The sequence below is a fragment of the Streptomyces lincolnensis genome, assembly GCF_021173675.1.
GTDB lineage: Bacteria > Actinomycetota > Actinomycetes > Streptomycetales > Streptomycetaceae > Streptomyces > Streptomyces lincolnensis_B.
In genome coordinates this window covers 55,666-112,131 of record NZ_JAIHON010000014.1, presented here as the reverse complement: position 1 = coordinate 112,131, position 56,466 = coordinate 55,666, and the positions used below count along the sequence as shown (strand labels likewise).

General features: G+C 72.2%; 52 protein-coding genes (2 of these 52 cut by a window edge). 18 read left to right on the top strand and 34 right to left on the bottom strand.

The features are described 5' to 3' along the window. Together K4B79_RS36105 and K4B79_RS36100 are read right to left on the bottom strand one after the other, a co-directional pair. Positions 1-194, bottom strand: the 5' portion of a protein-coding gene (locus tag K4B79_RS36105) for a hypothetical protein (RefSeq protein WP_232031651.1). It extends 934 nt beyond the left edge of the window; only the first 194 of its 1,128 coding nucleotides appear in the window; the start codon lies at positions 192-194; its stop codon lies beyond the left edge, outside the window. Then, positions 191-637 (bottom strand): hypothetical protein, encoded by a 447-nt coding sequence (locus K4B79_RS36100; RefSeq protein ID WP_232031650.1) that lies wholly within the window; start codon positions 635-637, stop codon positions 191-193. The genes K4B79_RS36105 and K4B79_RS36100 overlap by 4 nt, the downstream gene beginning before the upstream one ends. A gap of 611 nt (positions 638-1,248) precedes the next feature. Here K4B79_RS36100 and K4B79_RS36095 point away from each other — a divergent pair. After that, positions 1,249-5,325: an nSTAND1 domain-containing NTPase gene (locus K4B79_RS36095; protein ID WP_232031649.1), complete on the top strand. Its 4,077-nt coding sequence runs from the start codon at positions 1,249-1,251 to the stop codon at positions 5,323-5,325. Positions 5,326-5,551: 226 nt separating this feature from the next. Next, a complete protein-coding gene (locus K4B79_RS36090; protein ID WP_374208549.1) occupies positions 5,552-6,322 on the top strand; it encodes a glycosyltransferase family 2 protein in 771 nt (256 codons plus the stop codon). 12 nt (positions 6,323-6,334) lie between these two features. On the opposite strand, the gene K4B79_RS36085 is transcribed toward K4B79_RS36090, so the two are convergent. Both K4B79_RS36085 and K4B79_RS36080 read right to left on the bottom strand, forming a co-directional pair. Beyond that, complete coding sequence (locus K4B79_RS36085) at positions 6,335-6,814, bottom strand: hypothetical protein (protein WP_232031647.1); 480 nt, start codon at positions 6,812-6,814, stop codon at positions 6,335-6,337. A 140-nt stretch (positions 6,815-6,954) separates the two neighbouring features. Continuing rightward, positions 6,955-7,923, bottom strand: coding sequence for an alpha/beta hydrolase family esterase (locus K4B79_RS36080; protein WP_232031646.1), 969 nt, complete (start codon positions 7,921-7,923; stop codon positions 6,955-6,957). A gap of 85 nt (positions 7,924-8,008) precedes the next feature. Here K4B79_RS36080 and K4B79_RS36075 point away from each other — a divergent pair, with 85 nt between their 5' ends. From K4B79_RS36075 to K4B79_RS48730, 3 genes are all read left to right on the top strand, one after another. Further along, complete coding sequence (locus K4B79_RS36075; protein ID WP_232031645.1) at positions 8,009-8,995, top strand: LysR family transcriptional regulator; 987 nt, start codon at positions 8,009-8,011, stop codon at positions 8,993-8,995. Beyond that, a complete protein-coding gene (locus K4B79_RS36070) occupies positions 8,992-9,864 on the top strand; it encodes a serine hydrolase (RefSeq protein WP_374208548.1) in 873 nt (290 codons plus the stop codon). The genes K4B79_RS36075 and K4B79_RS36070 overlap by 4 nt, the downstream gene beginning before the upstream one ends. 168 nt (positions 9,865-10,032) lie before the next feature. Then, positions 10,033-11,733, top strand: a complete 1,701-nt coding sequence (locus K4B79_RS48730) for a serine/threonine-protein kinase (RefSeq protein WP_374208547.1) — start codon at positions 10,033-10,035, stop codon at positions 11,731-11,733. An 18-nt stretch (positions 11,734-11,751) separates the two neighbouring features. Here K4B79_RS48730 and K4B79_RS36060 read toward each other — a convergent pair whose 3' ends face one another. Continuing rightward, the gene (locus K4B79_RS36060; RefSeq protein ID WP_232031644.1) at positions 11,752-12,477 is read right to left on the bottom strand and encodes an NAD(P)H-dependent oxidoreductase; all 726 of its coding nucleotides are present in this window, start codon (positions 12,475-12,477) and stop codon (positions 11,752-11,754) included. Between the two features lie 110 nt (positions 12,478-12,587). On the opposite strand from K4B79_RS36060, the gene K4B79_RS36055 reads away from it, so the two are divergent. Then, positions 12,588-13,475, top strand: coding sequence for a helix-turn-helix domain-containing protein (locus K4B79_RS36055; RefSeq protein WP_232031643.1), 888 nt, complete (start codon positions 12,588-12,590; stop codon positions 13,473-13,475). Positions 13,476-13,492: 17 nt separating this feature from the next. Here the strand turns inward: K4B79_RS36055 and K4B79_RS36050 are convergent, their stop codons facing one another. Then, positions 13,493-14,218: a TIGR03943 family putative permease subunit gene (locus tag K4B79_RS36050; RefSeq protein ID WP_232031642.1), complete on the bottom strand. Its 726-nt coding sequence runs from the start codon at positions 14,216-14,218 to the stop codon at positions 13,493-13,495. Further along, positions 14,215-15,234, bottom strand: a complete 1,020-nt coding sequence (locus K4B79_RS36045) for a permease (RefSeq protein ID WP_232031641.1) — start codon at positions 15,232-15,234, stop codon at positions 14,215-14,217. The genes K4B79_RS36050 and K4B79_RS36045 overlap by 4 nt, the downstream gene beginning before the upstream one ends. 210 nt (positions 15,235-15,444) lie before the next feature. On the opposite strand from K4B79_RS36045, the gene K4B79_RS36040 reads away from it, so the two are divergent. After that, positions 15,445-17,349 carry an NAD-binding protein gene (locus tag K4B79_RS36040; protein ID WP_232031784.1) on the top strand — a complete coding sequence of 635 codons (1,905 nt, stop codon included), beginning with the start codon at positions 15,445-15,447 and terminating at the stop codon, positions 17,347-17,349. Between the two features lie 111 nt (positions 17,350-17,460). Here K4B79_RS36040 and K4B79_RS36035 read toward each other — a convergent pair whose 3' ends face one another. Next, complete coding sequence (locus K4B79_RS36035) at positions 17,461-19,275, bottom strand: S9 family peptidase (RefSeq protein WP_232031640.1); 1,815 nt, start codon at positions 19,273-19,275, stop codon at positions 17,461-17,463. A gap of 163 nt (positions 19,276-19,438) precedes the next feature. On the opposite strand from K4B79_RS36035, the gene K4B79_RS36030 reads away from it, so the two are divergent. Together K4B79_RS36030 and K4B79_RS36025 are read left to right on the top strand one after the other, a co-directional pair. Next, positions 19,439-19,813: a nuclear transport factor 2 family protein gene (locus K4B79_RS36030; protein WP_232031639.1), complete on the top strand. Its 375-nt coding sequence runs from the start codon at positions 19,439-19,441 to the stop codon at positions 19,811-19,813. A gap of 53 nt (positions 19,814-19,866) precedes the next feature. Then, on the top strand, positions 19,867-20,652 hold the full coding sequence (locus K4B79_RS36025) for an SURF1 family protein (RefSeq protein ID WP_232031638.1): 786 nt from the start codon (positions 19,867-19,869) through the stop codon (positions 20,650-20,652). A 112-nt stretch (positions 20,653-20,764) separates the two neighbouring features. Here the strand turns inward: K4B79_RS36025 and K4B79_RS36020 are convergent, their stop codons facing one another. The 4 genes from K4B79_RS36020 to K4B79_RS36005 all read right to left on the bottom strand — a co-directional run bounded on the left by K4B79_RS36020 (position 20,765) and on the right by K4B79_RS36005 (position 25,343). Continuing rightward, positions 20,765-21,925 carry a DUF4232 domain-containing protein gene (locus tag K4B79_RS36020; RefSeq protein WP_232031637.1) on the bottom strand — a complete coding sequence of 387 codons (1,161 nt, stop codon included), beginning with the start codon at positions 21,923-21,925 and terminating at the stop codon, positions 20,765-20,767. Then, the gene (locus K4B79_RS36015; protein WP_232031636.1) at positions 21,922-22,518 is read right to left on the bottom strand and encodes a SigE family RNA polymerase sigma factor; all 597 of its coding nucleotides are present in this window, start codon (positions 22,516-22,518) and stop codon (positions 21,922-21,924) included. The genes K4B79_RS36020 and K4B79_RS36015 overlap by 4 nt, the downstream gene beginning before the upstream one ends. A 477-nt stretch (positions 22,519-22,995) precedes the next feature. Continuing rightward, a complete protein-coding gene (locus K4B79_RS36010; RefSeq protein WP_232031635.1) occupies positions 22,996-24,066 on the bottom strand; it encodes an aspartate-semialdehyde dehydrogenase in 1,071 nt (356 codons plus the stop codon). After that, entirely contained in the window at positions 24,066-25,343 is a 1,278-nt protein-coding gene (locus K4B79_RS36005; protein WP_232031634.1) for an aspartate kinase, read from the bottom strand. Before K4B79_RS36005 ends, K4B79_RS36010 begins: the two co-directional genes overlap by 1 nt. A 198-nt stretch (positions 25,344-25,541) precedes the next feature. Here K4B79_RS36005 and K4B79_RS36000 point away from each other — a divergent pair, with 198 nt between their 5' ends. Together K4B79_RS36000 and K4B79_RS35995 are read left to right on the top strand one after the other, a co-directional pair. Continuing rightward, positions 25,542-26,273, top strand: a complete 732-nt coding sequence (locus tag K4B79_RS36000) for a response regulator transcription factor (protein ID WP_232031633.1) — start codon at positions 25,542-25,544, stop codon at positions 26,271-26,273. Continuing rightward, on the top strand, positions 26,270-27,622 hold the full coding sequence (locus K4B79_RS35995; protein ID WP_232031632.1) for a sensor histidine kinase: 1,353 nt from the start codon (positions 26,270-26,272) through the stop codon (positions 27,620-27,622). The genes K4B79_RS36000 and K4B79_RS35995 overlap by 4 nt, the downstream gene beginning before the upstream one ends. A 51-nt stretch (positions 27,623-27,673) precedes the next feature. Here K4B79_RS35995 and K4B79_RS35990 read toward each other — a convergent pair whose 3' ends face one another. Together K4B79_RS35990 and K4B79_RS35985 are read right to left on the bottom strand one after the other, a co-directional pair. After that, the gene (locus K4B79_RS35990) at positions 27,674-28,183 is read right to left on the bottom strand and encodes an SgcJ/EcaC family oxidoreductase (protein WP_232031631.1); all 510 of its coding nucleotides are present in this window, start codon (positions 28,181-28,183) and stop codon (positions 27,674-27,676) included. A 162-nt stretch (positions 28,184-28,345) separates the two neighbouring features. Then, the gene (locus tag K4B79_RS35985) at positions 28,346-28,534 is read right to left on the bottom strand and encodes a hypothetical protein (protein ID WP_232031630.1); all 189 of its coding nucleotides are present in this window, start codon (positions 28,532-28,534) and stop codon (positions 28,346-28,348) included. Positions 28,535-28,651: 117 nt separating this feature from the next. On the opposite strand from K4B79_RS35985, the gene K4B79_RS35980 reads away from it, so the two are divergent. Continuing rightward, positions 28,652-29,368: a sulfite exporter TauE/SafE family protein gene (locus K4B79_RS35980; protein WP_232031629.1), complete on the top strand. Its 717-nt coding sequence runs from the start codon at positions 28,652-28,654 to the stop codon at positions 29,366-29,368. 24 nt (positions 29,369-29,392) lie between these two features. Here the strand turns inward: K4B79_RS35980 and K4B79_RS35975 are convergent, their stop codons facing one another. The 9 genes from K4B79_RS35975 to K4B79_RS35935 all read right to left on the bottom strand — a co-directional run bounded on the left by K4B79_RS35975 (position 29,393) and on the right by K4B79_RS35935 (position 34,646). After that, entirely contained in the window at positions 29,393-29,971 is a 579-nt protein-coding gene (locus K4B79_RS35975) for a Uma2 family endonuclease (protein WP_067437175.1), read from the bottom strand. 50 nt (positions 29,972-30,021) lie between these two features. Further along, positions 30,022-30,987: a hypothetical protein gene (locus K4B79_RS35970; RefSeq protein ID WP_232031628.1), complete on the bottom strand. Its 966-nt coding sequence runs from the start codon at positions 30,985-30,987 to the stop codon at positions 30,022-30,024. A 294-nt stretch (positions 30,988-31,281) separates the two neighbouring features. Then, on the bottom strand, positions 31,282-31,464 hold the full coding sequence (locus K4B79_RS35965) for a DUF397 domain-containing protein (RefSeq protein WP_079164707.1): 183 nt from the start codon (positions 31,462-31,464) through the stop codon (positions 31,282-31,284). Next, on the bottom strand, positions 31,457-31,930 hold the full coding sequence (locus K4B79_RS35960) for a DUF5753 domain-containing protein (protein ID WP_232031627.1): 474 nt from the start codon (positions 31,928-31,930) through the stop codon (positions 31,457-31,459). The genes K4B79_RS35965 and K4B79_RS35960 overlap by 8 nt, the downstream gene beginning before the upstream one ends. Before the next feature lie 198 nt (positions 31,931-32,128). Further along, the gene (locus K4B79_RS35955) at positions 32,129-32,524 is read right to left on the bottom strand and encodes a hypothetical protein (protein ID WP_232031626.1); all 396 of its coding nucleotides are present in this window, start codon (positions 32,522-32,524) and stop codon (positions 32,129-32,131) included. A gap of 68 nt (positions 32,525-32,592) precedes the next feature. Continuing rightward, on the bottom strand, positions 32,593-32,961 hold the full coding sequence (locus tag K4B79_RS35950; protein WP_232031625.1) for a hypothetical protein: 369 nt from the start codon (positions 32,959-32,961) through the stop codon (positions 32,593-32,595). Next, positions 32,958-33,620 carry a DUF5063 domain-containing protein gene (locus K4B79_RS35945; protein ID WP_232031624.1) on the bottom strand — a complete coding sequence of 221 codons (663 nt, stop codon included), beginning with the start codon at positions 33,618-33,620 and terminating at the stop codon, positions 32,958-32,960. The genes K4B79_RS35950 and K4B79_RS35945 overlap by 4 nt, the downstream gene beginning before the upstream one ends. Next, positions 33,613-34,212, bottom strand: coding sequence for a recombination mediator RecR (gene recR, locus K4B79_RS35940; RefSeq protein WP_232031623.1), 600 nt, complete (start codon positions 34,210-34,212; stop codon positions 33,613-33,615). Before recR ends, K4B79_RS35945 begins: the two co-directional genes overlap by 8 nt. Positions 34,213-34,298: 86 nt before the next feature. Next, a complete protein-coding gene (locus tag K4B79_RS35935) occupies positions 34,299-34,646 on the bottom strand; it encodes a YbaB/EbfC family nucleoid-associated protein (protein WP_232031622.1) in 348 nt (115 codons plus the stop codon). Between the two features lie 267 nt (positions 34,647-34,913). On the opposite strand from K4B79_RS35935, the gene K4B79_RS35930 reads away from it, so the two are divergent. Beyond that, on the top strand, positions 34,914-35,663 hold the full coding sequence (locus K4B79_RS35930) for an SLATT domain-containing protein (protein ID WP_232031621.1): 750 nt from the start codon (positions 34,914-34,916) through the stop codon (positions 35,661-35,663). A gap of 30 nt (positions 35,664-35,693) precedes the next feature. Here K4B79_RS35930 and K4B79_RS35925 read toward each other — a convergent pair whose 3' ends face one another. From K4B79_RS35925 to K4B79_RS35910, 4 genes are all read right to left on the bottom strand, one after another. Further along, on the bottom strand, positions 35,694-37,103 hold the full coding sequence (locus K4B79_RS35925) for a M28 family metallopeptidase (protein ID WP_232031620.1): 1,410 nt from the start codon (positions 37,101-37,103) through the stop codon (positions 35,694-35,696). Positions 37,104-37,195: 92 nt separating this feature from the next. Further along, on the bottom strand, positions 37,196-39,286 hold the full coding sequence (locus K4B79_RS35920; protein WP_232031619.1) for a serine/threonine-protein kinase: 2,091 nt from the start codon (positions 39,284-39,286) through the stop codon (positions 37,196-37,198). An 84-nt stretch (positions 39,287-39,370) separates the two neighbouring features. Beyond that, positions 39,371-39,832 carry a MarR family winged helix-turn-helix transcriptional regulator gene (locus tag K4B79_RS35915; protein ID WP_232031618.1) on the bottom strand — a complete coding sequence of 154 codons (462 nt, stop codon included), beginning with the start codon at positions 39,830-39,832 and terminating at the stop codon, positions 39,371-39,373. Beyond that, positions 39,829-40,440, bottom strand: a complete 612-nt coding sequence (locus K4B79_RS35910) for a type 1 glutamine amidotransferase family protein (protein WP_232031617.1) — start codon at positions 40,438-40,440, stop codon at positions 39,829-39,831. Before K4B79_RS35910 ends, K4B79_RS35915 begins: the two co-directional genes overlap by 4 nt. Positions 40,441-40,624: 184 nt before the next feature. On the opposite strand from K4B79_RS35910, the gene K4B79_RS35905 reads away from it, so the two are divergent. From K4B79_RS35905 to K4B79_RS35895, 3 genes are all read left to right on the top strand, one after another. Next, positions 40,625-41,980, top strand: coding sequence for an aspartate aminotransferase family protein (locus tag K4B79_RS35905; protein WP_232031616.1), 1,356 nt, complete (start codon positions 40,625-40,627; stop codon positions 41,978-41,980). Positions 41,981-42,134: 154 nt separating this feature from the next. Beyond that, positions 42,135-42,836 carry a GntR family transcriptional regulator gene (locus K4B79_RS35900; protein ID WP_232031615.1) on the top strand — a complete coding sequence of 234 codons (702 nt, stop codon included), beginning with the start codon at positions 42,135-42,137 and terminating at the stop codon, positions 42,834-42,836. A 154-nt stretch (positions 42,837-42,990) separates the two neighbouring features. Beyond that, positions 42,991-43,641 (top strand): hypothetical protein, encoded by a 651-nt coding sequence (locus K4B79_RS35895; RefSeq protein WP_232031614.1) that lies wholly within the window; start codon positions 42,991-42,993, stop codon positions 43,639-43,641. Positions 43,642-43,647: 6 nt separating this feature from the next. Here the strand turns inward: K4B79_RS35895 and K4B79_RS35890 are convergent, their stop codons facing one another. From K4B79_RS35890 to K4B79_RS35875, 4 genes are all read right to left on the bottom strand, one after another. Beyond that, entirely contained in the window at positions 43,648-43,941 is a 294-nt protein-coding gene (locus tag K4B79_RS35890; protein WP_232031613.1) for a hypothetical protein, read from the bottom strand. 116 nt (positions 43,942-44,057) lie between these two features. Next, complete coding sequence (locus K4B79_RS35885; protein ID WP_232031612.1) at positions 44,058-44,387, bottom strand: hypothetical protein; 330 nt, start codon at positions 44,385-44,387, stop codon at positions 44,058-44,060. 98 nt (positions 44,388-44,485) lie between these two features. Continuing rightward, positions 44,486-46,288 (bottom strand): bifunctional metallophosphatase/5'-nucleotidase, encoded by a 1,803-nt coding sequence (locus K4B79_RS35880; RefSeq protein WP_232031611.1) that lies wholly within the window; start codon positions 46,286-46,288, stop codon positions 44,486-44,488. Positions 46,289-46,437: 149 nt separating this feature from the next. Continuing rightward, positions 46,438-47,721 (bottom strand): adenylosuccinate synthase, encoded by a 1,284-nt coding sequence (locus K4B79_RS35875; protein ID WP_232031610.1) that lies wholly within the window; start codon positions 47,719-47,721, stop codon positions 46,438-46,440. A gap of 218 nt (positions 47,722-47,939) precedes the next feature. Between K4B79_RS35875 and K4B79_RS35870 the strand changes: the two genes are divergently transcribed. Continuing rightward, complete coding sequence (locus K4B79_RS35870) at positions 47,940-48,800, top strand: diacylglycerol kinase family protein (protein ID WP_232031609.1); 861 nt, start codon at positions 47,940-47,942, stop codon at positions 48,798-48,800. A 92-nt stretch (positions 48,801-48,892) separates the two neighbouring features. Here the strand turns inward: K4B79_RS35870 and eutC are convergent, their stop codons facing one another. Together eutC and K4B79_RS35860 are read right to left on the bottom strand one after the other, a co-directional pair. Then, positions 48,893-49,645, bottom strand: a complete 753-nt coding sequence (gene eutC, locus K4B79_RS35865) for an ethanolamine ammonia-lyase subunit EutC (protein WP_232031608.1) — start codon at positions 49,643-49,645, stop codon at positions 48,893-48,895. Continuing rightward, the gene (locus K4B79_RS35860; protein ID WP_232031607.1) at positions 49,642-51,033 is read right to left on the bottom strand and encodes an ethanolamine ammonia-lyase subunit EutB; all 1,392 of its coding nucleotides are present in this window, start codon (positions 51,031-51,033) and stop codon (positions 49,642-49,644) included. The genes eutC and K4B79_RS35860 overlap by 4 nt, the downstream gene beginning before the upstream one ends. Positions 51,034-51,195: 162 nt before the next feature. On the opposite strand from K4B79_RS35860, the gene K4B79_RS35855 reads away from it, so the two are divergent. Next, positions 51,196-52,707 (top strand): APC family permease, encoded by a 1,512-nt coding sequence (locus tag K4B79_RS35855; RefSeq protein ID WP_232031606.1) that lies wholly within the window; start codon positions 51,196-51,198, stop codon positions 52,705-52,707. A gap of 46 nt (positions 52,708-52,753) precedes the next feature. Here K4B79_RS35855 and K4B79_RS35850 read toward each other — a convergent pair whose 3' ends face one another. Next, positions 52,754-56,466, bottom strand: partial view of a CHAT domain-containing tetratricopeptide repeat protein gene (locus tag K4B79_RS35850; RefSeq protein WP_232031605.1) — the 3' portion only. The gene runs 139 nt beyond the window's last position; the window shows 3,713 of its 3,852 coding nt (coding positions 140-3,852); its start codon lies off the right edge, out of view; it ends in the stop codon at positions 52,754-52,756.

Sequence of the window (56,466 nt, the reverse complement as noted above, 5' to 3'; positions counted from 1 at the left end):
TTCAGCAGGGCGCCGCCCGGGTGGACGGCCACGATGGTGTCGACGAGGTCGACCTCCACGCCGTCGGGTCCCTCGACGGACTTGACGGAGTCGAAGCCGTCCTCGATGAGCGCCACCGCGCCCGCTCGTTGAAGTGGGTCCATCTCCGGAGTGCCCTCCGGGATGCAGGTGTCCACGGTCACTACGTACGTCACGTACCCGAGCTTGGCAGGAGGGAGCCGTTCTGCGCGGGGGGTGTGTCTTGTTTCATGGCCGTGATCACGATCGTGACCAGGGCGGTCGAGGCGAGGCTGCCCAGCGTGACCAGGGCGACGCCGACGCCGAAGAGGCCGGTGGCGTCGTCCGACCAGTCGTAGAACGCGGCGACGGCCAGGCCGGCGGTGGTGCCGCCCACCGCGGCGGCGGGGTGCCGGCGGGCGGCCGCCCAGCAGACCGGAGCCAGGAGCGTCAGGGCCAGGCCGACGACCTGCCAGGCCTCGTAGGGGCCGGTGGTCGAGCCGTCGGGGTGGACGTCCCGCTTCTGGTCCCAGCCGAGCCAGGCGGCCCAGAGGGCGACGGAGATCGCGGCCAGCGCGACGGGCGGGAGCAGGCGGTGTTTCAGCAGTCCTCGGCTCGGACTCCGGCTGCTCCGACTCATATTCATGTTCATGCTCATGGGTCGAGGGTTTCGGATCTCCGTGGGGGCTACCAGGGCGCAGATACTCAGTTCCGCTACTCAGGCCCGCTGCTCGGACCCGTTAACCCAGACCCGCTACTCGGTTTCCGTTGCCGAGCGGAGTCGCGACGTCCGGTACCGGTCCCTCCCCTCGTGGGGACCGGTACCGGACGGTGCGGGCCGGAGGGTTCCCGGGCCTTCATGGAATCCGACGGTCCCCCACAGGGGTCGTGCGGATCTCCATGGCAGGCGCGGGATCCCTATAGGTCCAGGCGGATCCACACGGTTTCCCGTGGATCCTTACACTTGTCCGGATCCATACCGTTCCGCCGGGCTCACCGGGCGAGCGTCTTCGGCGGATGGTGGATCGCATGGAAGTCGGCCGAGACCGTACGGCGTCATGCGTTGCCCTTCCGGGCACTGGGCTGGTGGCCTGTGTGGGCGACGTCCGGTTGCTGTGCTGCTGGGTCGGGATCCTGCCAGCTGACGATCCGGTCGAGGAGGTTCCGGTGCCGGACGGACGGCTTCTTCGCAGGTCAGCCGTATAAAGTGAGTTTTCCGGTCCGGATGTTCAAGCGCGCGGAAAGTAAGGGGTGGAGACCTTGAGTGCCGACTCCGGGGCACGCACGGCCTTCGCCGAGCGCCTCGCGCTGCTCTACAAGGAGGCCGGCAATCCGCCCCTCAAGAGCGTGTCCGAGGCGGTCGTACGGCTTCAGCGGGTCGACGAGCGAGGGCGTCCCGTACGGGTGTCCGCGCAGCGGATCAGTGACTGGCGGCGGGCGAAGAACGTACCGGCCCAGTTCGGCGCGCTGGCAGCGGTGCTGCACGTCCTGATCCCCCAGGCGCGGCGCGCGCGGCCGGTTCCGGTGTCGGGCGGGCTGTACGACCTGGCCCAGTGGCAGCGGCTGTGGGAGCGCGCGGTGGCCGACCCGGCCCAGGGAGCCGCGGGCGGCGCGGAGCCGGGCGAGGAGCAGGCGGAACGGGCCGACGCCCCCGCCGTCGCCGGGGGCGTGTGTCCGTATCGGGGGCTGGCCTCCTACCGGCGCCAGGACGCCCGCTGGTTCTTCGGCCGGGAGCGGAGCACGGACGCCCTGGTCGACCTGTTGCGCGAGGCGCGGCCCACGGGCGGCGTGGTCATGCTGGTCGGCGCCTCGGGCGCCGGGAAGTCCTCCCTCCTCAACGCCGGCCTGGTGCCCGCCCTGCGGAACGGGGCCCTCGGCCCGGAGACCAGGCCCGTCCTCCAGCTCGTCCCCGGGGCCGATCCCGTCAAGGAGCTGGTACGGCGCGTCCCTGAACTCGCCGACGTCGTCCCCGCCGGGGCGGAGGAGGAGATCGACGCCGACGCGGTCAAGGCGGCCTTCGCGGCCTGGGCGCCGCGGGAGGCGGCAGCTGCGGCGTCGGTGGCATCTGCGGCGGCTGCGAAATCGGTGGGATCACCAGACCATCCGGCCCATCCGGCCACTCCGTCGCCTGCCGTCCCTCCGCCCCCTCCGGCCCCTCCCGTCGTCATCGTCGACCAGTTCGAGGAGTCCTTCACCCTCTGCCCCGACGAGGACGACCGCCGTACGTTCATCCGGATCCTGCACGCCGCGTCCACCCCCGCGGGCGCGCCCCCCGCCCTCGTCGTACTCGGCATCCGCGCCGACTTCTACGAGCAGTGCCTGCGCCACCCCGAGCTGGCCGACGCCCTGCAGCACCGGCACATGGTGCTCGGGCCGCTGACCACGGCGGAGTTGCGGGAGGCGGTGACGGGGCCGGCCAAGGCGGTGGGGCTGGAGCTGGAGCCGGGGCTCGCGGAGCTGATCGTGCGGGAGGTGAGCGCGGACGGGCCGCGGGGTTCGCACGACGCCGGGGTGCTGCCCCTGATGTCGCACGCCCTGCTGGCCACCTGGCAGCGCAGGAAGGCCGGGAAGCTGACGCTGGCCGGGTACCGCGCGGCCGGCGGTATCCAGGGAGCGGTGGCGGCCACCGCCGAGCGGGCCTGGTCGGCGCTGGATCCGGCGGCGCGGACGGCCGCACGGCTGCTGCTGCTCCGGCTGGTGCGGCTGGGCGAGGACACCCAGGCCACCCGCCGCCGGGGCACGCGCCGGCAGTTGGCGGCGGAGTCTACGGACCCGGGCAAGACGGAGGAGTCGCTGGAGGCCCTGGTGCGGGCCCGGCTGGTGACGCTCGACGCGGAGACCGTCGAGATCACCCATGAGGCACTGCTGCACGCCTGGCCCCGGCTGCGCGACTGGATCGACGAGGACCGGGACAGCAACCTGCTGCGCCAGCGGCTGGAGGAGGACGGCCGGGCCTGGGAGGGCTCCGGCCGCGACTCCTCCCTGCTGTACCGGGGATCACGCCTGGAGCAGGCCCACACCTGGGCGAAGTCCGCCGGGGACACCTTCCTCACCCGCGGCGCGGTGGACTTCCTGGCCGCCTCGGTGCGGCTGCGCCGGCGCACGGTGTGGATCAGCCGCGGTGCCGTGTCGGCCCTGGTGGTCCTGGCGATCGTCGCCGTCGGCTCGGCGGTGGTGGCCTGGCAGCAGCGCAACGACGCCGTGTTCGAGCAGGTGGTCGCCGAGGCCGACCGCGTCCAGTACACGGACCCCTCGCTCTCCGCCCAGCTCGACCTGGTCGCCCACGACCTGCGGCCGGACGACGAGGGCACCAACAACCGGCTGGTCTCGATCGTCAACGCGCCGCTGGCCACTCCCCTGCTCGGCCACACCGGCGCCGTCTACCTCACCTCCTTCAGCCCGGACGGCCGGACCCTGGCCACCGCCAGCTACGACCGCACCGTGCGGCTGTGGGACGTCTCCGACCCGTCCCGCCCCAAGCCCCTGGGCAAGCCGCTCACCGGCCACACCAGCTGGGTGAGCAGCTCGGTCTTCAGCCCGGACGGCCACACCCTGGCCACCGCCGGGGACGACGGAACCGTCCGGCTGTACGACGTACGCGATCCCGCCCGCCCACGCGCGATCGGCGCCCCGCTGACCGGCCACGCCGGCACGATCTACCTGATCGCGTTCAGCCCGGACGGGCGGACCCTGGCCTCGGTCGGCGAGGACCGCACCGTACGCCTGTGGGACATGACCGAGCCGGAGCACGCCAAGCAGATCGGGGCGCCGCTCAAGGGCCACACGGCCGCCGTTCGGGCGGTGGCGTTCAGCCCGGACGGGCGGACCCTGGCCACCGGGGGCGACGACGACACGATCCGGCTGTGGGACCTGGCCGACCGGAACCGGCCGGCGAAGATCCGCACGCTGACCGGGCACACGGACCTGGTGCACTCGGTGGCCTTCAGCCCCGACGGCCGCACCCTCGCCAGCGGTGGCGCGGACGACACCGTCCGGCTGTGGGACGTGGCCGACCCGGCCCGCGCCGCCCAGCTCGGCGCGCCGCTGACCGGGCACACGGGCCCCATCTGGTCGGTGGCCTTCGGCCCGGACGGCCATACGCTCGCCGCGGCCAGCGCGGACAGCACCGCGAGCCTGTGGAACGTCAGCGACCCCGCGAACCCGGCGCAGGTGGGCGAGCCGCTCGCCGGGAGCAGCGGCGAGATGTACGCGCTGGGCTTCAGCCCCGACGGCCGCACCCTCGCCACCGGCAGCGGCGACAGCAAGGTCCGCCTGTGGGCGCTGCCGACCTCGGACATGGTCGGCCGTGACGGCGCGTTCCGCCCGGACGGGCGGGTGCTGGCCACGGCCGCGCGGGACGGCAGCGTCCGACTGTGGAACGTGGACCGGCCGGAGCGCCCGGTGACGCTCAACAAGCCGTTCAAACCCGGGGACGGCGCCTCGCAGCTGCTGTTCTCCCCCGACGGCCGCACCCTCGCGGCGCTGACGGGCAGCCGCACGGTGTACCTGTGGGACGTCAGCGATCCGGCGCGCCCGGTCTCGCACGGTCCGCCGATCGCCCTGCGCACCCGGTTCATGGGCCCCGAGGCCCTCGCCTTCAGCCCGGACGGGCGCACCCTCGCCACCGCCTACGACGTCCGCACGGCCCAGCTGTGGAATGTCACCGACCCCTCCCACGTCGTCCCCTGGGGCAAGCCGCTCACCGGTCACCGGGGCTATGTCAACGCCCTCGTCTTCAGCCCGGACGGCCGCACCCTGGCCAGCGGCAGCGCGGACGCCACCGTCCGGCTGTGGAACGTCACCGATCCGGCCCGCCCCACCCTGGAGGGCACCCCGCTCAGGGGGCCCGAGGGCCCCGTCAACGTGCTCGCCTACAGTCCCGACGGCCGGACGCTGGCCGGCGGCAGCGACGACGACACGCTCCGGCTGTGGAACGTCACCGAGCCCCGCGAGGCCTCCCCGCTGGGCCCGCCCCTGACCGGGCACACCGAGGCGGTCGCCTCGCTCACGTTCAGCGAGGACGGGCGCACCCTGGCCAGTGGCGGCAACGACAACACGATCCGGCTGTGGAAGGTCGGCGACCCCTCGGACGCCGGGCCGATCGGCCAGTCGATGAGCCCAGGGGCGAAGACGGGCAACTTCCTGTCGTTCAGCCCCAAGAGCCACATGCTGGGCGTGTCCAGCGGCACCGACACGGTCCGGCTGTGGAACCTGGACGTCGACCGGGCCATCCGCCACATCTGCTCCACCACCAGGGGTGTTCTCACTCCGGAGAAGTGGCACGAGTACCTGCCCCGGCTGTCGTACGAGCCTCCGTGCGGCGACTGAGGACACCGGCCGGGCGCGCCGAGGACACGGCCGGTCTCATGGATTCAGGGCCTCACCGACGTACAGAACGAGTGATCCCGATCACAACTTCCCGCTGTGGCCGAGCAGTCGGCTCCCGCTGCCCGACCGGCGTTGTTAGTCTTGGCCATAGCCCGATCGCTGGTGCATCCCCCGTCGCCAGCGGTCGGGTCTTTTGCGTGCTGCCGGGAAACCGGCGAGAGAAGGGGTGCGTGCCGCTGTGAGCAGGCACATCGTCGTCGTCACCGCCGTCCACGCCCCCTCCGCGCCGCACCTGCCGGAGGCCCACGCGTCGCTGTGCGCGCAGGAGCTGCCCGGCGGCTGGGAGTGGCGCTGGGTGATCCAGGAGGACGGCACGACGGACGCCGTCGGCCTGTACGTCCCCGCCGACCCCCGCGTCACCTTCCGGCAGGGGCGCCCGGGCGGCCCCGGTGTCGCCCGCACGATGGCGCTCGCGCACGCCGACGGGCCGTACGTGAAGATCCTGGACGCCGACGACCGGCTCACCCCGGGCGCCCTCGCCCGCGACCTGGCCGCCCTGGAGGCCGACCGCACCCTCGGGTGGGCGGCCTCGCGGGCCCTGGACCTCCTCCCGGACGGCTCCACGGTGGCCTTCCCGGGCGATCCCGCCGAGGGTCCCGTCGAGCGCGGGGCCGTCCTGGACTTCTGGGCGGCCAACGACTTCCGCGCGCAGATCCATCCGGCGACCCTCTTCGTCCGCCGGGACCTGCTCGTCGCCCTCGGCGGCTGGATGGCGCTGCCGGCCTCCGAGGACACGGGGCTGCTGCTCGCGCTCAACTCGGTCAGCCGCGGCTGGTTCTCGGCCGAGGCCGGTCTCCTCTACCGCAAGTGGGAAGGCCAGGTGACCGGCCTGGCCCCGCACGTCGATCCCGCCGAGCGGACGGCCCGGATGGCGGTGGTGGAGGAGCGGGCGCGGGCGCTGGGGGCTCTCGGGTGGCGGTATCCGGCGGCCGGCTGAGTCCCGCCCCGGTCAGTTCCCCGGCCCCGCCGCCGCGAGCCAGCGGGCCAGGGTGCGGACCGTGGCCTCGTCCAGCCGGTCCACGACTGTCTGTACGGCCTTCACGTCCTCCGCCGTCAGGTCGTAGAGGCCGGCCTTGCTCAGGCCCGCCATGAGCGCCTGGTGCCTACGGCTGTGCAGGCGCTCGGTGAGGGGGGTGGGTGCCTGGTCGCCGGGGGCGGGGGGCTGGGCCGTGGGAGTGGGCGCAGGCGCGGGCGCGGGCGCCGAGATGTCGTATCGCCGCCAGGCCCCGTCGCCCGGACCCCACAGGTCTACGGTCACGTCCTCGCCGCGGGCCCGCAGGGTCTGGGTCATCTCGCCGAGCGCGTACAGCACGGGCTCGCGGTCGGGTGCCTCCGCGCCCACCTGCCAGGTGCCCGAGGCCGGCCGGTGGAACAGGGCGACCCAGCGGGGGGTTCCCGGCGGTCGCGGGCTCTGGGGACGGGTCTCCATTGCGCTCACCCCTTCGAAGCGGCACGGCGGGAGGCGGTCGGACCGGGACCGTGACGATAGCTGACGGGTCGTCAGATATCCAGGCCGCAGACGGCTCCCCCCGGTTACTCAGTTGGTTACTCAGCGGCTCGCTGTGTTCCTCAGTGGCTCTCCGCGAAGAAGTCGAGGACCGTGCTCGTCGCGTCCAGTGCCCTGCTGGTACGCCCGAAGCCCTTCGGCGGGGTGATCGTCGACCCCGGCCAGGTGTGGCCCGCGTCGTGCACGGCGAGGAACTGGACGGTGCCCGCGGAGCCGCCCAGACGCCAGACCGTACGGTCGTAGCCCCGCTCGGCCCGGGTGGTGGGGGCGCCCGCTCCGCCCGCCTTCGCGAACAACTCGGCGCTCGAGCGGGCCGACCTGGTGGGTGTGACGGGCTCTCCGGCGACGGGCGACGGGGAGGGCAGGCCGTCGATGGGGCGTACGGGATCGTCGGTGCCGTAGACGATCATGACCGGGACGGTTCCGGTGGGCCGGACCTCGGCCGCGCCCGTGGGGAGTTCGCCGGAGACGGCGGCCGCTCCCGCCAGCAGGTCGGGGCGGTCGGCGGCCATCCGCAGGGCCATCGAGCCGCCCATGGAGAAGCCGGTGACGTAGACCCGCTCGGGGTCGGCGCGCTGGTCGCGGACGAGTTCGGCGATCAGTGCCTCGGTGAACCGGACGTCGAGGTCGGGGTCGGGGCGTTGCGGGGTGGCCTGGGTGCCCGCGGCCCAGGCCTTGTCCAGGCCCTCGGGGTAGGCGATCACCATGCCGCGCGCCTTGGCGTCGCGGTCCAGACGGCTCTGCTCGCGGAGTTCCGGCGCGGTGCCGCCCCGGCCGTGGAAGGCGATGACCAGCGGCGGGCGGGTGCCGTCAACGGGCGGGGTGGTGGGGCGGTGCAGGAGATAGGTGCGGGTGCGGCCGTCGACCCGCAGTTCCTCGCGGGTCGGGGTGCCGGCGGCCGGTGCGCGATCGGCGGTTGGCGAAACGGAGGACCCGGCAGGCCGCTCGGTCGTCGTCGAGCAGCCGGTGAGGGCGAGGGCGAGGGCCAGCGCCGGGACGGCACCGCGGAGTAAGCGAGTTCGGAGATCCATGCCCCGAGGAGAGCAGGGGGCGTTCGCCGCTGTCCAAGATCTGTATCGTTCTCGGTTCGATCAATCTTTCGTATGATTGCTGGTCGTGGACCTGGTACGGCACCTGGAGTGCTTCGTGGCTGTTGCCGAAGAGCAACACTTCGGACGTGCCGCGGCCCGCCTGGGCATGGCCCAGCCGCCCCTCTCCCAGCGCATCCAGCGCCTCGAACGGGAGCTGGGGGTCCGGCTGTTCGAGCGCAGCAGCCGGCACGTCACGATCACCAAGGCGGGCACGCTCCTGCTCACCGAAGCCCGTGAACTCCTCCTCCGCTCCGAGTCGTTGCTGGCCACCGCGCGCCGGATCCGGGACGGCGAGAGCGGGTTGCTGCGCGCCGCGCTGCCGCCGGACGTCTCCGGCGAGACCGTCGCCGCGCTGCTGGCACGGTTCCGGCGCGGGCACCCGGGCCTGGAACTGGAGCTGCACGAGCTGCCCACCGCCGAGCAGCTGGCCCGGTTCGCGACGCACGAGCTGGACGTCGGCCTCATCCACCACCCCTGCGACATCACCGGTCTGGAGCTGGGCCCGGTGCTGCGCCGCGAACTGGGCGTCCTGCTGCCGCGCGACGCCCCGTCGGCCGGGCGGCCCGCGATACCGCTCCCCGCCCTGTCGGACCACGACCTGATCCTCTTCCCCCGCGCCAACGCCCCCGCCCTCTACGACGAGTTGCTGACCACCTGCGCCCGCAACGGCTACACCCCCGCCGCCGTACGGCACGGCCAGGGCGCCAGTTTCGTACGCGGGCTGGTGCTGTCCACGGGGGCGGTGGCCTTCGGGCCGCGCGACGACCGGCCCGCGGACCGGCCCACCCGGGACGCTCACGGCCACGACGAGCCGGATGTCGTATGGCGGCCGATCGCCGGTGCGCCGCTGGCCTGGCGGCACTCCGTGGCCTGGCCGCGAGGGCGTGGCGACGCGGCCGTGGAGGCCTTCGCGCGGGCGGCCACCGACGCGCTGCGCACCGCCGCCGGGGCCACCCCCGACGTGCCGACCCGCCCGCTGCACCTGCGCCCGGCATCGGAGTTCTGGCTGTGACCGACACCCTCGGCCGCCTGCACGCGGCCTTCGCCGACGCCGGGGTCACCGGCCGGCTGCACGCCCTCGACATCGACTCGGGCGCCCAGGTCGACTTCGGCGCGGACCGGTCGGTCTGTACGGCCAGCGTGCACAAGCTCTGCCTGCTCGTCACCCTGCACCGGCAGGCCGCCGAGGGCCGCCTGGACCTCACCGAGCAGATCGAGTGCCCGCCGGACGGCCGCACCCCGGGCCCCACCGGGCTGGCCGCGATGCTCGACACGGTCCGGATGTCCCTGCGGGACATCGCCTACCTGATGATGACCGTCAGCGACAACGCCGCCGCCGACCTGCTGCTCGACCGCGTCGGACTCGACACCGTCAACCGCACGACCGCCCGCCTCGGCCTGTCCCGCACCCACGCCGCCCACACCTTCGGCGAACTCCTGGCCACCATCAAGGAGGACGCGGGCCCGCACGGCGCCCGGGCGCTCACCGACCCGCACGTCCTGACCCGGCTGCGGGCCCTGGACCCGGACCGCAGCAATCGCAGCACCCCGCGCGACATGACCCGTCTGCTGGGCGCCGTATGGCGGGACGAGGCCTGCGTGCCCGAGCACGGCGAGGCGATCCGCCGGCTGCTCGGCCTCCAGGTCTGGCCGCACCGGCTGGCCTCCGGGTTCCCCTTCGACGACGTCCACGTGGCGGGCAAGACCGGCACCCTGCCGACCGTGCGCAACGAGGTCGGGGTCGTGGAGTATCCCGACGGCGGCCGCTACGCCGTCGCCGTCTTCACCCGTACGGCGAACCCCGCGGCCACTCTCCCGGCGGCCGACGCGGTGATCGGGACGGCGGCGCGGATCGCCGTGGACGCACTGCGGGCGCCCTGAGCGGGGGGCCGTACCGGGACCGGTGGGGCCGGTGGGGACCGGTAGGACCGGTGGGGGCCGTTGGGGACCGGTAGGCTGGCTCGGCTGCGGCACCCCCCACCATCCCCCCGCCCCACGCGGTGAGTTGCGGCCTGCGGCGACGTCTTACGGCATGAGGATGACGAACAGGTGCTGATAGCGGGCCGGTACCGGCTGAACGACCCGATCGGACGCGGTGCGATGGGGGAGGTCTGGCGGGCCGTCGACGAGACGCTCGGCCGGCCGGTGGCCGTCAAGCTCCTTCTTCCGCAGGGCTCCGACCCGACGTCGGCCTCCCGCTTCCGGCTGGAGGCCCAGACCGCGGGCCGTCTCAACCACCCGTACGTGGTGGGGGTCTACGACTTCGGCGAGTACGACGGCCGGCTCTTCCTGGTGATGGAGCTGGTCGAGGGCGACAGCCTCGCCCGCCTCCTCACCACCGAGGGTCCGCTTCCCGCCGGGCAGGTGGCCCGGATCGCCGCCCAGGCCGCCGCCGGGCTGGCCGCGGCCCACCAGCAGGGCATCGTGCACAGGGACATCAAGCCCGCGAATCTGCTCCTGGACGCCGAAGGCACCCTGAAGATCGGCGACTTCGGCATCGCCCGTTTCGTCGACGACCCCTCCGGGGCGCTCACCACGACCGGGCAGATCGTCGGCACCAGCCTCTATCTCGCGCCCGAACGCGCCCTGGGGCAGCCCGCCGGTCCCGCCGCCGACGTGTACGCGCTCGGCTGTCTGCTGTACCAACTCCTCACCGGGCAGCCGCCGTTCCAGGCCGACACCGCCGTGGCGATCCTGCACCAGCACCTCGACACCCCGCCCGTCGCGCCCACGCGGCGCGGCGCCCGGCTTCCGCCCGCCTTCGAGAACTACCTCCTCGGCCTGCTCGCCAAGAAGCCCGAGGACCGGCCCACGGCGGAACAGGTCGCCGAGTGGTTCGCGGGCGGCGCGTGGGAGGGCAGAGCGGAGCCGTTGCCGGAGGCGGCGCCGGTGGGTGGGGGCGGGGGGTCGTTCACCCGCGGAGGGTCGTTCGCCGGCGGGGAGTCCTTCACCGGCGGGGCGGGCGCTTCCTTCGGGACCGAGGCCAGGGCTGGGGCCGGGGCGTCGTCCGCGGGCAGAGCCGGGGGCTCGTCCGCCGCCACGGGCCGGGCGGGGGCGAGATTCTCCCCGGGGCCCGGTGCGAGAACGGGATCCGCTGCGAGGACGAGATCGGGATCTGCTGCGGGAGCGGGGCTCTCCTCGGGCGCCGGGGCCGGAGCCGGGACCGGTGCCGGGGTCGCATCGAGGCGCGGGGCCGGGCGGCATGGCAGCCCGTCGGGGCGCGGGGCCGGGTCTGTGGCCCCGTCAGGAGCTCCGTCGGGAGCCTCGTCCGGGCGGCCGGCCGGGCGGCGCGGAGGTCCGTCGGGTGCCGGGTCCGGGTCCGGGGCCGGGTTCTCGGCGGAGGTCGGGCCCGCGACGACGTACGCCTTGCCGAACGCCTCCGCCGGGCGGAACGGGCGCACGGCGCGGACCAGCCACACCCGGGCGGCCCGGCGGCCTCAAGGCCCCGGGGTGCGGGGGGCGTTGGCGCGGCGGCCGAGGGTCGTGGCGATCGTGGCGGCGGTGGTGATCTTCGTGGCCGCGATGCTCGCGGGCATGGCGTGGTTCTCCCCCGGTCACAGCTCGGCGGAGAGCCCCGGCGGGGGCACGCCGGGTTCGTCGGCCCCGGTCACGTCACCCGCCTCGACACCGGCCTCGGGCGGGACCACGGGCGTGTCCGACGTCACCGTGCCCTCCCCCACCGCCCCCGAGCCGGGCAACGGCAACCGCAACGGCGACGACGAGGACGATCCCGACGAGAACGAGAACTGAGCCCCGGATCCCGGGAGTTCAGCTCCGCTCCGGCGCCTCGAACGGCACCGGCGCCGACGTGAACAGGGCGTCCAGGCGCCGCCCGTACGCCTCCCGCGCGGCCGCGAACGCCTCCGCCGGGAGGGCGTTGGCCTCGGGCACCGTGAACGGCCGGAGCGGTGCCATGCCGGTGAACCGGAACAGGCCGTGCTGGAGCGGGTGGAGGATGTCCTCGATGCGGCCGTGGATGCCCTGGTCCGAGAAGGACCGCTCGCGGGCGCCGTAGGTCACCGAGAGCAGGGCGCGGCGGCCCGAGAGCGGGGCGCCCTCGCCGTAGGGCGGCGGAACCTTCGGGCCGTAGGCGAAGCCGCTGGTGAAGACGCGGTCGATCCAGCCCTTGAGGATCGCGGGGGCGGAGAACCACCACATCGGGAACTGCAGGATCACCGCGTCGGACCACCGGAGCTTGTCCTGCTCGGCGGCGATGTCCGGGGCCAGCCGGCCGGAGAGGGTGGCCTCCTCGGAGGCGTCCATCACGTGCAGCCGACGGTCCGCACCGAGGAGGCGGGCCTCGTCGCCGGCCGGGAAGTCGTCGGCGTCCACCGTCGCCTTCCATTTCATCGCGTACAGGTCGGAGACCCGGACCTCGTGCCCCGCCGCACGGAGGTGGTCGACCGCGAAGGCGGTGAGGGCCGCGTTGAGGGAACGGGGTTCGGGGTGGGCGCTGACGACGAGGATCTTGCCGCCGTGATCGGTTTCCTTCATACGGCCACGTTCTCCCGGGCCCGGGACGGTAACCAGAACCCCCTCGAACCGTCGGTGTCCCGGTCCTGGTACTGCGAGGCCCCCTCACGCGGCCCCGCATACTGGAATCCATGGACGGCGTCGGCGGCAAGGGGACCGGGATCGGCAGCGGCATCGGTACCGACATCGGTATCGGGGACGGCAAGGCGCTCGGCGGCTTTCTGCGCGCCCGTCGCGGGCGGGTCGCGCCGGAGCGCGCGGGCCTGAAGGGCGGCGGCCGACGGCGCGTGCGCGGGCTGCGGCGCGAGGAGCTGGCCCAACTGGCCGGGATCAGCGTGGACTACTACGTACGGCTGGAGCAGGGCCGCGCGACCCAGCCGTCCGCCGAGGTCCTCGACGCGCTCGCCCGCGCGCTCGGCCTGGACACGGCCGAACGCCGGTATCTCGACACCCTGGCCACCGGCAGGCCCGAACCCGCGCCCCGGGTGCGGGTCGGCCCGGTGCTGTCGCGGGCCCTGGAGGCCATGGCCCCGCTGCCCGCCTTCGTCACCGACCACCGCCTCGACGTCGTCGCCTGGAACGACCTCGGCGCCGAGCTGATGGGCGGCCTCGCCGATCCGGCCCGCCGGGACCGCAACAACGCCCGGTTCCTCTTCCGCGACCCCGCCGCGCGCGACCTGCACCCCGAGTGGGAGGAGCGGGCCGCGGAGGCCGTGGGCCAGCTGCGGGTGGCCGCGGCTCGCTACCCGGACGACACCGAACTCGCCGCGCTCATCGGCGGGTTGGCCGCCGACAGCGTCGACTTCCGGCGGATCTGGGACTCCGGTGAGGTCGTGATGTGCGCGGCCGGACGCAAACGGCTGCGCCACCCCGCCGCCGGACTGCTCGACCTCGACTTCGAGACCCTGCACGTGCCGGCAGCGCCCGGAGAGAGCGGCTTGGTCATGCACGTCTTCAGCGCGCCGCCGGGCAGCCGGGAGGCCGCCGCGCTGGAACGGCTCGCGACGGCCCTGGTGTAGCGGTCAGTTGTTCCAGGTCAGTTGTTCCAGGTCTCGTCGTAGGGGTCCTGCGGTGCTCGGACCGGAGCCGCGGCGGAGACCTGGAGGAAGGGAATCGGGCCGTTGTTGACCGGGTCCTCGGCCTGCCGGGCGGTGTAGGTGCCGGTGACCTCCAGCCAGGTGTCCGGTTGCAGCACCGGCGGGATCCGGCCGGTGAGACCGACCTTCACCGGCTGCGCGTCGGCCGCGCAGCAATTGAGCGCCATCCGCACCAGGTAGGGGGTGCCCGCCTTGTCGAGGGCGACGAATCCGGCCACCTTGATCTGCCGGCCCTTCAACGTCCGCCCGTGGTCGTAGACCGCGCGGCCCGCGTAGTCGACCAGGCTGAGCCGCAGCGCCCCCTCGGGCGGCAGATCCGCGTAGCCGTACGGCTGTTGCAGGGCGGTGCCGGTGCGCAGGGCGCTGTAGGAGCCGAGGGCCGGCGGGGCGACCAGGATCAGCGCGAAGAGGGGGAGCACGAGGAGCCAGGAGACGCGGGGTTCACGGTGGCCGTGGCCGTCCTCCGCGTGCCGGGGTGCGGCCTTCCGGGCCCGCCACTCGTACCAGACGGTCGCCAGCGCGGCCGCGATCAGTACGACGCCGGAGGCCAGCAGCATCGGGCGCAGGCCGACCTTGACGTAGCGCAGGTACAGGTCGGTGAAGCCGGCGTGCAGCAGGGACGCGCCGAGCAGGAACAGGACCGCCGCCTGGGCCTGCCGGCTCACAGGAGCACCGCCCCGGTCAGGACGGACACGGCGACGGCCAGGACGAAGGTGGCGGGGGCGAACCGCAGCGCGAAACCGCGGCCGAAGGTGCCCGCCTGCATCGCGAACAGCTTCAGGTCGACCATCGGGCCGACCACCAGGAACGCCAGCCGCGCGGTCAGCGAGAACTGCGACAGCGAGGCTGCCACGAACGCGTCCGCCTCCGAGCAGATCGACAGCAGCACGGCGAGGACCGCGAGCGCGAGCACCGACACCACCGGGTTGTCCGCCGCCGCGCTCAGCCATTCCTCCGGTACGACGGCCTTGAGCGTCGCCGCCGCCATCGCGCCCACGACCAGGAATCCGCCCGCGTGCATCACGTCGTGCCGGACCGACCCCCAGAACGCGGCGCCCCGGCCCTGGCCGTCGTAGGACGAACGGGCCGGTGGGCGCAGCCAGTCGGCGCGGCCGAGCCGCTGCCACAGCCAGCCCATCGCGCACGCCACCAGCAGGCTCGCGACGAGGCGGGCGAGGACCATCTCGGGGTCGTTCGGGAAGGCGACGGCGGTCGCCGTCAGGACGATCGGGTTGATCGCGGGGGCGGAGAGCAGGAAGGTCAGCGCGGCGGCCGGGGTGACGCCCCGCCGCACGAGCGCTCCCGCCACCGGCACGGACGCGCACTCGCAGCCCGGCAGCACCACGCCCGCCGCACCGGCCACCGGCACCGCCAGCGCGGGCCGCTTCGGCAGCGCGCGGGCGAAGAACGACGGCGGCACGAACACCGCGATGGCCGCCGACAGCAGCACGCCCAGCACCAGGAAGGGCAGCGCCTGCACCATCACCGCGACGAACACGGTCATCCAGCTCTGCATCACCGGCGCGGACAGCGCCTGCCGGATCGGGCCCTGCGCCAGCACCAGCAGGATCAGCAACAGGGTCAGTGCGAGCGGCGAGTTCAGCCGCGGCCCCTCATGGTCAGCAGGCGGCGGTCCCGCGCGCTCGTCGGCGGCCGGCGGCGCCGGCTTGGTGATGGCCACGGGCGAGGTACCTCCGGCGGTGCTCAAAAGTGCTGGACTCCCTCCCCATGCATACGGCAACGGGGCCCGGCCCGCTCACTTCGCACCGGAATCAGCATGCATTCGGCGTGCATTCGGCAGGCACACGATGGCACCGCCCGCCCCGGTAAGGCAGTCTCTTCCCTTGTGACCGTTCCGAATCAGAGTCCGCCGGGTGACCCGGGCGCACACATGGTGGTCTGCGGCGACGACGGACTCGCGCACCGGCTGGCCGCCGAACTGCGCGGTGTCTACGGCGAGCAGGTCACGCTCGTCGTGCCGCCCTCCGAACGCACGGTCCGCACCCCGGTGGTCGGCCGGGCCCGCGCGGCCTCGGCGTTGCTGGACCGGATGGTCAACGCGGCCGTGGGCCGGGCCGGCGGCACCGCCGGTGAACCGTCCGGCGGTGTGCGCCTGGTGGAGGCCGCCGAGGCGACCGAGGCCGCGCTCGTCGAGGCGGGCGTGGACCGTGCGGCGGCGCTGGCCCTCGTCTACGACGACGACGAGACCAACATCCGCGCCGCTCTCACCGCCCGCCGGATCAACCCCCGGCTGCGGCTCGTCCTGCGGCTGTACAACCGCCGGTTGGGCCAGCACATAGAGGAACTCCTCGACCAGGCCGCCGCGTTGGCCACCGGCGGCACCACGGGCCCGGCCGCGGCCTACGACGCCTCCACGACCGTGCTGTCCGACGCCGACACCGCCGCGCCCGCGCTGGCCGCCACCGCCCTGGTCGGCACCAGCAAGGTCGTCCGGACCGACGGGCTGCTGCTGCGCGCGGTGGAGCGACCGGCACCGGGGCCCGGGGAGACGGCCGCCCCGGGCCTGGCCACACTCGCGCTGCTCTCCGCGACCGGCACCGACCCCACGGGCGCGGACGCCCCGGAGAGCGCCGAAGACCGCGGGCCCCAGCTGCTGCCCGACGCGGCGGCCGTCCGGGCCGCCACCGGGCGCGGGACCGTGGTGCTGGAGCAGGTGTCCTACTCCGGGCCCGCCCTGCCCTCCGGACGCGGCATCGTCCCCCCGTTCGCCTCCCTGTTCTCCCGGCGGCTGCGCTGGTCGCTGGCCGGTCTCGTGGGCGCCGTGCTCGCGCTGGCGGTGGCGCTGTGGCTGGTCACCGACATGCACCCGCTGGGCGCCTTCTACCTCACGCTGCTCGATCTCTTCGCCATCGACGACCCCGCCCTCGGCCAGTCCACCGGCCGGCAGATCCTCCAGCTCCTGTCCGGGCTGGTCGGCCTGCTCCTCCTGCCCGTCCTGCTGGCCGCGGTGCTGGAGGCCCTGGGCACCTTCCGCACCGCCTCCGCCCTGCGCAAGCCCCCGCGCGGCCTCGGCGGCCACGTCGTCCTCCTCGGCCTCGGCAAGATCGGCACCCGGGTGCTGACCCAGCTGCGCGAACTCAACATCCCCGTGGTGTGCGTCGAGGCCGACCCCGACGCCCGCGGCCTGCCCATCGCACGCCGGCTGCGGGTCCCGGTCGTCCTCGGCGACGTCACCCAGGAGGGCGTCCTGGAAGCCGCCAAGATCCACCGCGCCCGCACCCTCCTCGCGGTCACCAGCGCCGACACCACCAACCTGGAGGCCGCCCTCTACGCCCGGTCCGTACGGCCCGACCTCGGCGTCGTCCTGCGCCTGTACGACGACGACTTCGCGACCGCCGTGTACCGCACCCTGAGGGCCGCGAACCCCCGGGCCTCCACCCGGAGCCGCAGCGTGTCCTACATGGCCGCGCCCGCCTTCGCCGGGGCCATGATGGGGCGGCAGATCCTCGGGGCCATCCCGGTCGAGCGGCGGGTGCTGCTGTTCGCCGCGCTGGAGGTGGGCGGGCATCCCCAGCTGGAGGGCAAGACCGTCGGGGAGGCCTTCCGGGCGGGGGCCTGGCGGGTGCTGGCCCTGGACACGGCTGCCTCCGGCGGAGGGCGGCGGGAGCAGGGGGCGGCCGAGGAGCCGCGGGTGTCCGGGGACTCCGGGTTGGTGTGGGACCTCCCGGACACGTATGTGCTGCGCGGCTCGGACCGGGTGGTGCTGGCGGCCACCCGGCGAGGAATGGCGGAACTGCTGGGCCGGCGGGCGCGGAGGGAGCGGGCGGGGGCGTGACGGCACCCGGTGTTGGTGCTCGGGGCTGGATTTCGCTCGCCCGCGCTAGCCGGGTGCCGCCTCTCTGTGGGACGGGCGCCGCCCCAGCGGCACGATTGCCCGCAGCTGTGGCTAGGGCAAGTGCCTCTCCGCGAAGTCCAGTTCCAGCCGCACCTGCTTGATCCGCTCGTCCACCACCAGCGAGCCGTGCCCCGCGTCGTACCGGTACACCTCGTGCACGGCCCCTCTCGACTCCAGCCGCTTGACGTAGTTGTCGATCTGGCGGATCGGGCAGCGCGGGTCGTTGACACCGGCGGAGATGTACACGGGGGCCTTGACCTGGTCGACGTAGGTCAGCGGGGAGGACGCCTCGAACCGCTCGGGCACCTCCTCCGGCGTGCCGCCCAGCAGCGTGCGGTCCATGGCCTTCAGCGCCTCCATCTCGTCGTGGTACGCGGTGACGTAGTCGGCGACGGGCACCGCGGCGATGCCGAGGGTCCACGCGTCCGGCTGGGTGCCGAGACCGAGGAGGGTGAGGTAGCCGCCCCAGGAGCCGCCGGTGAGGACCAGCCGGTCGGGGTCGGCGAGGCCGGAGGTGATGGCCCACTCGCGGACGGCCGCGATGTCCTCCAGCTCGATCAGGCCGACCCGGTGCTTGAGGGCGTCGGTCCAGGCGCGGCCGTAGCCGGTGGAGCCGCGGTAGTTGACGCGGACGACCGCGTACCCGTGGTCGACCCAGGCCGCCGGGCCCGCCGCGAAGGCGTCGCTGTCGTGCCAGGTGGGGCCGCCGTGGATGTCGAAGACCGTGGGGAGCGGGCCGGTGGCGCCCGCCGGCTTCTGGACCAGGGCGTGGATGCGGCCGCCGGGGCCCTCCACCCACACGTCCTCCACCGGCACCGATCCCGGGGACTTCATGCCGGGCGGGTCCAGGACGACCTTGCCCGTGGTGGAGCGGACGGTCGACGGTTCGGCCGCGGAGGACCAGAGGTACTCCACGCTGCCGTCCGGGCGGGCCGTCGCCCCGGACACAGTGCCGAGCGGGGTCGGGATCCTGACGAGCTCACGGGTGGCCAGGTCGTAGCGGAAGAGCTCGCCGCGGGCCTTGTGGCTGTGCGAGACCAGCAGGCCCGAGCCGTCCGGGTACCACTCGGCGCCGACGTCACCGGGCAGGTCCAGGGCGAGGTCGCTCTCCTCGCCGGTGGCCACGTCCCACACCAGGGGCTCCCAGCGGCCCCGGCGCTGGTGGCCGATGAGCAGCCGGGTGTCCCCGTCGACCGGCGCGAAGCCCAGCACCTCCAGGCCCAGCTCCTCGGTGCCGCCCTTGGTGTCGTCCAGTTCGGCGACCGCCGTGCCGTCGGGGCGCAGCACGCGCAGCGCGGAGTGCATCGCGTCGCCGTGCTCGGTGTGCTCGATCGCGATCAGCGAACCGTCGTGCGAGAGGTCGCCGACGCCGGCCGACTCGCGGTGGCGGTAGATCTCCACCGGCTCCTCGCCGGTGCGCGCGAGGTGGATCGTCGTACCGTCCTCGTCGGTCGAGCGGCCCACCACCGCGGTGCGGCCGTCGCGGCCCAGGGCCAGACCCGCCGGGTAGGACGCGTCGAGACCCGGGGTGGCGAGCTCGTCCTCACCGCCGCCGAAGGGCTGTCGGCGCCAGACACCGAACTCGTCGCCGTCCTTGTCGTCGAACCACCAGACCCACGCGCCGTCCGGGGAGAGCACGCCGTCCGTGGTGCCGTTCGGCCGGTCGGTGACCTGGCGCTGTGCGCCGGTCGCGCGGTCCCACGCGTACAGCTCGTACGTCCCCGTCGCGTTCGACACGAACAGCGAGCGGTCCGGTGCGTCCTCCGCCCAGTCGGGCAGCGACACCCGTGGGGCCCGGAAGCGCTTCTCCCAGGCCGGCATCTCCTCGTTCCGCGTCTGTGCGGCGGACCCGTTGCTCTCAGTCATGGCCCCATACTGCCCGCACCGGCCGACAAAGCGACGCCCCGGCCCCCAGCCTGTGGACAACTTCGACCGGCCTCTTCCACTCCCCTTACGTTTGCGCGGGCCGGCGCCGGGGCGGGTGCCCTCGGAAGGCCGATTGTCAGTGGCGGGGTGCAGACTTCTCCGCATGACCGAGCTGCGCAAGACAGTGGAGAACTTCTGGGCCACCGCCGAGGCCCGGGACTGGGACGCGTTCGCGGACACGCTGGCCGAGGACGTGGTGTACACGCTGCCGCAGACGCGGGAGCGGATCAGTGGGCGGGAGCGGTACGTCGAGTTCAACCGGGAGTATCCGGGCGACTGGCACCTGCGGATCGAGCGGATCGTCGCCGAGCCGGAACAGGTCGTCACCTGGGCCCACTTCACGGTGGGGCTGGAGGAGATGTACGCCATCTCGTTCTTCACGGGGGACGAGCAGGGCCGGATATCCGCCGTCACGGACTTCTGGCCGGAGCCGTACGAGCCGCCCGCGGGCCGGGACCATCTCGTCGAGCGGTACTGACCGGTGCGACCCCGCGGGGCCGCTCACCGGCGGTGCCCCGTACCTTTGAAGGCGTGTACCGGTTTCTGCTGACGCCCCGATGGTGGGGGATCAACGTCTTCGTGCTGCTCGCCATCCCCTTCTGCGTCTTCATGGGGTCGTGGCAGCTGAGCCGCTTCGAGGACCGGGTGCAGGGCCACCAGAGCGCGGAGGCGCAGGCCTCGGCCAACGAGAAGCAGGCCGCGCGGCCGCTGACGGAACTGCTGCCGGTGGACAAGGCGACCTTCGGCAAGCAGGTCACCGCGACCGGGCGCTACGACCGGCAGCTGCTGGTGCCGGACCGCGAACTGGACGGCCGCGAGGGCTACTACGTCCTGACCCTGCTGCGCACCGACGGCGGCAAGGCGCTGCCCGTCGTCCGCGGCTGGCTGCCCGGCAGCGCCGATCCGGCGAAGGCTCCCGCCGCGCCGCGCGGGGAGGTCACCGTCACCGGGGCCCTGCAGGCGTCCGAGACGCCCGGGGACAACGGGGTCAGTGCGCGGGGCGGGCTGCCCGCGGGCCAGACCGCGGCGATCAGTGCGGCCTCGCTGGTGAACCTGGTGCCGTACGACGTGTACGACGCGTGGGTCACGCTGGACACGGCGGACTCGGGGATGACCGCCGTGCCGGTGAGCGCGCCCGCCGACACGGGGCTGGACCTGAAGGCCTTCCAGAACCTGGGGTACACCGGGGAGTGGTTCGTGTTCGCCGGGTTCGTGGTGTTCATGTGGTTCCGGCTGCTGCGGCGCGAGGTGGAGTTCCTGCGGGACGCCGAGCTGGGTCTGGTGCAGGAGGAGGACAAGGAACAGGTGGCTGTCTGACGCCGGTGAGCACCATCAGCCCGTCCGGCGATTGAGGACGAGGCCGTTCAGGCCGAAGCGGGGGTCTGGGGGTGGCAGCCCTCAGCGAGGCCCGCGCCAGCACACGGTGCCGTCACGCCCCGGCCAGCACTCCCGTCCAGTAAACCGTCCCCGCACACGCGTTGGAGATCGTCGCCGAGTCCGACGGTCCTCCGCCCTCCGCGGTGTTGGTGATGACGACACTGCCGTCGGCGGTCCCGTCGGCCGCGCTGAGCTGGGTGGACGTGCCGGTGTCGCCGCCGGTGGAGGTGCCGCCGTCCGCGGAGGTGTTGTCCGTGGGCGTGGGGTCGGGCGTCGGCTCGGTGGTCGGGTCGGTCACGGTGGGGCAGGTCTCCGAGGGCACCCAGGCGAACTTCACCTGGTAGGAGGAGCCCGGCTTGAGCACCAGCGACGCGACCTCCAGGGCCGGGTCGGGAAGGCTCGCCGCCGGGTCGCCGACGACATGCCGCAGCGTGCCGATCTTGCCGGCGTCCGCCGCGCCCTGGGCCGCCGTGAACACGGATCCGGGGCCGCCGACCGTGCAGTCGGCGCCGGAGGTGTTGGTGAAGGTGAAGGTGCCGTAGACCGAGCCGACGGAGTCGGGGGCGTCGACGGTGTGGGTGGCCGAGCCTAGCTCGGCGGCCGTGCAGAGGGGGACTCCGGCCGCGCTGGTGGCGGACGGGTCGGCGCCGCTGCTCGATCCGGTGCCGGTGCCGGTCCCCTTGCCCTTGTCCTCCGGCTTCTGGTCGTTCTTGCCCTTGTCCTCGGTCTTGCCCGCGGAGCCGCCGGAGGTGCTCTCGCCGCCGTCCGGGCCCTTGCCCGCACCGGCGCCGCCCTGGGCCTGCGAGTAGTGGCCGGCCATGGACGGGTCGGCGTCGGTGCCGGTGGAGTTGGAGACGTGCAGCAGGGCCGGGACGGCGGTGCCGACGAAGAGCGCCGCGGCCGCCATGCCGACGACCGCCTGCCGCTTGCGGGCCCGGCGGGCGGGCACCGCCTTCCGCAGGTGGTCCAGGGTGCCGTCGCGCGGCTCGATCTCCTGGACCGCCTGGTGCAGCAGGTTGCGCAGTGCCAGCTCGTCCGAGTCGAGCCCGGTGGGACTCTGGTCGTCGAGGCCGTGGTTCACAGTTCCGTTCCCAGCGTGCGATTGCTTCGGCGCCTGCCTGTCCGACAGCTCTGTCGGCTCGCGCCATTCATAGGGCTCGTGAGGGACGTGCAGGTGACGTCGCCCCTCGGTGCCGTCCTTGTCCGTGCTCATGCCGGTGCCTCCATGGCGACCCGCAGGGCGGCGATGCCGCGCGAGCCGTACGCCTTGACGGAGCCCAGCGATATCCCGAGCGTCTCGGCGACCTGCGCCTCGGTCATGTCGGCAAAGTAGCGCAGGACGAGGACCTCGCGCTGGCGGCGCTGGAGGCCCTTCATCGCCTTGATCAGGGAGTCGCGCTCCAGCTGGTCGTAGGCACCCTCCTCGGCGCTGGCCATGTCGGGCATCGGCTTGGAGAGCAGCTTCAGGCCGAGGATCCGGCGGCGCAGGGCCGAGCGGGAGAGGTTGACGACCGTCTGGCGCAGGTACGCGAGGGTCTTCTCCCGGTCGCGGACGCGTTTGCGCGCGGAGTGGACGCGGATGAAGGCCTCCTGGACGACGTCCTCGCAGGAGGCGGTGTCGTCGAGGAGGAGGGCGGCCAGGCGCAGCAGCGAGCTGTAGTGCGCCCGGTAGGTCTCGGTGAGGTGGTCGACGGTGGTCCCCGCCGCCACCGTGTCCTCCGCGCTGTCGCGCTGGTTCGGGATGCGGGCGGGCCGCGCGGCGGGCATGGGCGCGATCACCGGCATGCCGCCGGGCGTACCGGGCATGCGGGGTCGGAGCGCCGCGCCGACCGGCCGGAGGGCCGTGCCGCGGGGAGCTGCAATGAAGTCGAGTACCTCAGCCACGCCAGTTGGACACACGTGACCCCGTCAGGGTTGTACGCGACTGTCCGTCTTCTGTCAGGCAGCACAACCGACCGTGCGTCAAAGGCGCTCATGGCCTACCCGCTCTTCCCCTGTGTCCCGAATGACCGGAGCGTCCCCACGCCCCGTGAAGCATCCCCGCGCCCCCTGAAAGGGCGTCCGCAAAGACGCTCCCCGCCCTCCGCGCGGTTGCGGAGAACGGGGAGGCAAATTTTCGAACGCCTGGACGGCGGGATTCAAGTGGTACGGACCATCGCCCGCATCACACGTTTCACGTAGATCCTACAAATGAATGCGGTTTCGGCCAGGACTTTTCCGGCGACAACCGCTCCCATCACCGCGTGTCTCGCGTTACACCCAGCGTCGCACGCGACTGAAACGTCACAGGAACTCCGCCGCCACCAGCTCGGCGAGCTGCGCGGTGTTGAGCGCGGAGCCTTTGCGGAGGTTGTCCCCGCACACGAAGAGTTCGAGGGCGGTGGGGTCGTCGAGGGCCCGCCGGACCCGGCCGACCCAGGTGGGATCGGTGCCCACGACGTCGGCGGGCGTGGGGAACTCCCCCGCCGCCGGGTCGTCGAAGAGGACCACACCGGGGGCGGTGGCGAGGATCTCGCGCGCCCTGCCGACGGTGACCTCGTCCTCGAAACGGGCGTGGACGGTGAGGGAGTGCACGGTGACCACCGGCACCCGTACGCAGGTCACCGCGACCGGCAGCCGGGGCAGTCCGAGGATCTTGCGGGACTCGTTGCGGACCTTCATCTCCTCGGACGACCAGCCGTCCTCGTCCAGGGACCCGGCCCACGGCACGACGTTCAGCGCGACCGGCTCCGGGAACGGCCCGGTGTTGTCCCCCACGGCCCGCCGTACGTCACCGGGACTGGTCCCGAGTTCCGTGCCGGCGACCAGGGCCAGCTGCTGGCGCAGGGTGTCGACGCCGGCGCGCCCGGCACCGCTGACGGCCTGGTAGCTGGACACCACCAGCTCGCGCAGCCCGAACTCGGCGTGCAGCGCGCCGAGGGCGACGATCATGGAGAGGGTCGTGCAGTTGGGGTTGGCGATGATGCCGCGCGGCCGGACCCGGGCCGCGTGCGGATTGACCTCGGGCACCACGAGCGGCACGTCCGGGTCCATCCGGAAGGCGGCCGAGTTGTCCACGACGACCACCCCGCGCGCGGCGGCGATCGGCGCCCAGTGCGCGGCCACCTCGTCCGGTACGTCGAACATGGCGACGTCGACCCCGTCGAAGGCCTCCTCCGACAGGGCCACCACCTCGACCTGCTCACCGCGCACGGCCAGCTTGCGGCCGGCCGAGCGCGGCGAGGCGATCAGTCGGATCTCGCCCCAGATGTCCGCGTGCTGGGACAGGATCTGGAGCATGACCGTGCCGACCGCCCCGGTCGCCCCCACGACCGCGAGCGTCGGCCTGCCGGTACGCCCGGCACCCTCGGTCATCAGCGGCCGGTGCCCCCGTAGACGACGGCCTCGTCGCTGTCGGAGTCGAGCCCGAAGGCGCTGTGCACGGCGCGCACGGCCTCGGCCACGTCGTCGGCACGCGTGACGACCGAGATGCGGATCTCGGAGGTCGAGATCAGCTCGATGTTCACGCCCGCGTCGGACAGTGCCTCGAAGAAGGAGGCGGTGACGCCGGGGTTGGTCTTCATCCCGGCGCCGACGAGGGAGATCTTGCCGATCTGGTCGTCGTAGCGCAGGGAGTCGAAGCCGATGCCGGCCTTGTTCTTCTCCAGGGCGTCGATGGCCTTGCGGCCCTCGGTCTTCGGCAGCGTGAAGGAGATGTCCGTCAGGCCCGTGGAGGCGGCGGACACGTTCTGCACGATCATGTCGATGTTGATCTCGGCGTCGGAGATCGTGCGGAAGATCGTGGCGGCCTCGCCCGGCTTGTCCGGCACGCCGACGACCGTGATCTTGGCCTCGGAGGTGTCGTGCGCGACACCGGAGATGATGGCCTGCTCCACCTTCTGGTCCCCTTGCTCGATCGGCTCACTGCTGACCCATGTGCCCCTCAGCCCACTGAAGGAGGAGCGCACGTGGATCGGGATGTTGTAGCGGCGGGCGTACTCCACGCACCGGTGGAGCAGCACCTTCGAACCGGAGGCGGCGAGCTCCAGCATGTCCTCGAAGGAGATCCAGTCGATCTTCTTCGCCTTCTTGACCACCCGCGGGTCGGCGGTGAACACACCGTCGACGTCGGTGTAGATCTCGCAGACCTCGGCGTCGAGGGCGGCCGCGAGGGCCACCGCCGTGGTGTCGGAGCCACCGCGCCCGAGCGTGGTGATGTCCTTCTTGTCCTGGCTGACGCCCTGGAAGCCGGCGACGATGGCGATGTTGCCCTCGTCCAGCGCGGTCCGGATCCGGCCCGGGGTGACGTCGATGATCCTGGCTTTGTTGTGGACCGAGTCGGTGATGACGCCTGCCTGGCTGCCGGTGAAGCTCTGGGCCTCGTGGCCCAGGTTTTTGATCGCCATGGCCAGCAGTGCCATGGAGATACGCTCTCCGGCGGTCAGCAGCATGTCGAACTCACGCCCGGCAGGCATCGGCGATACCTGCTCGGCGAGATCGATCAGCTCGTCCGTCGTGTCGCCCATCGCGGAAACGACGACGACCACCTGGTGGCCGTTCTTCTTCGCTTCCACGATCCGCTTGGCGACGCGCTTGATGCCCTCGGCATCGGCTACGGAGGAGCCTCCGTACTTCTGCACGACAAGGCCCACGTGCGCTCCTCGCTCAGTCCGTGTGTGTCGGCTCAGTCTAACGAGCAGCCGAAATCCGCCTCCGCGTTCCCGCATGGTGAGACGTCCGGCCACCCGCTCTCGGACTGCACATGCCCTGGCCACACCACCGACACTCGGAAAGTGCCGCGGGTCACAGGAGGAGTCTGTGAATTAAGTTTCAAGCACTAGTGTGCGGCTGTGCACGTTCTACTCGTGGAAGACGATGAGCCGGTCGCCCAGTCGCTGCGGCGCGGCCTGATCCGCTACGGCTTCGAGGTCGACTGGGTCTCCACGGGCGCCGCCGCGCTGGCCCACCCGGAGCCCTACGACGTCGTACTCCTCGATCTCGGGCTGCCCGACACCGACGGGCTGGACGTCTGCAAGGCGCTGCGCGAGCGCGGTGACGTGCCGATCATCGTGATCAGCGCGCGCAGCGACGAGACGGACCGGGTGGTGGGTCTTGAGCTCGGCGCCGACGACTACGTCTCCAAGCCGTTCGGGGTGCGCGAGGTCATCGCGCGGATACGAGCGGTGATGCGACGCGCGCAGCCCCGTACGGAGGCGACCGCTTCCGCGAACGGTGCCGCGCCCGCGCCGCCCGCCCCCGACCGCTACGGCTCCCGGCTGACCGTCGACCGCAAGGCCGCCCGGGTCCGCCTGGACGGCGAGGAGGTCGCCCTCGCGCCCAAGGAGTACGACCTGCTGGCCTTCCTCACCGAGGAGCCGGGCGCGCTGATGTCGCGCGAGCAGATCATGGAGGCGGTCTGGGACGCGAACTGGTTCGGGCCGACGAAGACGCTGGACGTGCATGTGGCGGCGCTGCGGCGGAAGCTGAAGGGCGCGATCACGATCGAGGCGGTCCGCGGGGTCGGCTTCCGCCTGGAGATCGTCCAGGACGAGGGCGGCGAAGGCGACCGAGGCGTTTCATGAACCGCCAGCTCATCCGCAGCTACATCCTGCTCGTCGCGGTGGCGATCTTCCTGTTCACGGTGCCGGTGGCGTTCACGCTCACCGATCAACTGCGGGGCGACACCCTCCAGTCCGTGAAGCGCGAGGCCCAGACCATGGCGCTGCTGCTGAACGGCGACGACACCGCCTCCTGCGAGGCCCTGGCGAAGATGGCCACGGCGTACCGCGAGGAGACGCACGGCACGGTCCAGGTGACGCCCACCCCCGCCTGCAAGCCGGACCTGCCGCGGCCCGAGCGGGACGCGGACCTCACCCGGACCGTGCGGGACGACACGCCCACGCACGACTGGGGTTCCGACTTCATCTGGGGCGATCACCTGGTGGTCACCGTCCCCGCGGACCACGGCGCCGCCGTACGCATCGCGTACCCGACCTCGGAGATGACCTCCAGGCTCTGGCAGATCTGGGGCTTCCGCGCCGGCCTCGCCGCGCTCGTGCTGGCCGCGGCCGCCGTGATCGGCGGGTTCGCCGCCCGCCGTATCACCGCGCCCCTGCGCGAGCTCAACGACATGGCGAGCAAGTTCAGCGACGGCGACCTGACCGCGCGCTCCCCGGTCACGGGTCCGCCGGAGACGCAGACCCTGGCCCGCACCCTGAACCAGGGCGCGGAACGGCTGGACACGCTGGTCGCCTCGCAGCGGATCTTCGTGGCGGACGCCTCGCACCAACTCCGTACCCCTCTCACGGCGTTGCGGCTGTCCCTGGACAACATCGCGGACGGCGTGGACGACGAGTTCGTACGCGAGGACGTGGAGCAGGCGACGGCCGAGGTGGTCCGGATGAGCCGGCTCGTCAACGGCCTGCTGGTGCTGGCCAGGGCCGAGGCGAAGGTGACGGCGCCGGAACCGCTGTCCCTCGGGGACATCGTGGACGAGCGCCTTGCGGTGTGGAGGCCGGCCGCCGACGAGCGCGGAGTCACCGTCGCGCCCATGGGGAGTATCGACGGCCGGCTGCTGGTGATGTCCTCGCCCGGTGCCTTGGACCAGGTGCTGGACAACGTGCTCTCGAACGCCCTGGAGGTCTCACCGGACGGCGGCACGATCACCGTTCGGGCTCAGGGGCGGGGCGACGAGGTGGTGCTGTCGGTGCTCGACGAGGGCCCCGGCATGTCGGATGCCGAGAAGTCCCGCGCCTTCGACCGCTTCTGGCGTGGTCAGGGCCTGACCGGCCGCGCCGGTTCGGGCCTCGGGCTCGCCGTCGTCAAGCAGTTGGTGACCGACGACGGCGGAGCCGTGACGCTGCGGGACGCTCCCGGAGGCGGGCTCTGTGTGGAGATCCGCCTGCGGGCCGCGCCGCGAGGTGGGGGCTGAGCCTGGGGGGAGTGGGCCCAGCCCCGGTCCGGTGGCCCCGGGGGGCCGGGCTCACTTCTCCGGCATCGCCGAGGAGTGGTGGTTGACGATCAGCCACTTGCCGCCGATCTTCTCGTACGTGTAGGTGTAGCGGGCCTCGACGTCGCGCTTCTCACCGGTCTTCTTGTCGGTGAGCGTGAACTTGTACACCCCGGTGTCGATCGCCGAGTTGCTGTCGAGGACGTTGACGATCGTCTTGACCTTCGTACCGACCGGCTTGTTCGCCAGGAAGTGGTCGAAGTAGTCGACGATCTCGGCTCTGTCCGTGCGGACCTGGTTGGAGACGGTGGGCAGCAGGACCGCGTTCTTCGCGTACAGGTCCGCGACCTTGTCCGAGTCACCGGTCTGCAGCGCCGCGTTCCAGGTGTCGAAGAGCGAGGCGATCTGTGCCTGGGTCGCCTTCTTGCCCTTGGGCGCGTGCTCCGGACCGGCCATGCTCACACCGGCGGTGACGGCGCCGGCGGCGACCAGGGTGGCGGCGGTGACGACGGCTGCGCGCTTGGTTATGGAACGACGGGTCATCGCTGTCTCCAGTGCTTGCGGTTCGGCTGGTGGCTCTCCCTCCGCGTTCTGTGCGGTGTGGAGTGACTCCAGATTCGCGTTCCGCCGGTTAGGGCCCGTGCAGCCGACGTACAGGGCCCGGACAACTCACGACCAATTGACGTTCCGTGATCCTTGGATCACTCAGCGCGCGGAGACCGTCCGCCGCCCCCGCAGCAGGCTCACCCCGGCCCCCAGCGACACGACGCCCATGCCGACGGCCGTCATGACGCCCTGCGCGCCGTCCACTGCGAAGAGGGCGGCCGCCGCCACGACGAGGTTGAACAGGAAGAGGAACCACAGCACGGGCTTGGAGGAGAGCAGCAACTTCATGACGTTTCCTTCGGTACGGGGTCGTTGACCTGGCGAGATCAACGATTCCGTGTCCGGGGGCCGGCCACGAGGGAGCGCCCTCCCGGACCGGGGGTGGAGTGCGCTACACCTTGGGCCATGACCTATGCGCTCCTGCCGGCGATCGTGCTGCTCGGCTCCTCCGTCCAGTGGCTGACCGGCATGGGCTTCGCCCTGGTCGCCGTCCCCGCGCTCGTCCTGCTCCTGGGCCCCGCGGACGGCGTGACGCTCGCCAACTGCGCCTCCGGCGCGATCTGCGCGGTGGGCCTGAGCACGGGCTGGCGCCAGATCCGCCTCACCGCGATGATCCCGCTCTGCGTGGCCGCGGCCTGCACGGTCCCGGCCGGCACCTGGCTGACCCGCCGACTCCCCGAGCCCGTCCTGCTGCTGGTCATGGGCGGCCTGGTGACGGCGGCCGTGGTGCTGGTCATGCGCGGCGCCCGCATCCCCGCCCTGCGCGGCCGCCGGGGCGCGGTCGCGGCCGGCGCGGCGGGCGGGTTCATGAACGCGGCGGCGGGAGTCGGAGGACCCCCGGTGTCCCTCTACGCGGTCAACGCGGGCTGGACCGTACGGGAGTTCGTCCCGAACGCGATGTTCTACGGCGTGATCGTGAACGCCTTCTCGGTGGCCTCGAACGGCTTCCCGCACCTGACCGGGCCCCAGTGGACCTCGGTGATCGCCGCCATGCTCGTGGGCGGCCTCATCGGCAGAGCCCTCGCGGGCCGCCTCCCGGAGGAACGGGCCCGACTCCTGGTGCTGTCCCTGGCATTGGCGGGCGGGATCACAACGATGACGAAGGGGCTGTGGGGTCTGTGACCGCGGGCTTCGTGGGCCCGCGGTTCAGTCCACGAACTCCTTGAGGGGCTCGGTGTCGAGGGTCATGTTCACGGGCTCGGGCAACTTGACGGAGGCACCGAAGGGCAGCTTCTCTTCGTGGCGGTACCTGCCGTCCTCGGGCTGATTGAAAACGACGACCGAGCAGTCGTCGCGGTCGATGAGGAGGTAGACGGGGATGCCTGCGGCGGCGTAGCCATCGGGCTTCTCGACTCGGTCACGTCGGTTGGTGTCGGAGTCGTAGGACGTGATCTCTACGGCCATCAGGGTGCTGTCGGCCTCCGACCACTCACCGTCCCCCTTGAGACCACCGACACGAACGAGCACACCGTCCGCGCGAGCGCGCCCCTTCCGGTAGCGCTCCGTCTTCAGACCACTCTCGGCGTGCAACCAGAGATCAGGACGATGCTGCATGCACACTCGTTGCAGCCAGGCGATCATCTCGCGATGGTTACCGTCCGCCATGGGCTTGACCACGACCTTCCCATTGACGAACTCCAGCCACACGGTCTCCGGGGCATGGCGTTCGAGTTCCTCGAACTCCTCGACAGACATTTGGGGCTGCTGCTCGGTCCTGGGGGTCATGGCGTCGCCTCCTCGGCTCCATGATGCCCCGACCGGCGCCTCCTGCACGCTCACCGCAGACCCGCAGCGCGGCGCAGCGCCTCGACGCGTTCGGTGACGTCGATGACCTCGTCGGCGCCCGGGAGAGCACTGCTACCACGCGGGCCTGGGAGGAAGGTGTCCGGGACGGCCCCGTAGACCGGGCCCTCCGCCTCGATCAACTCGATGCACTCCCGGCACAAGCCGCTCACGATCTCCGTTGTCCGCTCGTCCGCGTCACACAGACCACAGGCCATGATCACGCGGCTGACATGAGCGCGCCGGGCAGCCTTCTGCCGGATCTTCGCCTTCTTCGGGGGCATCTTGTTCTCCAGTCGGTTGCGGGCGAGTCCGCCCGGGTTGTCGACGGTGGGCGGCAGTCCGTCGGTCAGGGCCCTGGTGATGTCGAGTGCCGTCGCCCCACGCGACAGCCACTCCTGAGCGAGTGCTTCGAGAGAACGGCAGTCGCCGTCGGACAGCGGCATACGAGCGTCGACCGAACGAAGGTCGGCGAGCGCCCGGTAGGCGTCGCTGGGCTGCTCGACCGGCTCCTCCGCCTCGGGCTGCTCGACGCCCGAGACCGCTTCCTCGATTTCCTCGGTGTCCTCGACCCTCGCCAAGCCCGGCATGTGGTCCTCGGTCACGTCCTTGCCGTGCCGCTCCCGCGCGAAGTCCTCCCACCACTCGACGGACCTGCGGGTACGCGACCAGTACGTGCGTGTGACCCACCGCATCGAGTCGTCCTCGACGGTGATGTGTTCCTTGATCCAGCGCAGGTGGCCGGCGAGGGTGATACGGCCCAGCGAGGTGCGGACGGCCTGCTGGCCGTAGCGGGGGTGCACGGCGGCGATCGCCTTGTAGCCCATCGCGTGGCCCTCTTCGAGGTGGTCGACGAAGACGGCGATCTCGCGGTCGCGGGGGCTCAGGTGTGCGAAGTCCGCGTCGGCGTGCGGGTCTTCGTCACCGGTGAGGCGTTTGCCGTAACCCGTTTTGGCCATGGGATGGGACGGGGACGGCAGTGCAGGGCTAGGCTGGGCGTAAGCCACGATCGAGGTCCGTTCGATCTGTAGGTCAGGCCCCGGAGCCGGTGTTGGCGCACCGACCGGGGCCGAACTATTTGCTTGTTTGCCGCGAACCTAGAGCGGTATTACGTTCCGACGCAAGCCGATCACGGAACGTCACCCGTTCGAGGTACGACGCCTCAACTCACGTACAGACTTGGTTGGTTGGGTTGGATTTCAACCAGACCAGAAACCCAAAAAACCCCATGGGAAGAGCTCGAAGCCCGAGGCTCAAGCTCCGGGCTGAACTGCGGAAATGAACGCCTGCCAGGCAGGAGCGGCAAGGGTGATCTCAGGACCGGCGGCGAGCTTGGAGTCACGGACGTGGGTACGATCGGCGAACGCGACTTCGACGCACGCACCGCCCTCGCTGTCGCTGTAGCTCGACTTGAACCACTTCAACTGGTCACTCACGACTGTCCACCATCCGCTCGATGAATCGGGCCGACTCGCCGGGGGCGAGAGCCTGCGTGCGGATCATGCTAAGCCGCTCCGTCACGCGGCTGACAGCCCCCGGATCGGCATACATCTCGCTGGCCAACGGCCCTTCTGCGAAGGCGAATCGCTCGTGATCACGGGTCTCCAGGAGCACCATGGGTCCTGTGAGTGCGGCGGGGACAGCCCGTTCGAAGGGCAGCACCTGCACGACCACGTTCCGCATCCGGGACGCCTCCAGCAGTCGGCGCAGCTGTTCGTCATCCACCTGCGGGGAACGCAGTGCGGCTTCGTAGATGACAAAGCTCAACCCCACCGTCGGCCTCTGCTGAGTGAGGATCGCCTGCCTCTCCATGCGTGCCGCGATCCGCTCCTCGACCGTCTCCTCGTCCAGGGGCGGGATGCGGTTATCGATGAGGGCACGCGCGTACGCCTTCGTCTGCAACAGCCCAGGTACAAGGGAGACTTCGTACGACCAAAGACTGGTCGCCTCCCGGCGGAGCCTGTGGCAGCTCGAACGCCTCCGGTGGGAGGGCCAGGGACTTCTCCGTGTAGTGCGCGACCGCGCCGTCCCCGGTGACTGCCTGCCGGCTGGATCCGGCCGCAGCGACTGAACGGTCCCCGGCCGCCTCCGCCGCCCCGCTCACGCGTCCCCCGTCGACACCGCCCCGATGTCGCCCCCGGCCGCGACGGAACGCTCGCCGGAGGCGGTGACGGGTCCGCGCGTCGGGGGCGGGGGTGAGGTGGGCATCGTGGCCGGGGGTGTCAGGGAGGCCCCGTCCCCCGTCACGGCGGAGCCGATGCCGCCGCCCGCGGCGACCGACCGCGTACCGCTCGCGGTCACCGCGGCCGTGGGCGCCGGACCGAAGAGGGCGTACGCCGTCAGCGCCAGCCCGAGCAGCCCCGCCGCTCCCCCGGCCACGCTCGCCCAGGGATCCGCCGCGTCGACGTCCAGCAGGCCCCCGACGACCAGTCCCACGGCCCCGGCGACGAAGAGGCCGATTCCCGTCCGTACCAACACACTTGACCGACTCGCCATACGACCATCATGAGACAGGCCGACGGTCCGCGGGGGCAGGTCGGCGGATCACACCCGTCCGCGGAGCGTCACGAGTCCCTGGACCAGCTCCGGAGCCGTGCCACGCACACGGCCGCCGCGACCGCCCCCGCCGCTCCGACGGCGCCCGCGGACATCAGACCGCCGGTGGAACGCCAGGACAGGGCCGACCACTTGGACTGTGCCGAGAGTACGGAGCCCGTGCTCAGGACCGATCCGGTCGAGATCCAGGACAGGGCGGAGCCGATCGAGGCGACCGACAGGGCGCTGCCGATGGAGCCGATCGAGAGGGCGGAGCCCACGGAGCCGATCGAGAGCACCGAACCGACCGAACCGATCGACAGGACCGAGTCCTTGGACCACAGGGACAACAGGGAGTTGGTGGAGGAGCGGGGTGACCGTAAGGCCGGCGCGGTCACTGCTTGACCGTCCGCATTCCGAGCGGCTCGCCGATCTCCTCCGCCATCACCTTGCCGGCCTCGAACTCCAGGGTCTCGTCCCCCATGGCCTGGTCGGTGTCGAGGCCGTCCAGTTCCTCCAGGGGCTGGTTCAGGCGGACATGGGCGACCACCGACTGCAGGGCCCTGAGCGTCGCCGACGCCGTGGAGCCCCAGTTGGAGAAGTAGGAGAACTGCCACCACCACAGGGCCTCGGTGGTGCGGCCGGCACGGTAGTGGGCCATGCCGTGGCGCAGGTCGGCGACGACGTCGGCGAGGTCGTCGGAGATCCGGGCCGGCACGGGGGCCTTGCGGGGCTCGTAGGGGTCGAAGACCTCGGAGTAGACGTCGACCGGCTCCAGCAGGCGGGCGAAGTTCTCGCGAAGCTGGTCGACGTCCGGTTCCGGGCCCAGGTCGGGCTCGTAGCGCTCGTCGGGGACGATGTCCTCGTGGGCGCCCAGGCGGCCGCCGGCCAGGAGCAGTTGGGAGACCTCCAGGAGGAGGAAGGGCACCGCCGAGTCCGGCTCGTCGCCCTTGGCCACCTCCGTGACGGCCACCAGGAAGCTCTCGACCTGGTCGGCGATCTGGACCGCGAAGTCGTCCGGGTTCTGGCTGTTCGCGTGCAGTGTGGCGTCAGACATCTAGGAGTCGTCTCCCCTCGAAGGCGCGGCCGAGGGTCACCTCGTCCGCGTATTCCAGGTCGCCACCCACCGGGAGGCCGCTGGCCAGGCGGGTGACCCTGAGGCCCATGGGCTTGATCATGCGGGCGAGGTATGTGGCCGTCGCCTCGCCTTCGAGATTCGGGTCGGTGGCGAGGATCAGCTCGGTGACCGTGCCGTCCGCCAGCCGCGCCAGAAGTTCTCGTATCCGCAGGTCGTCCGGGCCGACGCCCTCGATGGGGCTGATCGCGCCGCCGAGCACGTGGTAGCGGCCGCGGAACTCGCGGGTCCGCTCGATCGCCACCACGTCCTTCGGCTCCTCCACCACGCAGATGACGGACGCGTCGCGGCGGGTGTCACGGCAGATGCCGCACAGCTCTTCCTGTGCCACGTTGCCGCAGGTCGCGCAGAAGCGGACCTTCGCCTTGACCTCCATCAGGGCATGCGCCAGACGCCGAACGTCCGTCGGTTCCGCCTGCAGGATGTGGAAGGCGATCCGCTGCGCGCTCTTGGGACCGACGCCGGGCAGCCGTCCCAGCTCGTCGATGAGGTCCTGGACCACGCCTTCGTACAACGGACTGCCCGTCCTTCCTGGGGGTTCCTACTGTCCGTACCGTAGTTGGCCGCTGCCCTTCTGAGGAAGGCCGACCGGCTCGTGGACTAGAACGGCAGGCCGGGGATGCCGCTGCCGCCGCCACCCAGGCCCTGGGCCAGCGGGCCGAGCTTCTGCTGCTGGAGGGTCTGCGCGTTCTCGTTGGCGGCCTGGACCGCCGCGACGACGAGGTCGGCGAGGGTCTCGGTGTCGTCCGGGTCCACGGCCTTCGGGTCGATCTTCAGCGCGCGCAGCTCGCCGGCGCCGGTCACCGTCGCCCTCACCAGACCGCCGCCGGCCTGGCCGTCGACCTCGGTCCGCGCCAGTTCCTCCTGCGCGTTCGCCAGGTCCTGCTGCATCTTCTGGGCCTGCTGCAGCAGCTGCTGCATGTTGGGCTGGCCACCACCGGGGATCACGATCAGCTCCTTGTGTCGGGACTGCTTTTCCCGTTCAGGACGAGCCTACGTGGTCTGTGCGGCCGTCGCCCCAGCACTCTTTCGGGTGAGACCACCCTGCGTCCTATACCTGATCAAGGCCCCCTTCCGAGCGGAAAAGAGGCGAAACCCGGGCCTTCGCCACCCGCCCGGCGGTAGGAAGGATGCGGCGCATCAGCACCAGGCGTCACGGTGTCGCTGTCAGGGTGTCACGCAATGTGAGCATTCGGGATCAGTAGGGAGTGCCGGGTGGGTCAGCCGGAGATGCAGCCCGAGGGTCCGCCTCAGGACGGGCGGGGTGAGGGTGCGGCCGGGCTGCGGCCCGGCGAGCTGACCGGGCGGGCGTTCCCGCTCGGCGACTGGGGCGAGCCGGCCGTACGGCTGGACGAGCTGTACCGGTGGGTGGAGCGCGGGGCGCTGGAGACCGCCGCCTGGTATCTCGCGGACCGGGTGTGGAAGCGGCGCGGGGCCCGGGTCCTGCGGGCCGGCGCCGCGTTCGGGGCCGTACTGGGTGCCGCGCTGCCGCTGCTGGACATGACCGGTGTGATGGGCGGCGTGGCCCCCTGGGGGTATCTGGCCCTGCTGCTGGGGGTGTCCTGTGTCGCCGGGGACCGCTACTTCGGCGTGACGTCCGGCTGGATAAGGGACGTGGCCACGGCCCAGGCCGTGCAGCGGCGGCTTCAGGTACTCCAGTTCGACTGGGCCTCCGAGAGTGTCCGCGAGGTCCTCGGCCCCGCGGACGGCACGGCGAGCGAGGCCGCCGAGCGCTGTCTCGGGGTGCTGCGCAGGTTCTCCGAGGACGTCACCGAGCTGGTCCGGGTGGAGACCGCCGACTGGATGGTGGAGTTCCGCACGGGCGCAGCCCCCATGGGCATCCAGGGCGCGATCGCCTCCGGCAACCGCCAGGAGATCACCGGCCCCCAGGGACGGCTCCCGCTGCCTCCCGGGGGCACGGCCCGCCCGAACATGCCCCGGCAGCGACCGCCCGAGCCCCGGTGACCGACGCGGGCGGGTGACACGGCACAAGCGTCACGCCTGGGGATCCGGGAAGGCCACCGGGCTGCGCAGCCCGGCCCGGTTCACCGCCCGGACCCCGAAGAAGACGTTGTCCTTGGACAGGTCGATCTCGTACGTCGTCACGTCACCGGCGTCGACGACATGGGTCCACTCCGCTGCCGTCGTCTCGCGCCAGACGACCTCGTAGCCGGTGAGGTCGGGTTCCGTGCCCCGGGTCCACACCAGCCGGGTGGCGTTGGTGAGGGTGGAGGTGACGATCTTCGCGCCGCGCGGGGTGCCGGGGGCCTGGGCCAGGGTCCACAGGGTCGCCGCGTTGACGCGGGCCACCCGGGCGATGAAGTCGTAGTCGCAGAACTCGGGCAGGTCACCGTACTGCTTGCCGGTCTCGTCGACCCGTACGTCCTGGTGCTGGTGGGCGAAGTCCTCGGCGGGCTCGGTGAAGCGGGCGGCGGGGTAGCCGCGTTCGAGGAAGGGGATGTGGTCGCCGCCGCGGCGGTAGCGGTCGCGGCGGTGGATCACGCGGACGCGCATGCGGGTGGCGTCGTTGTCGGCCACGTCCCGGACGAACCGGGCCAGTTGGCGGCTCACGGAGTCGTTCTCGCCGCCCACCGAGCGGCGGATCGCGGCCTGTTCCGGGGTCTCCGAGGAGGGCACGCCCTCGGCGAACAGCCGGATGGTGTACGGGTCGAGCGTGCCGTCGTCCGCCTTCGCGCTGCCGACGATGTCGTTGGTGAACATCCCCTGGACGTCCGCGCCGGCCGCCTTGAACTGCTGGGCCATGTACGCCGACCCGTACAGGCCCTGCTCCTCCCCCGCCACCGCCGCGAACACGATGGTCGACGCGGGACGGCGTGTGGCCATCACCCGGGCCAGTTCCAGGGCGACGGCCACGCCCGAGGCGTCGTCGTCCGCGCCCGGGGAGTCGGAGGTGGCGTCCATGACGTCGGTGACGCGGGAGTCGTAGTGCCCGGAGACGACGTAGATCCGCTCCGGGGTGACCGATCCGCGCAGGGTCGCGAGGACGTTGGTGATGCGGGTCGCGGTCGGGACGCGCGGGGCCGGTTCCTGGACGTACGACTGGAGTTCGGCCGTCATCCGGCCGCCGGAGGCCGCCGCGTACGAGCGCAGCTCGGACAGCAGCCAGTCGCGGGCCGCGCCGATGCCGCGGGCCGGGTCGTCCTGGACCGAGAGGGTGTGACGGGTGCCGAAGGAGACGAGCTTGCGGACGGTCGCCTCGATGCGGGCCGGGTCGATCTCGCGCAGGAGCGCGCGGAGTTCGCGGGTCGGGGGCTGGGCGGTCGCCGGTGGGCCCGGTGGGCGGGGGCCCGGCGGGGCCGCCTCCGCCGCGGTGGGGGCGCCGAGGACGACACCACCGGCCGCCGTCGCGGTCAGGACCGTTCTTCTGGTGGGGCTGGGACTCATGCGTCCTCCCGGGGCCGTCGATGCCTGCCGACCCTGCGATGGTCGTGCACACGACAGCGGGGGGCAAGGGCGCGCCCCTGCCCCTGTCCCGCTCACCTGCGGGTGTACGTCAGCCTCTCGTCCGTGCTGCTGTTCACGCGCTCCAGACTGCCGTCGGGCAGCAGGGTGATCTCCGTGGCCGCGCCCGGCGTGCAGGACGTGCGCGGCTCACCGCTCGTCACCGTCGACGGGCCGATCCGCAACGGGCCGTCCCCGTCCGGCGCTTCGGCCAGGTCGGCCTGGAACACACAGTGATAGCTGTCGTTCCCGGTGTTGCCCTCCGCGACGAGGGACAGCACCGTGTCGCCCGTCTCGCCCTGCTGGATGGTCAGTTCGCGGGTGTGGTGGCCGTCGGCGTTGTCGATCGTGGTGGTCCAGGTGCCGAGGTAGCCGGTCGGGATCGCGCCGTTCGCGGGGGCGGAGGCGGTCGCTCCCGTGGGTGTCGGCGAGGGCGGCTCCGGGGTGGTCGGCCCGGGGTTCGCCGACTCGGTGGCCGACACCGAGGGCGAGGGCCCGGCCTTCTCGCCGTCACCGGCGCCGTTCATCAGCGCGTACACCGAGCCACCGGCGGCGAGCGCGACCACGAGGGCCACGAGGACGAGCAGCGCGGTGGACCGGCCGTTCCTGCGGGGGTCCTGCGGGGCGGTGGGGCCATAGGGCGGGGTCGGGCCGTAGGGCGGCGTCGGTCCGTACGGCGGGGTCGGGCCGTACGGCGGGGTGGACCCGAGGCCGCCGTAGGCGTACGGCGACGGGGGGCCGGGGGCGGGAGCAGGGGCGGGGCCCTGGCGTCCGTAGGCCGAGGGCTGCGGGTGTTGTTGGGGGTAGCCGTAGGCGGGGTGGGCGGGGGCGCCCGGGCTCGGCGGGGACATCCGGTTTCCGTCCTGCCCCGTGACGACGGTGGGGAGGTGGTCCGTCCGGCCACTGCCGGGCCGACCCGGCGCGGGGGGACCCGGGGCCGGGTCGGGCGCGGCGCCCGTCGGGCTCTGCTGGGGCGCCGGGGACGAGGGGGTCCCCGGGAACGGGTCGCCGTCGGCGGCGGAGCCGTGCTCGGGGGGCGCTTCGTGGGCCGGGGCCGCGGCGGGACCATCCGGGCCAGGACCGTCACCGGAACCGGAAGCCCCGGCCGGGCCGGGGCCGTTGCCCGGGTCGCGGCCATCGATCCCGGAACCCGCGTCCGCGTCCGCGCCAGACCCGGAGCCCGCGCCCCCGCCCCGCACCGCCCCCTCCGGCTCCTCCGCGTCCAGCAACCGCACCGCGTGTCGGCCGAGTTGGGCCACCAGGGCGCTGGGGAGCCAGGGGTCGCGGGAGCGGCCGTCGGAGACGGTGTCGTCGGCGCCGATGCGGTCGAGGATGTGGTCGAGGGTGGGGCGGGAGTCCGGGGTCTTCTTCAGGCAGGCGCGGACGAGGTCGGCCATGCCCTCGGGGACGCCGTCGAGGTCGGGTTCCTCCTGGGCGATGCGGAACATCAGGGCGTGCACGCCGCTGTTGGCGGTGCCGAAGGGGAGCTTGCCGGTGGCGGCGTAGGCGAGGACGGAGCCGAGGCAGAAGACGTCGCAGGCCGGGGTGATCCGGTCGCCCCGCACCTGCTCGGGCGCCATGAAGCCCGGCGAGCCGACCAGCGCGCCGGTGCGGGTCAGCCCGCCGTCGGTCACGGTCTCCAGGGCCCGCGCGATACCGAAGTCGATGACGCGCGGCCCGTCGATGGTCACCAGCACGTTGGACGGCTTGAGGTCGCGGTGGACGATCCCGGCGGCGTGGATGTCCTTGAGCGCGCTCGCCAGCCCCGCCGCGAGGATCCGTACCGACCGCTCGGGCAGCGCCCCGTGGTCGTGGCCGACGACCTGCTGGAGGCTGGGCCCGGCGACATACCCGGTGGCCACCCACGGCACCGCGGCCTCGGTGTCCGCGTCGAGCACGGGGGCCGTCCAGTACCCGCCGACCTGCCGGGCGGCCCGCACCTCCTGGCGGAACCGCGCCCGGAACTCGTCCTGCGCGGCCAGTTCCTCCCGTACGAGCTTGACGGCGACCGTGCGCCCCCGGTCGGAGCGGGCGACGTACACCTGCCCCATGCCGCCGGCGCCGAGCCGCGCCAACAGGCGGTACGAGCCGATCCGTTGTGGATCCCCGGATCCCAGTTTCTCCATCGTGGCGCCGCCTTCCCCCCGAGCCGCGCATGAGCGACAGACCGAGGATAGTGCGGGGTCATGCCCCGGTGAGCTGGGCTTCGTCTACGGTTCCGTAACAGGGAGGCCCACCTGTTCGAGGGCCTTGGACAGCCGTTCCAGCACCCGTACCGCGTCCGCGAGGCCGGCCTCGTCGCCGTAGGCCTCGGCCAGGCGGTCGGCGAAGGCGGCGTGCCCCGGGGTGATCCGGTCGACGGCCGCGAGGCCCTCCCGCGTCGGCGCGAGGAGTTTGGCGCGGCGGTGGGCGGGGTTGGGCCGGTACTCGGCGAGCCCCTTGGCCACCAGCAGGTCGGCGACGCGCTGCACGCTCTGCCGGGTGATGCCCATCGCGCGCGCGATCCCGGAGACCGGCAGCGGCTCCTTCAGCACCGCGCCGAGCACCTGCCACCAGGCCGCGGTCAGCCCGGCCGGGCGGGCCAGCTCCTCGGCGACGGCGAGGAACTGGCCGTTGAGCCGGAAGACCCCGAGCGCGCTGCCGCTGAGCAGTTCCTGTCGCTCCCGGCTCACAGCGCCCCGGCCTTCTCCAGTACGGCGTACGCCTCCAGGTCGGAGTCGTGGAAGAGCCGGTACCAGGCGTCCAGCACCTCGCCCTCGTGGACCCCGAGGAGTCCGAGGACCTCCCGCGCGAAGGCCACGGGCTCGGTCGGGCCGGCGGTGATCAGCCCGCGGTCGGTGACGGCGTCCGCGTCGACGTACCGCTCGCCGCCGCCGTACCCGGTCGCGGCGAGATAGAAGGACACCGCGCTGGTGTGGTCCCGGTCGTCGAGCAGCCCCTCGCGCGCGAGCCCGGCGGTGGCCCCGCAGATCGCGGCGACGGGCACCCCGGCGTCGAGGAACTCACGCGCCTTGCGGGCGAAGGGGGCGAGGTCGTCGGAAGCGTCCCAGAGGTCGGCGCCCGGCAGGATCAGCAGCGCGCTGTCCTCGGGCCGTACGTCGTCCAGGGCCAGGTCCGGCAGGACACGCAGGCCGCCGACGCTGCGGACCGGCTCCGCCGAGGGGCCGACCGTACGGATCCCGTGGCCGGCGCGGGCGAGGTGCGCGGTGGCGTGTCCCGTCTCCCAGTCGGCGTAGGTGTCGTAGACGGCGTGGTGCACGGGCTTGCGACCGCTGCTCATGACTTCTCTCCTCCAGCTGCCGTTCTCGCTACCGTTTACCAATATGACAGAATGCTGTCACTAATGCAGCATGCTGTCAATGGCTCGGGCGTCGGCAGTGCTCGACAACCTGTCGCGGATCCCCCCGTCCCACAGACAGGACGCCGATTCCGCTTCCGTATCGCGGACATTTACGCTCGGGCGCATGACCCCTCAGCCAAATCCCGAGGTCGGCGCCGCCGTGAAGGCCGCGGACCGCGCGCATGTGTTCCACTCCTGGTCCGCGCAGGAGCTCATCGACCCGCTCGCCGTCGCCGGCGCGGAGGGGTCGTACTTCTGGGACTTCGACGGCAGGCGGTATCTCGACTTCACCAGTGGGCTCGTCTACACCAACATCGGCTACCAGCACCCGAAGGTCGTCGCCGCGATCCAGGAGCAGGCCGCGACGATGACGACCTTCGCGCCCGCGTTCGCGATCGAGGCGCGCTCGGAGGCGGCCCGGCTGATCGCCGAGCGGACGCCGGGGGACCTGGACAAGATCTTCTTCACCAACGGCGGTGCCGACGCCGTGGAGCACGCGGTGCGGATGGCCCGGCTGCACACGGGCCGCGCCAAGGTGCTGTCGGCGTACCGCTCCTATCACGGCGGCACCCAGCAGGCGGTCAACATCACCGGCGACCCGCGCCGCTGGGCCTCCGACGGTGCCACGGCCGGGGTCGTGCACTTCTGGGCGCCCTTCCTGTACCGGTCGCGGTTCTACGCCGAGACCGAGGAGCAGGAGTGCGCGCGGGCGCTGGAGCACCTGGAGACGACCATCGCCTTCGAGGGGCCGGGGACGATCGCCGCGATCGTCCTGGAGACCATCCCGGGCACCGCCGGGATCATGGTCCCGCCGCCCGGCTATCTCGCCGGCGTGCGGGAGATCTGCGACAAGTACGGGATCGTGTTCGTCCTGGACGAGGTCATGGCCGGGTTCGGGCGGACCGGTGAGTGGTTCGCGGCGGACCTGTTCGATGTGACGCCCGACCTGATGACCTTCGCCAAGGGCGTGAACTCGGGGTACGTGCCGCTCGGCGGGGTCGCGATCTCCGGGGCGATCGCGGAGACCTTCGCCAAGCGGCCCTACCCGGGCGGGCTGACGTACTCCGGTCACCCGCTGGCCTGCGCCGCCGCCGTGGCGACGATCAACGTGATGGCCGAGGAGGGCGTCGTCGACAACGCCAGGCACCTCGGGGCGACCGTCGTCGAACCGGCGCTGCGCGAGCTCGCCGAGCGGCACCCCTCGGTCGGCGAGGTGCGCGGTGTCGGCATGTTCTGGGCGATCGAGCTGGTGAAGAACCAGGAGACCCGGGAGCCGCTGGTGCCCTACAACGCGGCCGGGGAGGCGAACGCGGCCATGGCGGCCTTCGGGGCCGCCGCCAAGAAGCAGGGCCTGTGGCCGTTCATCAACATGAACCGGACCCATGTCGTCCCGCCGTGCAACGCGACCGAGGCGGAGCTGAAGGAAGGGCTGGCCGCCCTGGACACCGCGCTGACCGTGGCGGACGAGTACACCGTCTAGACAGCACGGCCGAGGGCCGGGGGCCGGGCGGCGGACACCGGCCCGGCCCGGGACATAACCACCAAGTACCGGCGCCACTCGAACGCGTAAGGTGGCGTGCTCGTAGACATATACGTGCACGCCACTCCATCGCGACGAGGGAGACGCCCCGACGATGCCCGCCAGCAGCGGCAACGGCGCCGTGACCCGCAGCACCCTGCGGCAGCAGATCGCCGACGCGCTTCGCGACGAGGTGCTGGCCGGGCGGCTCCAGGCCGGGCAGGAGTTCACCGTGAAGGAGATCGCCGAGCAGTACGGCGTCTCCGCGACACCGGTGCGCGAGGCGCTGGTCGACCTCTCGGCGCAGGGGCTGCTCGACGCCGACCAGCACCGCGGCTTCAGCGTGCACCGGTACACGGTCGAGGACTTCCGCGGCATGATCGAGGCGCGCAGCCTGGTGACCGAGGGGATGTTCCAGGCGCTGGACGACGGTCACAAGGGCTACCGCGATCTCGACGACCCCCGCACCGCGGCCGCCGCGGCCGGGGTACGGCGGCGGGGCGAGGAGGCGCGGCGCGCCGCGGCCGCCGGTGACCTCACCGTCCTGATCGGCTACGACCTGCGCTTCTGGCGCGAGTTGAACGCCCTCTTCGGCAACCCCTACCTCACCGACTTCCTGCACCGGATGCGGGTGCAGACCTGGGTGTGCACGGTGCAGCACCTGCGCGGGGTGACCGATCTGCGCGGCCGGCTGTGGTGCGGGCACTCGGAGCTGGTGGAGGCGCTCACCCGGCAGGACACGGTCACCGCGCGGACGGTGGTCGTCGGGTACAACAGCCACGCCCTGACCCTCATCGAACGGCTCGCGGCCGGGTGAGCGGGGCGGGTCCGGGTAAGGGATCTGCACAGGGCGCGGGGGCGGTCGGACCGGGTACTCCACAGGGGGAGCACACGGTGTGCCGCACCGATTACGCTGCCCTGACGACCGTACGACCACCGTCGTGCGCCGCGAGTGACCGAGGAGCTGTCTTTTGGCCTGTGACCTGTGGCTGGTGCCGCTCGTCGACGTGTTGTGCCACACGCCGGACAACCCGTTCGCCGAGGAACTCGCGCAATACAACAAGGTGCTCGCCGAGGCCGGGCTGCCGCCGGTGCCGGTGTACCAGTACATGCCGGGCCTGTCCGGCGACGTGGCCCCGGTGGCGGGCTTCGACTACGACGCGCTGCACTTCCTGCGCCGCGCGTACCTGTTGCAGGTGTGCGGTCTGCCCGTGACCCCGGTGGACGAACTGGGCGGCGACTACGAGCAGTTGCTGGAGATGTTCGAGACCACGGCCCAGCAGTCGCACCTGGTCTGGCACTACGACCACGCCGGCGCGTACGTCCCGGTCGACTTCCCGCATCCGCTCGCCGACGACGACCTCCTGGCGGGCGGCGGCCCGCTCGGCTCCTCCCAGTCCCTGCTGCGGGAACTGGAGTTCGTGGCCCCGTCGATCGGCATCGACCCGGCCAACCCCCCGGCCGCGCCCCAACCACCGCCGGCCCCCACGGAGTTGGAGGAGCCCGCCGTACCGGCACCGTACGACCCCAGCCCCTTCGCCCGGGAGCGTCATGTGTGGCTGGGCCTGCACGCGGCGGCGACGCGGAGTCTGGCGCAGGGCTCGATGATCATCTTCAGCTGAGACCGGTCACCGTCCGAGTTCCGTGAGGCCCTTCTGGAGGTCCTCGCGGTTCATCACCGGGGTGTAGGTGATCTTCGCGCCGAGGTGCATGAAGAACGGCTCGCTGATCACCGGCATCTGGGAGCTGTCCTGCATGTCGAAGACCAGATAGGCGGTGCGCAGACCGTTCTCGGAGGTGAAATAGGCGGCTTCGGGCTTGATCTGCTCCAGTGCCGACTGGAGCAGCTTGGGCAGGGTGCCGTTGCTGATGGCCTCGTTCGCCTTCTCGGTGTCCAGGGATGCCTTGAACAGTACGCGCATCGCACTCACCTTCTCCTCTTGCGGACGCATGCGTACAAATCCACCCTAAGCCCGCGGGGCGGTGGCCGTACTCCTGAGAGCACCGGCCGCCGCCCCGTCCCCCGTTCGACCGGCCGCTACTGGATGGACCAGCCGACGCTGCCGACGCCCGAGCTCAACGCGCCACAGGTGGCCCTGGACTCGCTGTACTGGCCCGGGTTCAGGGTGACCCAGTCGCCGTGCACGTCCGGGGCGAGGCCGCAGACGACCTCGACGCGGAACTGGACACTGCGGTCGGTGTTGTTGGTGCAGCCGGCGACGCCCATGTCCGGGTCGACGGCGTGGACCCAGCCCTGGCAGTCGACCGTGCCCGCCGCCGACGCCGGGGCGGCCAGCGCGCCGACCAGGCCCACCGCCGAGACCGCGGTCGCCAGACCGGTGGCGAGCATCTTCTTCCTACGGATCATTTTCGTGCCCCCGAGAGGTTCCGGTTTGCATGTGCTCACCTCAGTGAAGGGCACGGGGGACACCGCTGGTACCTGACATCTGTCAGGGTGCCGGGCGCTCAGAACACCGGCGTGCCGTCCTGGGTGAGCTTCCAGTTCGTGGCCGCGAAGTCCGCCGGGTTCAGGGAGCCCTTGGCGGTGACGTAGTCGATCATCAGCTGGCGGATCTCGTCGGTGGAGCTGTAGGCGATGTCGGCGGCCGCGATGTGCGGGTAGCCGGAGCCGCCGTTGGCCCGGTAGTTGTTGACGGCGACGACGAAGACCTGGTCGTCGGCGACCGGCTTGCCGTCGTGGGTGAGGTTCTTGATGCGCGAGCCCTCGGCCGCCGCGATGTCGATGTCGTACGAGACGCCCGCGGCGGTGTCGTACATGTAGTCCCAGAAGCTGTTGGCGTTGGTGAGGGTGGCGGTGTCGACCTTCGTGCCGGCCGGGACCTGGTGGTAGTACTTCGCCGCGTACTCCAGGTAGTCCTTGAGCTGGGCGCCGGTGAGCTTCTTGCCGTAGAGGGTGTTGTCGTAGATGTAGAGCCCGGCGATGTCCTTGATGGTGACGGAGCCCGCGGGGATGTCGGCCGTGCGGGAGAAGGGCGCGGCGACGGAGATCAGCGGCAGGGCGGCGTCGGAGGCGGACAGTCCGGCCTTGACCGAGTCCATCTGGACCTGGTGGATGAAGTCCATGATCGGGACGTCCTTCCAGCAGGAGTCCGCCGCGGAGAGGTCCTCGGCGCAGGTGCCGACGGCCGTGTTGACGTACTTCACCACCAGCTCGTGGTCGGCCTCCAGGAGCTTCCTGATCTCCGGGTCCTCGTCCACGGTGTTGGGGTTGAGGGTCTGGGCGGTCTTCCTCGTCACCTTCCACTGCCCGCGCACGAGTTCCAGCTCGAAGTCGAAGACGGTCAGGCGGTAGCCCCAGCAGTACGGCTCCGAGAGCAGCACCTCCTCGCCGGTCTCCGCGTTCTTCACGGTGTACGAGGGCACCTCGACGTGGGTGTGGCCGACCAGGATCGCGTCGATGCCGGGGACCTGCTCGGCGACGAGGTTCGAGGCGTTCTCGACGTACGGCAGTTCGTCGCCGTAGGAGGAACTGCCGTCCAGGCCCGAGTGGTCGGTCAGGAACACCACGTCACAGCCGAGCGCGCGCAGCCGGGGCACGTACTTCTTCGCCTGCTCGACCAGCCCCGGGAAGACCATCCTCCCGCTGACGTTGTCCTTGTCCCACAGGGCGATTCCGGGGTTGGTCAGGCCGAGGACACCGACCTTGATGTCGGGGGCGCCGGGGACGCAGATCCGCTTCACGGTGTACGGCTGGAAGGCGGGCTTCAGTGTCTTCGCGTCCAGCGCGTTCGCGCCGAGCAGCGGGAAGCGGCACTGGCTCTCGAACTTGCGGAGAGTGTCGATGCCGTAGTTGAACTCGTGGTTGCCGAGCGCGGCGGCGTCGTAGCGCATGTGGTTCATGGCCACGGCCATGGGGTGCTTCACCTTGTCGCCGATCGGGTCGACGCGGGCGAAGTAGTACGCCAGGGAGGTGCCCTGGATGATGTCGCCGGCGTCGACGAGCAGCACCCGCTCCTCGCCCTTCGCCTCCCGCTGCTGCTTGACGAGGGTGGCGACCCGGGCGACGCCGACGGAGTTGCCCTTGGCGTCGCTGTACGCCTTGTCCTGGTAGTAGTCCCAGTCGAAGACGTGGCTGTGCAGGTCGGTGGTGCCGAGGATGGAGAACGACCAGGTGCGCGGCCGGTGTCCGGGCGTGCGGTCGGCGGCCTGCGCGGGGCCCGCGGTGACGCTTCCCGCGACGGCGACGGCCGCGCCGGTGACGGCCGTTTTCTGCACGAAGGCGCGTCGGTTCATGGACGGGACGGGCATGAGGGCTCCTGGGAGGCGGGGTGGGCTGGCGTACCGTGCGGGACTACCCGCGTAGATGGTTGCCTTCCGCTACCGCCTCCGGAACCAGGAACAGACCATGGGCCGGTCAAGGAAGTCCAAGACCGGCCCACGCGAGGGTTCCGCCGTCCCTACAGGAACGAGTTGATCTCGATCGTCTCGTCGCGGCCCGGGCCCACGCCGATCGCGGAGATCGGGGCGCCGGACATCTCCTCCAGCGCCTTGACGTAGCTCTGGGCGTTCTTCGGGAGGTCGGAGAAGGACTTGGCCTTGCTGATGTCCTCGCTCCAGCCGGGCAGCATCTCGTACACGGGCTTGGCGTGGTGGAAGTCCGACTGGGAGTAGGGGAGCTCCTCGACGCGCCTGCCGTCGATCTCGTAGGCCACACAGACCGGGATCTGCTCCCAGCCGGTGAGGACGTCGAGCTTGGTGAGGAAGAAGTCGGTCAGGCCGTTCACGCGGGTCGCGTAGCGGGCGATGACCGCGTCGAACCAGCCGCAGCGGCGGTCACGGCCGGTGGTGACGCCCCGCTCGCCGCCGATGCGGCGCAGCGCCTCGCCGTCCTCGTCGAACAGCTCGGTCGGGAAGGGGCCCGAGCCGACGCGGGTGGTGTACGCCTTCAGGATGCCGATGACCCGGCTGATCTTCGTCGGACCGACACCGGCGCCGGTGCAGGCACCGCCCGCCGTCGGGTTGGAGGAGGTGACGAAGGGGTACGTGCCGTGGTCGATGTCCAGGAGCGTGCCCTGGCCGCCCTCGAACAGGACGACCTTGTCGTTCTCCAGGGCCTGGTTGAGGACCAGGACCGTGTCGGCGACGTACGGCTTCAGCTTGTCGGCGTAGGCCAGCAGTTCCTCGACCACCTGGTCCACGGCGATCGCGCGCCGGTTGTAGAGCTTGGTGAGGATCTGGTTCTTGACGTCGAGGGCCGCCTCCACCTTCTGGGTGAGGATCGACTCGTCGTAGAGGTCCTGGACGCGGATACCGACGCGGTTGATCTTGTCGGCGTACGTCGGGCCGATACCGCGACCGGTCGTGCCGATCTTCCGCTTTCCGAGGAAGCGTTCCGTCACCTTGTCCACCGTCACGTTGTACGGCGTGATGATGTGCGCGTTTCCGCTGATGAGGAGCTTGGAGGTGTCGACGCCTCGCTCGTTGAGTCCGTTCAGCTCGGAGAACAGGACCGACGGGTCGACGACGACTCCGTTACCGATGACCGGGGTACACCCCGGCGAGAGGATTCCGGAAGGGAGAAGGTGCAGGGCGTACTTCTGATCGCCCACGACCACCGTATGGCCGGCGTTGTTGCCGCCCTGGTAGCGCACCACATAGTCAACCGAGCCACCGAGCAGGTCGGTCGCCTTTCCCTTGCCTTCGTCACCCCACTGAGCACCGAGCAGCACAAGTGCGGGCACGCGCGTACACCCCTTCCGGGCGGGGCATGTCCAAGGTCAGAGGCGTACGCGACACGGCCCTGTGCCTCGTACACCGGCGACCCTCTTCGGCCACCGACGGCCGTCGTCGGCCGCGACCCGTCGGACCCGGATGCCCCGGAATAGACGAAGCCCCTGGCGCAATAGCGCAAGGGGCTCTTGCACAAAGATGCTACCCGAGGAAGCGAGGCAGGACCGAGGTGGCGACTTTCGCGACGGCCGACCAGTTGCTCGTGGTGATCGATCCGGTCGCCCTCAGGACGGACGGGGAGTCCGTACGCATCGCGAAAGACGTGCTCAGCGCGGGTGCGGCGAGTACGAAGGTGTGCCTGCCGGAGGATCCGGAGGAGTTCGCCCGGGCGCTGGCCCGGCGGGGTTCGCGGCGGCCCGTCGTCATCGGTGACGACCGCGCGCTGCTGCGCGCGGTGTCGCTGCTGCACCGCCGGCGGGAACTGGCCGGATGTGCGCTGTCGATGGTCCCGGTGGGCGGTTCGCTGTCGCTGGCCCGGTCGCTCGGGGTGCCCATAGGGGCGGTGGCGGCCGCGCGGGCCGTCCTGGAGGGCGCCGAGCGGCGGCTCGACCTGCTCGTCGACGACAGCGACGGGGTGGTGCTGGGGGCGCTGCGGATCCCGCCGCTCACGCCTCCGGCGGACCCCGGGGAGGCGGTGTCCGGGGGCGAGGGCGCGCGGCCCTGGCTGCGGACCTGCCAGTCCCTCGTACGCACCCTCGTGCCCCCGCGGCCCTCCCGCGCCGCCCCCGCCCCGCCCACGCCCGGGCACTCCCGGCTGCGGGTCGAGGTGGACGGCGACACCCTCGTCGACCTGGACCAGCCCGTGGAGGCGGTGTCGGTGGTCCCGGGCGGCTCCGGCTCGGCGGCGGTGGAGGTACGGCCACTCTCGGTCGGCGCGGAGGCCGCCCCACTGCTGGCCCGGGGACGCCGGGTGACCGTATCGGGCGCGGACTTCCGCTACCGGGCGGACTCGGCGGTCTCCGGCCCGGTACGGCGACGGACGTGGACGGTGTGGGAGGGGGCGCTGGGGTTGACGTTGCCGCGGGGGTGAGCGGGAAGGGGGAAGCCGTGAGGAGGGAGGGGCTGCCGTGAGGAGAGACCGTCGGCCGCCGTCGGGACGGGCCGCCGATCCCCGGTTCCGGGCTAGCCCGGCAGCGCACCCGTGTCGTCCTTCAGCTCCACCCCGCTGCGCCCCAGCTCCCGGGCCCGGTCCAGCAGTGTGGCCAGCTTGGTTGCGGCCGTTTCGTAGGTCAGGCCGAGTGGGGGGCGGATGTTGGAGAGGCAGTTGCGGTCGGCGTCGGTGGTGACGCCGGGGTGCGGGTCGTGGGTGAGGTAGGCGCCGAGGGAGTCGGCGGCGGACATGCCGGGGCGTTCGCCGACGAGGACGACGACGGCCGTGGCGCCCATGGCGTGGGCGATGTCGTCGCCGAGGGCCACGCGGGCCTGCTCGGCGAGGACGACGGGGGCGATCCGCCAGGTGTCGGCCAGGCGGGCGGCGGTCGCGTGGACCATCGCCGCCGCGTGCTCGTGGACCGCCCGGCTGGAGAGGCCGTCGGCGATCACGAAGACCACGTCCCACTCACCCAAGGGCAGATGCGAGCGGTCGATGGGGTGCAGGCGGCGGCCGAGGTCGGGGCGCTGGAGGTAGGTCAGCCGGTCGGGGGCGGCGCTGCGCACCCGCACCGTCGGCGTGCCGGTGAGCGCGGCGGCGACGGTGTCCGGGGCGAAGGGCGCGTGCACGGCGTCCCGGGCCGCCGCGTGCGCGGCCTGGAGTTCCAGCCGGTGCCGGGTGGGCAGCGCGGCGCCCGCCCGGCCGAGGCCGATCCTGGCCTGGGTGTGCCGGCGCAGGGCCGGCCAGAGGGCCGGGTCGCCGCCGTGAACGGGGAGGTGGGTCATGCGGCCAGATCCCTTCCGATCGCCGTGAGCGGGTGGGCCTCTGAGGAGATCTCGCGGATCTGGCCGCCCTCGTCCAGCAGCCCGATCGAGGCGAGCCACGCCTCGAACTCCGGTGCCGGGCGCAGCCCGAGGACCTCCCGCAGGTACAACGCGTCGTGGTACGAGGCCGACTGGTAGTTGAGCATGATGTCGTCGCCGCCGGGCGTGCAGATGACGAAGGAGGCGCCGGCGACGCCGAGCATGGTGAGCATGGTCGCCACGTCGTCGTCATCGGCGTCCGCGTGGTTGGTGTAGCAGATGTCCAGGCCCATGGGCAGGCCGAGCAGCTTGCCGCAGAAGTGGTCCTCCAGGGCGGCGCGGAGGATCTGCCGGCCGTCGTAGAGGTACTCCGGGCCGATGAAGCCGACGACCGTGTTCACCAGCAGCGGGTCGTAGCGGCGGGCGACCGCGTACGCCCGTGCCTCCACCGTCTGCTGGTCCACGCCGTGGTGGGCGTCGGCGGAGAGGGCGCTGCCCTGGCCGGTCTCGAAGTACATGACGTTGCGGCCGACTGTGCCGCGGTCCAGCGAAAGGGCCGCCTCGTACGCCTCGTCGAGCAGGCCGAGCGTGACGCCGAAGGAGGCGTTGGCCGCCTGTGTCCCGGCGACGGACTGGAAGACGAGGTCGACGGGGGCGCCGCGCTCCATCAGGTCCACGCTGGTCGTGACGTGGCACAGCACGCAGGACTGGGTGGGGATCGCGTAGCGCCGGATCACGCCGTCGAGCAGCTCCAGCAGGTCCCGTACCGCCCGGGGGCTGTCGGTGGCCGGGTTGATGCCGATCACCGCGTCGCCGGAGCCGAGCAGCAGCCCGTCGAGGAGGGCCGCGGCCACGCCCGCCGGGTCGTCGGTCGGGTGGTTGGGCTGGAGCCGGGTCGCGAGCCGTCCCGGCAGGCCGATGGTGGAGCGGAACGCGGTCACCACGCGCACCTTGCGGGCGACGGCGACCAGGTCGGCGTTGCCCATCAGCTTGGAGACCGCCGCCACCATCTCGGGCGTGAGCCCGGGCGCCAGCGCGGCCAGCGTCGCGGCGTCGGCCCGCTCGGACAGCAGCCACTCCCGGAACTCGCCGACGGTCAGCCCGGCCACCGGCGCGAAGGCCTCGGTGTCGTGGCCGTCGAGGATGAGCCGGGTGACGTCGTCGCTCTCGTACGGGATCAGCGGCTCGGTGAGGAAGGCCGTGAGCGGGACTTCCGCCAGCGCCCAGCGCGCCGCCACCCGTTCCTGGGCGCTGCGGGCCGCGAGTCCGGCCAGCCGGTCGCCGGAGCGCTCGGGGCTCGCGGCGGCGAGCAGGCGGGCGAGGTTCTCGAAGCGGTGGCGGTGGCCGCCGAGGACGGACGTGTAACTCATGACGGCGACCGTACGAGCCGGGTGTTGCGACCAGATTTCTAAAGGTCTGGTTGACAAATATTTAACGTACCGAGACTCTTGCCCGACTCATTCGGCCGACAGAGTTCCGGTGCCGTGCAGCACCGCGTGCGGCAACGGACCACCAGGAGAGGAGCCGGCCCGATGGCAGTGGACGAGGGAGTCGCCCCGGCGGCGGGAACAGATGCGGACGAGACCGTCCACCGGCTCAAGCCCAACGCCGTGGGCCTGCTCGGGGTGGTCTTCATGGCCGTCGCGACCGCCGCCCCGATCACCGCGATGACCGGCAACGTGCCCTTCATGGTGTCGTCGGGCAACGGCATCGGCGCCCCGGCGAGCTACCTCGTCGCAATGGTCGTCCTGGCAATCTTTTCCGTGGGCTTCACCTCGATGGCAAAGCACATCACCTCCACCGGCGCCTTCTACGGCTTCATCTCCTACGGTCTGGGCCGGACCGTGGGGCTCGCCTCGGGGATGCTCGCGACCTTCGCGTACGTCGTCTTCGAGCCGGCCCTGATCGGCATCTTCTCCACCTTCGCGACGACCACCCTCAAGGACCAGACCGGGACGCACATCCCGTGGTGGGCCTTCGCGATCCTGATGCTCGCCGTCAACGCGATGGGCACCTGGTTCGGTGTCTCGGTCGCCGAGAAGCTCCTCGTCGTCCTGCTCGCCACCGAGGTGACGATCCTCGCGGCGATGGCGATCTCGGTCGCCCTGCACGGCGGCGGCCCCGACGGCTTCACCTTCGGCCCGATCAACCCGGTCAACGCCTTCCAGGGCACCTCGGCGGGGCTCGGCCTGTTCTTCGCCTTCTGGTCGTGGGTCGGCTTCGAGTCGACCGCGATGTACGGCGAGGAGTCCCGCGACCCCAAGAAGATCATCCCCAAGGCGACGATGGTCTCCGTCCTGGGCGTCGGTGTCTTCTACGTCTTCGTCTCCTGGATGGCCATCACCGGCAACGGCGAGAAGGAAGCCGTCGCGGCCGCCTCCTCCGCCAACCCGCTCGCGATGTTCTTCAACCCCACCGAGCAGTACGTCGGCCACTGGGCGGTCGTCGTCATGCAGTGGCTGATGATCACCGGCTCGCTGGCCTGCGGCATGGCCTTCCACAACTGCGCCGCCCGCTACATGTACGCGCTGGGCCGCGAGGGTGTCCTGCCGTCCCTGAAGAAGACCGTCGGCCGCACCCACGAGCGGCACGGCTCCCCGCACATCGCGGGCCTGGTCCAGACAGTGGTGACGGCCGTCCTGCTGGCCGCGTTCTGGATCGCCGGCAAGGACCCCTACACCGGCACCTACGTCCTGCTCGCCATCCTCGGCACCATGGCCATCCTGGTCGTGCAGGCCGTCTGCTCCTTCGCCGTGCTGGCCTACTTCCGCTCCCACCACCCCGAGAGCCGCCACTGGTTCCGGACCTTCACCGCCCCGCTCGTCGGCGGCCTCGCCATGCTCGCGGTGGTGGTGCTCCTGGTCTCCAACATGGGGGTGGCGGCCGGCCCGGAGTCCGGCTCCCTGCTCCTGAAGGCGACCCCGTGGCTGGTCGCCCTGGTCGCGGGGACGGGCATCGGCTACGCCCAGTACCTCAAGCGGCGCGACCCGTCCCGGTACGCCCTGCTCGGGCGGACGGTGCTGGAGGAGACGAAGGAACGCTGAGCGCTCCGCCGGAAAAGGAACGCTCAGCGCTCCGCCGGAACCGGAGTCACGGGCCGCTGTGGATCAGTGACGCCCACAGGTGCGGCCGTTCGCGGTACTCGGTGCGCAGGTCCCGGACGACGCGGTGGAGCACGACCGCCGCCGCGTCGTCGGCGGACGGCGTGTGGGGCATCAGCCGGTAGAAGTGCTCGGCCGCGCCGGCCGCGACGCGGTCGTCCAGCGGCCACAGACTCGCGACGACGTGCCGGAACCCGGCCAGGTGGAACGCGGAGGCCAGGTGGATGGACTCGTCCGCGTGCCGCCAGCCGACGTGTCCCGTGGAGCACGCGGACAGATAGGCCAACTCGGCCTCGCGCAGGTCGCGGCGGCCGATCTCCCCGATGGACAGCACACCGTCGTGGAGGTGGAGCCCGCCCTCGGACGGCGCGTCGAGGTCGGTGCCGGCGTGACAGGCGAAGTGGGCCCAGCTCGCCCCCGAGAGCGCACCGGTCACCCGGGCGGCGGTGGCCTGCTCGTTGGTGAGCAGCGGCATGTCGGGATGGGCCGCGTGCAGGCTCGCCGCCTCGGCGGCGGTGGCCGGCAGGTCCGCCATGCCCGGGGTCCGGTCGAGGGCCACGGTGAGCCGGCGCAGGGCCGTCGCGGCCGGGCGTTCACGGGCCCGCGCCAGGGTGCGCAGGGTGGGCGTGTACGACGAGATCACCCGGTCGAGCGCCCCGGCCCGACCGGGATGCCCGGCCGCGTGCAGCGGCAGCAGTCCGAGGAGCCCGGTCGGCATCCACCACACGCGGGGCAGCACCCCGTCCTCCGGGCGGAGCCGGCGGTCGACCGCGTCGAGGACCGGCTCGACCGTCGTGTCCCACAGCCGGCCGAGCACCTCCGTCAGCACCCGTTGGCGGCGCAGCTCGCCGATGAACGAGCCGGCGTCGTGCGTGGCGTCCGTCAGCTCGGCGGCCCATGCCTCGACGTCGGCCAGGCGCAGGTCGGGCAGCGGCACCAGCAGCGGGGGCCCGTCGGCGGTGACGACGATGGCGTCGCAGCGCTGGAGACCGGCGTTGAGCAGCACGACCGCCCCGCCGGTGGCGGTCGGCCGCAGCTCGTCCCAGGTCGGCGGGAGCAGGAACCGTTCGAAGCCCGGCAGCCGGCGGATCTCCGCCAGTACGGCGTCGTGCTCGGCCCACATCCGGGTACGCCAGTCGACGACGTCGATCCCCCGGCCGCCTGGCGGGGCCATGGCCGGGGGATCGGGCGCGTTGAGGGCGTCGCGGACGTGGCTCAGCCGGCGGGCCAGTGCGGGGTGCTCGGCATCGAGGTCGGCGAGGGGTGTCCGCAGGGCCAGCCGGGACGCCAGCAGGACCGCCCGGCCCAGCTCACCGGCCTGGACGGCGCCGTCGGGATCGTCCAGGGCGCAGTGCACGGCGATCGTCTCGCCGACCAGTCCGCGGTTCGCGCCGAGGCGGTGCTCGTGGTCCGCCGCCGAGGTCTCGCGCGCCGCGACCAGGGGCAGCAGCTCCACCGCCGTGTCGAACAGCGAGCGGGCGGTGTGCGGTTCGTCCAGCACGTAGGCGAGCCGGCCGACCGCCCAGCAGGCGCGGAGCCGGTCGAACGGGGGCGATGTCGTGGCCGCGAGCGCGTCCTGCGCGAGCCGGGCGATGCGCGCCCGGTCGAGAGTGCCGTCGGTGTCCCACCGCCTCGTGCAGCAGACCGCGAGGAGGTAGATCCGCGAGGCCCGGCGCGGATGGTCGCCGGGGGTGGCCGCGAGCGCCCGTTCCGCGGCGTCGACGGCGCGGTCGAGGTCGGCCGGATCGCCGGTCCGCCGGAACCGCAGCCGGTGGGCGTGACCGAGGGAGGACAGATACCGCGCACGTTCCGGATGGTCGGCGGGGACGGTGGCGATCGTCTCCCGCGCCAGGTCGACGGCACGGTCGAGGTCGGCCGGATCGCCCGCGTGGAGGTACCGCTCCTGGAGGGTCTGCGCGAGGTTGAACCGGCGCAGCAGCCGGTCGGGATGGTCGGCGGGGGTGGCCGCGAGCGCCAGGAGCGCGAGATCGACGGCGTTGTCGAAGTCGGCCCCGCCGCTCCGCCGGGCCCGCGCGCTGTAGGCCGTCCCGAGGTTGGAGAGCCAGGTGGCCCGGCTCGGGTGGTCGTCCGGCGTGGCGGCCACGGCCTGCTCGTGACACTCGACGGCCCGGTCCAGGTCGTGCAGGCCGCCGCTGCGCTCGAACCGTTGGTGGAGGGCGGTGGCGAGGTTGTTCAGGCGCATCGCCCGGTCCGGGTGGTCGTCCGGTGTGGCCGCCACCGAGCGTCTGCCGACGTCGATGGCCGCGTCCAGGTCGGACATCTCCCCGGTGCGGATGAGCCGGGACCAGTGGGCGAAGGAGAGGTTGGACAGGTGCATCGCCCGGTCCGGGTGGTCGTCCGGCGTGGCGGCCACGGCCTGCTCGCGATACGCGACGGCACGGTGCAGATCGGCCACGTCCCCCAGCCCCTCGAACCGTCCCAGCAGGGCCCCCGCGAGGTTGGACAGGACCATCGCCCGCCCGGGATGGTCGGCGGGGGTGGCGGAGACCGCGCGTTCCAGGCTCCCGACGGCCCGGTGCATGTCGCCGGGGTCCCCCTTGCGGTCGAACCGCGCGTTGTACGCGGTGCCGAGGTTGGACAGGCGCTGGGCGAGATCCGGGCGGCCCGCGGGCGTGGCGGCCACGGCCTGCTCGTGATGCGCGACGGCGCGGTCCAGATCGGCCACGTCCCCCAGCCGCTCGAACCGCGTGTGACAGGCGATACCGAGGTTGGACAGGAACGTCGCGACCTCGCGGTGCCCCGGGGGCGCCGCGGCGACGGCACGGCCGAGGTGGCCGATGGCCCGGTCCAGGTCGGCCGTCTCCCCCAGCCGCTCGAACCGCGCGTGGTACGCCATGCCGAGGTTGGACAGATAGGTCACACCGTCGGGAGCCTCGTCCGGGGCGGCGGCCACCGCCCGTTCGTGGTGCGCGATGGCCCGGTCCAGGTCGGCCAGGCTCCCGGTCCGCTCGAAGCGTTCGTGGTAGGCGACGGCGAGGTTGGACATCGCGGTCACCCGGTACCGGTTGCCGGTGTCGGCGACGGCCTGTTCCCCGATCCCGATGGCGCGGTCCAGGTCCGCCGTACGGCCCGCCCGTCCGAACCGTGCCCAGTAGGCGGTGGCGAGGTTGGTCAGAATGGTCGCCCGGTGCGGGGAGTCGGCGGGAGTCGCGGCCAGTGCGCGCTCGCCGGCGTCGATGGCGCGCGCCAGGTCCGCGAGGTGCCCGGTCCCCTCGAACCGTCGCAGGTAGCCCATGGCGAGGTTGGCCAGGGTGTCCGGCAGGTGCGGGGCACCGGCGGGGGTGACGGTCAGCGCGTGCTCGCCGATGTCGATGGCGCGCGCCAGGTCCGCGAGGTGCCCGGCCCCTTCGAACCGCAGCAGGTGGCCCCCGGCGAGAGTGGACAGGGCGAATGCGATGTTCCCCTGGGTGCCGGGTGCGAGGCCGGCCCGTGCCGCGAACTCGACGACCCCGTCCAGGTCGCTCGGGTGCCCGGCCCGCTGGAACCGCAGGAGGTGGGTGGCGGCGAGGTTGCCCAGGATCAGCGCGGAGTTCGGGTCGCCGTCCTGGAGGGCCGCCACGGCCTGCCGCCCGATGCCGACCGACTGCTCGGCGTCGCTCTCGTGTCCCGCCAGCGCGTACAGCGCCCGGTGGCTCTCGGCGAGGTTGTACAGGCGGGTGGCCCGGTGGGGATGGTGAGGCG

Bases quoted from the DNA above. Each gene is read 5' to 3' on its own strand.
- K4B79_RS36100 (WP_232031650.1), bottom strand. From the start codon at position 637: ATGAGTCGGAGCAGCCGGAGTCCGAGCCGAGGACTGCTGAAACACCGC.
- K4B79_RS36085 (WP_232031647.1), bottom strand. From the start codon at position 6,814: ATGGAGACCCGTCCCCAGAGCCCGCGACCGCCGGGAACCCCCCGCTGG.
- K4B79_RS36080 (WP_232031646.1), bottom strand. From the start codon at position 7,923: ATGGATCTCCGAACTCGCTTACTCCGCGGTGCCGTCCCGGCGCTGGCC.
- K4B79_RS36060 (WP_232031644.1), bottom strand. From the start codon at position 12,477: ATGAAGGAAACCGATCACGGCGGCAAGATCCTCGTCGTCAGCGCCCAC.
- K4B79_RS36055 (WP_232031643.1), top strand. From the start codon at position 12,588: ATGGACGGCGTCGGCGGCAAGGGGACCGGGATCGGCAGCGGCATCGGT.
- K4B79_RS36040 (WP_232031784.1), top strand. From the start codon at position 15,445: ATGGTGGTCTGCGGCGACGACGGACTCGCGCACCGGCTGGCCGCCGAA.
- K4B79_RS36035 (WP_232031640.1), bottom strand. From the start codon at position 19,275: ATGACTGAGAGCAACGGGTCCGCCGCACAGACGCGGAACGAGGAGATG.
- K4B79_RS36030 (WP_232031639.1), top strand. From the start codon at position 19,439: ATGACCGAGCTGCGCAAGACAGTGGAGAACTTCTGGGCCACCGCCGAG.
- K4B79_RS36020 (WP_232031637.1), bottom strand. From the start codon at position 21,925: ATGAGCACGGACAAGGACGGCACCGAGGGGCGACGTCACCTGCACGTC.
- K4B79_RS36015 (WP_232031636.1), bottom strand. From the start codon at position 22,518: ATGCCCGGTACGCCCGGCGGCATGCCGGTGATCGCGCCCATGCCCGCC.
- K4B79_RS36010 (WP_232031635.1), bottom strand. From the start codon at position 24,066: ATGACCGAGGGTGCCGGGCGTACCGGCAGGCCGACGCTCGCGGTCGTG.
- K4B79_RS35995 (WP_232031632.1), top strand. From the start codon at position 26,270: ATGAACCGCCAGCTCATCCGCAGCTACATCCTGCTCGTCGCGGTGGCG.
- K4B79_RS35990 (WP_232031631.1), bottom strand. From the start codon at position 28,183: ATGACCCGTCGTTCCATAACCAAGCGCGCAGCCGTCGTCACCGCCGCC.
- K4B79_RS35985 (WP_232031630.1), bottom strand. From the start codon at position 28,534: ATGAAGTTGCTGCTCTCCTCCAAGCCCGTGCTGTGGTTCCTCTTCCTG.
- K4B79_RS35980 (WP_232031629.1), top strand. From the start codon at position 28,652: ATGACCTATGCGCTCCTGCCGGCGATCGTGCTGCTCGGCTCCTCCGTC.
- K4B79_RS35975 (WP_067437175.1), bottom strand. From the start codon at position 29,971: ATGACCCCCAGGACCGAGCAGCAGCCCCAAATGTCTGTCGAGGAGTTC.
- K4B79_RS35970 (WP_232031628.1), bottom strand. From the start codon at position 30,987: ATGGCCAAAACGGGTTACGGCAAACGCCTCACCGGTGACGAAGACCCG.
- K4B79_RS35955 (WP_232031626.1), bottom strand. From the start codon at position 32,524: ATGGCGAGTCGGTCAAGTGTGTTGGTACGGACGGGAATCGGCCTCTTC.
- K4B79_RS35945 (WP_232031624.1), bottom strand. From the start codon at position 33,620: ATGTCTGACGCCACACTGCACGCGAACAGCCAGAACCCGGACGACTTC.
- K4B79_RS35925 (WP_232031620.1), bottom strand. From the start codon at position 37,103: ATGAGTCCCAGCCCCACCAGAAGAACGGTCCTGACCGCGACGGCGGCC.
- K4B79_RS35920 (WP_232031619.1), bottom strand. From the start codon at position 39,286: ATGGAGAAACTGGGATCCGGGGATCCACAACGGATCGGCTCGTACCGC.
- K4B79_RS35910 (WP_232031617.1), bottom strand. From the start codon at position 40,440: ATGAGCAGCGGTCGCAAGCCCGTGCACCACGCCGTCTACGACACCTAC.
- K4B79_RS35905 (WP_232031616.1), top strand. From the start codon at position 40,625: ATGACCCCTCAGCCAAATCCCGAGGTCGGCGCCGCCGTGAAGGCCGCG.
- K4B79_RS35900 (WP_232031615.1), top strand. From the start codon at position 42,135: ATGCCCGCCAGCAGCGGCAACGGCGCCGTGACCCGCAGCACCCTGCGG.
- K4B79_RS35890 (WP_232031613.1), bottom strand. From the start codon at position 43,941: ATGCGCGTACTGTTCAAGGCATCCCTGGACACCGAGAAGGCGAACGAG.
- K4B79_RS35885 (WP_232031612.1), bottom strand. From the start codon at position 44,387: ATGATCCGTAGGAAGAAGATGCTCGCCACCGGTCTGGCGACCGCGGTC.
- K4B79_RS35880 (WP_232031611.1), bottom strand. From the start codon at position 46,288: ATGCCCGTCCCGTCCATGAACCGACGCGCCTTCGTGCAGAAAACGGCC.
- eutC (WP_232031608.1), bottom strand. From the start codon at position 49,645: ATGACCCACCTCCCCGTTCACGGCGGCGACCCGGCCCTCTGGCCGGCC.
- K4B79_RS35860 (WP_232031607.1), bottom strand. From the start codon at position 51,033: ATGAGTTACACGTCCGTCCTCGGCGGCCACCGCCACCGCTTCGAGAAC.
- K4B79_RS35855 (WP_232031606.1), top strand. From the start codon at position 51,196: ATGGCAGTGGACGAGGGAGTCGCCCCGGCGGCGGGAACAGATGCGGAC.